This window comes from Paenarthrobacter sp. 22069 (assembly GCF_052046035.1).
Taxonomy (GTDB): Bacteria; Actinomycetota; Actinomycetes; order Actinomycetales; family Micrococcaceae; genus Arthrobacter.
The window spans coordinates 1-56,607 of sequence record NZ_JBQEQF010000010.1 but is presented as its reverse complement, the minus strand read 5'-3'; the positions used below and the strand labels follow the sequence as shown (position 1 = coordinate 56,607).

At 67.1% G+C, this 56,607-nt stretch carries 51 protein-coding genes (1 of these 51 only partly in view); 26 read left to right on the top strand and 25 right to left on the bottom strand.

The features are described from left to right. The 6 genes from ftsH to dacB all read right to left on the bottom strand — a co-directional run. Nucleotides 1-2,018, bottom strand: partial view of an ATP-dependent zinc metalloprotease FtsH gene (gene ftsH / locus ACTJK0_RS09945; protein ID WP_440745037.1) — the 5' portion only. Its footprint begins 46 nt before the window's first position; the window shows 2,018 of its 2,064 coding nt (coding positions 1-2,018); the start codon lies at nt 2,016-2,018; its stop codon lies off the left edge, out of view. A gap of 173 nt (nt 2,019-2,191) precedes the next feature. Beyond that, on the bottom strand, nt 2,192-3,253 hold the full coding sequence (locus ACTJK0_RS09940) for a LacI family DNA-binding transcriptional regulator (RefSeq protein ID WP_440745036.1): 1,062 nt from the start codon (nt 3,251-3,253) through the stop codon (nt 2,192-2,194). A gap of 16 nt (nt 3,254-3,269) precedes the next feature. Continuing rightward, the gene (hpt, locus tag ACTJK0_RS09935; RefSeq protein WP_110542337.1) at nt 3,270-3,821 is read right to left on the bottom strand and encodes a hypoxanthine phosphoribosyltransferase; all 552 of its coding nucleotides are present in this window, start codon (nt 3,819-3,821) and stop codon (nt 3,270-3,272) included. A 30-nt stretch (nt 3,822-3,851) separates the two neighbouring features. Next, nucleotides 3,852-4,925, bottom strand: coding sequence for a tRNA lysidine(34) synthetase TilS (gene tilS, locus ACTJK0_RS09930; protein ID WP_181422400.1), 1,074 nt, complete (start codon nt 4,923-4,925; stop codon nt 3,852-3,854). Between the two features lie 90 nt (nt 4,926-5,015). Further along, the gene (locus tag ACTJK0_RS09925; protein ID WP_043450320.1) at nt 5,016-6,161 is read right to left on the bottom strand and encodes a zinc-dependent metalloprotease; all 1,146 of its coding nucleotides are present in this window, start codon (nt 6,159-6,161) and stop codon (nt 5,016-5,018) included. A gap of 173 nt (nt 6,162-6,334) precedes the next feature. Continuing rightward, nucleotides 6,335-7,843 (bottom strand): D-alanyl-D-alanine carboxypeptidase/D-alanyl-D-alanine endopeptidase, encoded by a 1,509-nt coding sequence (gene dacB, locus ACTJK0_RS09920; protein WP_110542548.1) that lies wholly within the window; start codon nt 7,841-7,843, stop codon nt 6,335-6,337. Nucleotides 7,844-7,998: 155 nt separating this feature from the next. Between dacB and ACTJK0_RS09915 the strand changes: the two genes are divergently transcribed. The 3 genes from ACTJK0_RS09915 (at nt 7,999) to ACTJK0_RS09905 (ending at nt 10,725) form a co-directional block, all read left to right on the top strand. After that, on the top strand, nt 7,999-8,487 hold the full coding sequence (locus ACTJK0_RS09915) for an inorganic diphosphatase (RefSeq protein WP_110542336.1): 489 nt from the start codon (nt 7,999-8,001) through the stop codon (nt 8,485-8,487). Between the two features lie 105 nt (nt 8,488-8,592). Then, nucleotides 8,593-9,936 (top strand): carboxylesterase family protein, encoded by a 1,344-nt coding sequence (locus ACTJK0_RS09910; RefSeq protein WP_110542335.1) that lies wholly within the window; start codon nt 8,593-8,595, stop codon nt 9,934-9,936. Between the two features lie 36 nt (nt 9,937-9,972). Then, on the top strand, nt 9,973-10,725 hold the full coding sequence (locus tag ACTJK0_RS09905) for a DUF429 domain-containing protein (protein ID WP_440745035.1): 753 nt from the start codon (nt 9,973-9,975) through the stop codon (nt 10,723-10,725). Nucleotides 10,726-10,729: 4 nt separating this feature from the next. Here ACTJK0_RS09905 and ACTJK0_RS09900 read toward each other — a convergent pair whose 3' ends face one another. Next, nucleotides 10,730-13,156: a phosphoketolase family protein gene (locus ACTJK0_RS09900; protein ID WP_440745034.1), complete on the bottom strand. Its 2,427-nt coding sequence runs from the start codon at nt 13,154-13,156 to the stop codon at nt 10,730-10,732. Between the two features lie 187 nt (nt 13,157-13,343). Here ACTJK0_RS09900 and ACTJK0_RS09895 point away from each other — a divergent pair, with 187 nt between their 5' ends. Continuing rightward, nucleotides 13,344-15,575 (top strand): catalase, encoded by a 2,232-nt coding sequence (locus ACTJK0_RS09895; RefSeq protein WP_440745033.1) that lies wholly within the window; start codon nt 13,344-13,346, stop codon nt 15,573-15,575. Between the two features lie 148 nt (nt 15,576-15,723). Beyond that, the gene (locus ACTJK0_RS09890) at nt 15,724-16,323 is read left to right on the top strand and encodes a hypothetical protein (protein ID WP_110542331.1); all 600 of its coding nucleotides are present in this window, start codon (nt 15,724-15,726) and stop codon (nt 16,321-16,323) included. 5 nt (nt 16,324-16,328) lie between these two features. On the opposite strand, the gene ACTJK0_RS09885 is transcribed toward ACTJK0_RS09890, so the two are convergent. The 4 genes from ACTJK0_RS09885 to serS all read right to left on the bottom strand — a co-directional run bounded on the left by ACTJK0_RS09885 (nt 16,329) and on the right by serS (nt 20,470). Continuing rightward, nucleotides 16,329-16,913: a histidine phosphatase family protein gene (locus ACTJK0_RS09885; protein ID WP_440745032.1), complete on the bottom strand. Its 585-nt coding sequence runs from the start codon at nt 16,911-16,913 to the stop codon at nt 16,329-16,331. A 66-nt stretch (nt 16,914-16,979) separates the two neighbouring features. After that, the gene (locus ACTJK0_RS09880; protein ID WP_110542547.1) at nt 16,980-17,867 is read right to left on the bottom strand and encodes an HAD family hydrolase; all 888 of its coding nucleotides are present in this window, start codon (nt 17,865-17,867) and stop codon (nt 16,980-16,982) included. Between the two features lie 127 nt (nt 17,868-17,994). Continuing rightward, nucleotides 17,995-19,050, bottom strand: a complete 1,056-nt coding sequence (locus ACTJK0_RS09875) for a hypothetical protein (RefSeq protein WP_440745031.1) — start codon at nt 19,048-19,050, stop codon at nt 17,995-17,997. 139 nt (nt 19,051-19,189) lie between these two features. After that, a complete protein-coding gene (gene serS / locus ACTJK0_RS09870; RefSeq protein ID WP_440745030.1) occupies nt 19,190-20,470 on the bottom strand; it encodes a serine--tRNA ligase in 1,281 nt (426 codons plus the stop codon). A gap of 88 nt (nt 20,471-20,558) precedes the next feature. Here serS and ACTJK0_RS09865 point away from each other — a divergent pair, with 88 nt between their 5' ends. After that, nucleotides 20,559-21,638 carry a diacylglycerol/lipid kinase family protein gene (locus tag ACTJK0_RS09865; RefSeq protein WP_440745029.1) on the top strand — a complete coding sequence of 360 codons (1,080 nt, stop codon included), beginning with the start codon at nt 20,559-20,561 and terminating at the stop codon, nt 21,636-21,638. 64 nt (nt 21,639-21,702) lie between these two features. Here ACTJK0_RS09865 and ACTJK0_RS09860 read toward each other — a convergent pair whose 3' ends face one another. The 3 genes from ACTJK0_RS09860 to ACTJK0_RS09850 form a co-directional block, all read right to left on the bottom strand. Beyond that, on the bottom strand, nt 21,703-21,906 hold the full coding sequence (locus tag ACTJK0_RS09860; RefSeq protein WP_440745028.1) for a hypothetical protein: 204 nt from the start codon (nt 21,904-21,906) through the stop codon (nt 21,703-21,705). A gap of 94 nt (nt 21,907-22,000) precedes the next feature. Further along, complete coding sequence (pheA, locus tag ACTJK0_RS09855; protein WP_440745027.1) at nt 22,001-22,981, bottom strand: prephenate dehydratase; 981 nt, start codon at nt 22,979-22,981, stop codon at nt 22,001-22,003. Then, nucleotides 22,981-23,307: a rhodanese-like domain-containing protein gene (locus ACTJK0_RS09850; RefSeq protein WP_110542324.1), complete on the bottom strand. Its 327-nt coding sequence runs from the start codon at nt 23,305-23,307 to the stop codon at nt 22,981-22,983. The genes pheA and ACTJK0_RS09850 overlap by 1 nt, the downstream gene beginning before the upstream one ends. 197 nt (nt 23,308-23,504) lie before the next feature. Here ACTJK0_RS09850 and ACTJK0_RS09845 point away from each other — a divergent pair, with 197 nt between their 5' ends. The 5 genes from ACTJK0_RS09845 (at nt 23,505) to ACTJK0_RS09825 (ending at nt 26,878) form a co-directional block, all read left to right on the top strand. Beyond that, nucleotides 23,505-24,911 carry an amidase gene (locus tag ACTJK0_RS09845; RefSeq protein WP_110542323.1) on the top strand — a complete coding sequence of 469 codons (1,407 nt, stop codon included), beginning with the start codon at nt 23,505-23,507 and terminating at the stop codon, nt 24,909-24,911. Nucleotides 24,912-25,056: 145 nt separating this feature from the next. After that, complete coding sequence (locus ACTJK0_RS09840; protein WP_440745026.1) at nt 25,057-25,284, top strand: hypothetical protein; 228 nt, start codon at nt 25,057-25,059, stop codon at nt 25,282-25,284. Between the two features lie 148 nt (nt 25,285-25,432). After that, nucleotides 25,433-25,636, top strand: coding sequence for a hypothetical protein (locus ACTJK0_RS09835; protein ID WP_440745025.1), 204 nt, complete (start codon nt 25,433-25,435; stop codon nt 25,634-25,636). 177 nt (nt 25,637-25,813) lie between these two features. Next, nucleotides 25,814-26,257: a LapA family protein gene (locus ACTJK0_RS09830; protein ID WP_440745024.1), complete on the top strand. Its 444-nt coding sequence runs from the start codon at nt 25,814-25,816 to the stop codon at nt 26,255-26,257. A 39-nt stretch (nt 26,258-26,296) separates the two neighbouring features. Beyond that, nucleotides 26,297-26,878, top strand: a complete 582-nt coding sequence (locus ACTJK0_RS09825) for a dihydrofolate reductase family protein (RefSeq protein ID WP_440745023.1) — start codon at nt 26,297-26,299, stop codon at nt 26,876-26,878. A gap of 80 nt (nt 26,879-26,958) precedes the next feature. Here the strand turns inward: ACTJK0_RS09825 and ACTJK0_RS09820 are convergent, their stop codons facing one another. From ACTJK0_RS09820 to ACTJK0_RS09810, 3 genes are read right to left on the bottom strand one after another with little or no spacing between them, the layout of a single operon-like run. Further along, nucleotides 26,959-28,485: a carboxyl transferase domain-containing protein gene (locus tag ACTJK0_RS09820; protein ID WP_440745022.1), complete on the bottom strand. Its 1,527-nt coding sequence runs from the start codon at nt 28,483-28,485 to the stop codon at nt 26,959-26,961. 2 nt (nt 28,486-28,487) lie between these two features. After that, nucleotides 28,488-29,699 carry a CaiB/BaiF CoA transferase family protein gene (locus ACTJK0_RS09815; RefSeq protein WP_440745021.1) on the bottom strand — a complete coding sequence of 404 codons (1,212 nt, stop codon included), beginning with the start codon at nt 29,697-29,699 and terminating at the stop codon, nt 28,488-28,490. Nucleotides 29,700-29,749: 50 nt separating this feature from the next. Next, on the bottom strand, nt 29,750-31,120 hold the full coding sequence (locus tag ACTJK0_RS09810) for an SLC13 family permease (protein WP_440745020.1): 1,371 nt from the start codon (nt 31,118-31,120) through the stop codon (nt 29,750-29,752). A gap of 134 nt (nt 31,121-31,254) precedes the next feature. On the opposite strand from ACTJK0_RS09810, the gene ACTJK0_RS09805 reads away from it, so the two are divergent. Continuing rightward, nucleotides 31,255-31,953: a FadR/GntR family transcriptional regulator gene (locus ACTJK0_RS09805; RefSeq protein WP_110542315.1), complete on the top strand. Its 699-nt coding sequence runs from the start codon at nt 31,255-31,257 to the stop codon at nt 31,951-31,953. Between the two features lie 137 nt (nt 31,954-32,090). After that, entirely contained in the window at nt 32,091-33,536 is a 1,446-nt protein-coding gene (locus ACTJK0_RS09800; protein WP_440745019.1) for a purine-cytosine permease family protein, read from the top strand. An 82-nt stretch (nt 33,537-33,618) separates the two neighbouring features. Here the strand turns inward: ACTJK0_RS09800 and ACTJK0_RS09795 are convergent, their stop codons facing one another. Next, a complete protein-coding gene (locus tag ACTJK0_RS09795; RefSeq protein WP_440745018.1) occupies nt 33,619-34,119 on the bottom strand; it encodes a DUF4190 domain-containing protein in 501 nt (166 codons plus the stop codon). Between the two features lie 34 nt (nt 34,120-34,153). Then, nucleotides 34,154-34,750, bottom strand: coding sequence for a LysE/ArgO family amino acid transporter (locus ACTJK0_RS09790; RefSeq protein ID WP_440745017.1), 597 nt, complete (start codon nt 34,748-34,750; stop codon nt 34,154-34,156). Nucleotides 34,751-34,820: 70 nt separating this feature from the next. On the opposite strand from ACTJK0_RS09790, the gene ACTJK0_RS09785 reads away from it, so the two are divergent. Beyond that, on the top strand, nt 34,821-35,756 hold the full coding sequence (locus ACTJK0_RS09785) for a LysR family transcriptional regulator ArgP (RefSeq protein WP_440745016.1): 936 nt from the start codon (nt 34,821-34,823) through the stop codon (nt 35,754-35,756). On the opposite strand, the gene ACTJK0_RS09780 is transcribed toward ACTJK0_RS09785, so the two are convergent. Continuing rightward, on the bottom strand, nt 35,716-36,711 hold the full coding sequence (locus tag ACTJK0_RS09780) for an NERD domain-containing protein (protein ID WP_440745015.1): 996 nt from the start codon (nt 36,709-36,711) through the stop codon (nt 35,716-35,718). The two genes, ACTJK0_RS09785 and ACTJK0_RS09780, sit on opposite strands and share 41 nt — an antisense overlap. A 230-nt stretch (nt 36,712-36,941) precedes the next feature. Here ACTJK0_RS09780 and pgm point away from each other — a divergent pair, with 230 nt between their 5' ends. After that, entirely contained in the window at nt 36,942-38,606 is a 1,665-nt protein-coding gene (pgm, locus tag ACTJK0_RS09775; RefSeq protein ID WP_440745014.1) for a phosphoglucomutase (alpha-D-glucose-1,6-bisphosphate-dependent), read from the top strand. On the opposite strand, the gene ACTJK0_RS09770 is transcribed toward pgm, so the two are convergent. Continuing rightward, nucleotides 38,603-39,115 (bottom strand): 2'-5' RNA ligase family protein, encoded by a 513-nt coding sequence (locus tag ACTJK0_RS09770; RefSeq protein ID WP_440745101.1) that lies wholly within the window; start codon nt 39,113-39,115, stop codon nt 38,603-38,605. The two genes, pgm and ACTJK0_RS09770, sit on opposite strands and share 4 nt — an antisense overlap. A 160-nt stretch (nt 39,116-39,275) precedes the next feature. Then, nucleotides 39,276-39,881, bottom strand: a complete 606-nt coding sequence (locus tag ACTJK0_RS09765) for a malonic semialdehyde reductase (RefSeq protein WP_440745013.1) — start codon at nt 39,879-39,881, stop codon at nt 39,276-39,278. 199 nt (nt 39,882-40,080) lie between these two features. On the opposite strand from ACTJK0_RS09765, the gene ACTJK0_RS09760 reads away from it, so the two are divergent. After that, a complete protein-coding gene (locus ACTJK0_RS09760; RefSeq protein WP_440745012.1) occupies nt 40,081-41,445 on the top strand; it encodes a uracil-xanthine permease family protein in 1,365 nt (454 codons plus the stop codon). A gap of 5 nt (nt 41,446-41,450) precedes the next feature. Here ACTJK0_RS09760 and ACTJK0_RS09755 read toward each other — a convergent pair whose 3' ends face one another. Together ACTJK0_RS09755 and ACTJK0_RS09750 are read right to left on the bottom strand one after the other, a co-directional pair. Continuing rightward, nucleotides 41,451-42,383: an SGNH/GDSL hydrolase family protein gene (locus tag ACTJK0_RS09755; protein ID WP_440745011.1), complete on the bottom strand. Its 933-nt coding sequence runs from the start codon at nt 42,381-42,383 to the stop codon at nt 41,451-41,453. Continuing rightward, nucleotides 42,380-43,264 (bottom strand): GAF domain-containing protein, encoded by an 885-nt coding sequence (locus ACTJK0_RS09750; RefSeq protein WP_440745010.1) that lies wholly within the window; start codon nt 43,262-43,264, stop codon nt 42,380-42,382. The genes ACTJK0_RS09755 and ACTJK0_RS09750 overlap by 4 nt, the downstream gene beginning before the upstream one ends. A gap of 269 nt (nt 43,265-43,533) precedes the next feature. On the opposite strand from ACTJK0_RS09750, the gene treS reads away from it, so the two are divergent. Further along, on the top strand, nt 43,534-45,813 hold the full coding sequence (gene treS, locus ACTJK0_RS09745; RefSeq protein ID WP_440745009.1) for a maltose alpha-D-glucosyltransferase: 2,280 nt from the start codon (nt 43,534-43,536) through the stop codon (nt 45,811-45,813). 41 nt (nt 45,814-45,854) lie between these two features. Here the strand turns inward: treS and ACTJK0_RS09740 are convergent, their stop codons facing one another. After that, a complete protein-coding gene (locus ACTJK0_RS09740; RefSeq protein ID WP_440745008.1) occupies nt 45,855-47,075 on the bottom strand; it encodes an ROK family transcriptional regulator in 1,221 nt (406 codons plus the stop codon). A 192-nt stretch (nt 47,076-47,267) separates the two neighbouring features. Between ACTJK0_RS09740 and ACTJK0_RS09735 the strand changes: the two genes are divergently transcribed. The 9 genes from ACTJK0_RS09735 to ACTJK0_RS09695 all read left to right on the top strand — a co-directional run. After that, nucleotides 47,268-48,359: a Gfo/Idh/MocA family protein gene (locus tag ACTJK0_RS09735; protein ID WP_440745100.1), complete on the top strand. Its 1,092-nt coding sequence runs from the start codon at nt 47,268-47,270 to the stop codon at nt 48,357-48,359. After that, nucleotides 48,356-49,186 carry a hypothetical protein gene (locus tag ACTJK0_RS09730; RefSeq protein WP_440745007.1) on the top strand — a complete coding sequence of 277 codons (831 nt, stop codon included), beginning with the start codon at nt 48,356-48,358 and terminating at the stop codon, nt 49,184-49,186. Before ACTJK0_RS09735 ends, ACTJK0_RS09730 begins: the two co-directional genes overlap by 4 nt. 112 nt (nt 49,187-49,298) lie before the next feature. Next, nucleotides 49,299-50,627: an extracellular solute-binding protein gene (locus tag ACTJK0_RS09725; protein ID WP_110542301.1), complete on the top strand. Its 1,329-nt coding sequence runs from the start codon at nt 49,299-49,301 to the stop codon at nt 50,625-50,627. Nucleotides 50,628-50,639: 12 nt separating this feature from the next. After that, nucleotides 50,640-51,602, top strand: coding sequence for a carbohydrate ABC transporter permease (locus ACTJK0_RS09720; RefSeq protein WP_110542300.1), 963 nt, complete (start codon nt 50,640-50,642; stop codon nt 51,600-51,602). After that, nucleotides 51,602-52,492: a carbohydrate ABC transporter permease gene (locus ACTJK0_RS09715; protein WP_159634571.1), complete on the top strand. Its 891-nt coding sequence runs from the start codon at nt 51,602-51,604 to the stop codon at nt 52,490-52,492. The genes ACTJK0_RS09720 and ACTJK0_RS09715 overlap by 1 nt, the downstream gene beginning before the upstream one ends. 41 nt (nt 52,493-52,533) lie before the next feature. Further along, nucleotides 52,534-53,292, top strand: coding sequence for a sugar phosphate isomerase/epimerase family protein (locus ACTJK0_RS09710; protein ID WP_440745006.1), 759 nt, complete (start codon nt 52,534-52,536; stop codon nt 53,290-53,292). Beyond that, nucleotides 53,289-54,416: a Gfo/Idh/MocA family protein gene (locus ACTJK0_RS09705; RefSeq protein WP_440745005.1), complete on the top strand. Its 1,128-nt coding sequence runs from the start codon at nt 53,289-53,291 to the stop codon at nt 54,414-54,416. The genes ACTJK0_RS09710 and ACTJK0_RS09705 overlap by 4 nt, the downstream gene beginning before the upstream one ends. A gap of 81 nt (nt 54,417-54,497) precedes the next feature. Continuing rightward, nucleotides 54,498-55,664, top strand: a complete 1,167-nt coding sequence (locus tag ACTJK0_RS09700) for a Gfo/Idh/MocA family protein (RefSeq protein ID WP_110542296.1) — start codon at nt 54,498-54,500, stop codon at nt 55,662-55,664. 26 nt (nt 55,665-55,690) lie between these two features. Further along, a partial coding sequence (locus ACTJK0_RS09695; protein ID WP_440745004.1) for a sugar phosphate isomerase/epimerase family protein occupies nt 55,691-56,607 on the top strand: 917 nt, incomplete at its 3' end.

Genomic DNA, 56,607 nt, shown 5'->3' with positions numbered 1-56,607 from the left:
AATGGAGCGTCTTCTGGAACGCCCTGCGAATGCGGGGGCTGGGCGTCCAGCGGCTCGTCCAGCCGGGCTTTCTTGGCTTCCTCCTGCGCTTCGCGCTCTGCCCGCTCCCGGCGGCTCTCCACCGGGCCGTTGAGCTGCACGGCACGGGTCTCCTTCGACAGCCACACCTCGCGGAAGTCACGCTTGCGCACGTCGCGGAAAATGTCGGCAATTTCGGCCTGGTTGAGGGTTTCACGCTCCAGCAGCTCAAGGGCCAGGATGTCCAGGATGTCCCGGTTCTCGGTGAGGATCTCGTAAGCCTCATCGTGGGCCTGCTCGATCAGGCGGCGCACTTCCTCGTCCACAACATACGCGATCTGGTCCGAGTAGTTGCGCTCGTGCCCGGCGTCGCGGCCCAGGAACGGCTCGCCGCCGCCCTGGCCCAGCCGCACCGCGCCGACGCGTTCGCTCATGCCGTACTCGGTAACCATCTTGCGTGCGGTGCCGGTTGCCTTCTCAATGTCGTTGGACGCACCGGTGGACGGATCGTGGAACACAATCTCCTCGGCAACGCGGCCGCCCATGGCGTAGGCCATCTGGTCCAGGAGTTCGTTGCGGGTCACGGAGTACTTGTCGTTATCCGGCACCACCATGGTGTAGCCCAGGGCCCGGCCGCGGGGCAGAATGGTGATCTTGGTGACTGGGGCGGAATTCCGCAGGGCTGCTGCCACCAGTGCATGCCCGCCCTCATGGTATGCGGTGATCTTGCGCTCGTGTTCCTTCATGACGCGGCTGCGCTTCTGCGGGCCGGCCATCACGCGGTCAATGGCCTCATCCAGGGCGCGGTCGTCGATGAGGTTTGCATTGGAGCGCGCGGTGAGCAGGGCGGCCTCGTTCAGGACGTTGGCGAGATCGGCACCCGTGTAGCCGGGAGTTTTCTTGGCCACGGCCTTCAGGTCGACGCCGGGCGCCATCGGCTTGCCCTTGGCGTGGACCTGCAGGATCTGGTCGCGGCCAATCATGTCGGGCGCGTCCACCCCAATCTGGCGGTCGAAGCGTCCCGGGCGCAGAAGGGCCGGGTCCAGGACGTCGGGCCGGTTGGTGGCGGCGATCAGGATGACGTTGGTCTTGACGTCGAAGCCGTCCATCTCCACCAGCAGCTGGTTGAGGGTCTGTTCACGTTCGTCGTTGCCGCCGCCGATGCCGGCGCCGCGGTGGCGGCCGACTGCGTCGATCTCGTCCACAAAAATGATGGCGGGCGAGTTGGCCTTGGCCTGTTCAAAGAGGTCGCGGACGCGGGATGCGCCGACGCCGACGAACATCTCAACGAAGTCGGAGCCCGAGATGGAGAAGAAAGGCACCCCGGCCTCCCCGGCGACCGCGCGGGCCAGCAGGGTCTTACCGGTGCCGGGTGGGCCGTAGAGCAGCACGCCCTTGGGGATCTTGGCGCCAACGGCCTGGAACTTGGCCGGTTCCTGCAGGAATTCCTTGATCTCCTGCAGTTCCTCCACGGCCTCATCCGAACCGGCGACGTCGGCGAAGGTCACCTGCGGCATGTCCTTGCTGACCATCTTGGCCTTGGACTTGCCGAACTGCATGATCTTGGAGCCGCCGCCCTGCATGCGGGTCATCAGGAACCAGAAGAGGGCGCCCAGCAGGATGACGGGGATCAGGAGGGAGAGCAGGCCGGAGAACCAGTTGCTTTCGATCGGCTGGTCCGTGAAGCCCTGAGCCGGCTTGGCGTCGGTAACGGCCTTGACCACGTCCTGTGCGCGGGCATCAACGAAGAAGAACTGGACACTCTTGCCCTTGTCCTGCCCGTCCAGCTGCAGGTTGTCCTTCAGCGTGAGGTCAACGCGGTTTTCACCGTCGAAGATCTTGGCCTGCTCCACCTTGTTGCTGGAGAGCAGTTCCAGGCCCTTGTCCGTGTCGATCCGGGCCGCACCGCCGGGGGCGAGCGTCGCAAAAGCCACCAGGAGCAGACCGACCACAACGACGATCCAGATGCCCGGGCCTTTGAAGAAGTTCTTAGCTTTCATCTGTTCGGGGGCTGGCCCCGTCCCTTCCGGTAGTGCTTCACGGCGAGTAGTCTGCGCGCGTGATGGTGCTGCGTCAGCTTCTAGCTATACACCGTCCGGAGTACATCACGCATAGCGAAAAGCAAAAGTTCCCTGTGGGCGTAGCATGCCACGCGGTACGCCGGCTGGCATGCTCAGCGTTGGTCCCTGGGCGGCGCCACAGATCCCCGGGTCACCAGCGGGCACTCCAGCAGCACGGGCTCCGGGCGGTCATCCGGCCCGGGCCCGGCGTCTCCGGGCTCTCCGGCTTCCACCGTGTCGATCAGCCGGTTGGCGGCCCAGGCGCCCATTTCGTAGTGCGGGAGGGCCACGGTGGTGAGCCCGGGGTGGAGGCTGCCGGCGATCAGTTCCTGGTCGTCGAAGCCAACGATGGACAGGTCGTCCGGGATGGACAGGCCACGTTCCGCCGCGGCCCGGTAGGCTCCCATGGCCATCCTGTCGTTGTAGCAGAAGAGGCCCGACGGGGGGTTGGCACCTTCCAGCATCCGTCTGGCGGCCGCGTACCCGCCCAGGGCATCGGACGACGCAGTCCCTACAGGAGCGCCGCGGGCATCCAGTCCCGCGCGGGAAAGTGTGTCCCGGAAACCCTGCAGGCGCTGGTGGGTGGAGGGAACATCCTCGGTGTTGTTGATGAAGCCGATCCGCGTATGGCCGGCAGCGAGCAGCGCCTGCACTGCTGCGGAGGCGCCGCCGTGCTCGTCCGGAACCACGGCCGGAAACGTCCCGGCATCGGTGACGGCGTCCACCAGCACCGACGGCACCCTGGCCAGGTTGGCGGGCGGCTCCACGCTGCGGTGGTACATCGTTGCGTAAAGGATCCCGTCCACCTGGCGCTCCAGCAGCGATTCAACGTCCGCCTGGCGGGAGGCGGTGTCGGCGTCGCCTGCGGTGTTGATGAGCATCAGGGTGTAGCCGCGGGCGCGGGCGGCCTGGTCTGCGCCCAGGATGATGCGGCCGGCGTGCGGGGTGGTTGCCACGTCCTCGCTGACCAGGCCCAGCACGCCGGACCTCCGGCTGCGCAGGGCCTGGGCCAGGCGGTTGGGGCCGTAACCCAGCTGGTCCGCCGCCGCCCTCACCTTCTCGCGGGTGTCCTGGCTGACGCGGGCGTACGGGGCATCGTTGAGCACGTGCGAGACGGTGGTGGCGGAGACGCCGGCCGCCCTGGCAACGTCCCGGATGCCCACATTCCTTGGCAAGATGCTGCGCGGCAGCTTACTCGTAGACGTGCGGGGCCAGGGTGCCCACGAAGTCCAGGTTGCGGTACTTCTCGGCGTAGTCCAGTCCGTAGCCGACAACGAATTCGTTGGGGATGTCGTAGCCGACGTACTTGACGTCGATGTCCACCTTGGCGGCGGTGGGCTTGCGGAACGCGGTGCAGATTTCCACTGACGCGGTGCCGCGGGATTCCAGGTTGGTCTTGAGCCAGGACAGGGTGAGGCCGGAGTCGATGATGTCCTCGACGATCAGCACGTCCTTGCCCATCAGGTCCGTATCCAGGTCCTTGAGGATGCGCACTACCCCGGAGGACTGGGTTCCCGAGCCGTAGGAGGAAACGGCCATCCAGTCCATCGAGATGTGGCTGTGCAGTGCCCGGGCCAGGTCCGCCATGACCATCACGGCGCCCTTGAGGACGCCCACAATGAGGATCTCGCGCCCTTCATAGTCCTTATCGATCTGCGCTGCGAGTTCTGTGATCCGCTGCTGGATCTGTTCCTTGGTGTAGAGAACGTGCTTGAGATCTGCCTGGACGTCGTTTGAATCCACCAATGGCTCCTGTGTAGATGCGGGGTGCGACTATTTTGTGGGCGGCTTGGAAGGCCGGAATACTAGCTTCCCACAGCGTGCCCGTTCGCGGGGAACGGGACCGGGGCTGTCGGGGGCTGCGGGGACGGGTTGGCCCGGGGATCCTTCCAGCTGTGCCAGCGACAACCGGTAGGCGCTCACACCGCCGGGAAGCTGCACCGGGCCAGCCGAGCCGTGCCGCCGGAGCAGGGCTTCGGCGGCTAAGAGGCGCTGGTAGCTGGGCTGCTGCCCACCGGCCTCCGCCGCGGCCTTGGCAATGACCCGGTATCTGATGGCCGGCGGCAGTCCGCGCAGGGCCTCTTCCGGAAGGGCAAGGCCGGAGCCGTCCCGCTCCACCAGGGAGGCGTAGGTGCTTTCCGCCACATCCTCCAGGTAGTCGGCGTCCAGCTGCAGGATCGCGGCCGTCCGGGCCAGCGATTCCGCGACGCCGGGGCCAAGTTTCTCCTCCAGGTGCGGGAGGACCTCCACCCGGGTCCGGGACCTCGCGAAGGCGGGGTCCGCGTTGGTGGGATCGTGCCAGGGGTCAAGTTCCTCCACGGCGCAGATCTCCTCGGTGTCTGCCCGGCGCAAGCCAAGGAACGGGCGTAGCAGCACGGTGTCTGCTGCGCCTGTGCGGGCCGGGCGCATACCGGCAAGGGAACGGGTTCCGGAGCCGCGAGCCAGGCCCAGCAGTACCTGTTCGGCCTGGTCGTCCAGGGTGTGGCCCAGCAGGATTGCCCCGGCGCCCTGCCCACGGGCGGCGGCTTCCAGGGCGGCATGGCGGGCCTCGCGGGCAGCAGCTTCGGGGCCCATGCCGGTGCCGGCCACTGTGACGGTGCGGATCTCCACAGGTTTAAGGCCCAGCTCTGTTAGCACTGCTGCCGTGCCGGCTGCCACCTCGGCGGAGCCGTCCTGAAGCTGGTGGTCCACCACTACCGCGCCCACAGTCAGCTGATGGCCGTCCACGTGGCCGCGGCGCGCGAAGTAGGCCGCGACGGCGGCGAGCGCAAGGGAGTCCGGCCCACCGCTGCACGCCACCAGGACGTGACGCGGGTAGCCGGCGCCGGCCAGGGCCTTCTGCAGCATTTTGCGCGCAGTGCCGACGACGGGAGCCAGCCTGCCTGGCCGGCGCCGTCCGCTGGGGACAGCGGCCGGCGCGGGAACGTCTTCAGGCAACTACAGGCCCATCCGCTCAAGCCACAGCTTGGCGTCGTGGATCTCCGGCTCGGTGGGAAGGTGGTCCACCGAGTCCCAGACCTTGTTGAAGCCTTCCATGCCGGCCACGTCCACCACGGCGCGGACGAAGCGGGCGCCGTCGGAGTATTGCCGCATCTTGGCGTCCAGGCCCAGGAGGCTGCGGATGAACTTCTCGATTACGCCGCGGTCCTTGCCGCGGTCGTTGAACCGCTGCCGGATGGTCTTGACGGAGGGGACGATGCTGGCGTCCACGGCATCCATCACCACGTTGGCGTGCCCTTCGAGCAGGCTCATGACGGCGGTGAGGTGCGAGATGGCGGCCTTTTCCTCGGGGTCCTGCAGAAGGTCAAGGATGGCACCGCGGCCCGGCGTGTTTCCGCTGGCGGAGCGGTCCTTCAGGGAACGGGCAGCGGCCGAGGCACGCTCCATCAGCGAGTCGACGTTGCCCAGCAGGTGCCCGCTAAGGTTGTCGATCTGCTCCAGCATGTGGTGGCGCAGCCAGGGAGCGGCCGCGAACTGGACCCGGTGGGTTTGTTCGTGCAGGCACACCCAGAGCCGGAAATCCTCCGGCGTGACGTTGAGTTCACGTTCCACGGAGATGATGTTCGGCGCCACGAGCAGAAGCCTGCCGGCTGCGGGGGCGGAGGAGTTCTCAGCCAGCGCCGCGAAGGGATCGTACTGGCCCAGGACCTTGCTGGAAAGGAAAGCGAGGACAGCACCGAGTTGGGAGCCCGTAATGGCGCCGCTGACCTGCGCGGCAGCGGGGCTCAGGTTTCCGCTGCGGCTGTCCAGCATTTTCTGCATGGCCGGTTTGAGCATCACCGCGAAGCTTTGGGTGTTGGCTTTGGCCCACGACGCCCGGTCCACCACCAATACAGATGAGTCGCGCAGATCGCGCGCCGCTTCCAGTCCGGTGATCTCATGGACGTGCGGAACGGAGGCGTCCGCGAGCCGGCGCAGGCTGTCCACCGCCCCGCCAATGGCTGCTTCGTCCAGCACCGGGCCGGCCGGAGCCAGCCGCGCCGCAGCGGAAGCGGCAAGGTCCCAGTTGATCAGGGACTGGGCAGTCGGGGACCCGGCCTTCGTGGACACAGTCGGTGCGGACTCGCGCGCAGTGGACTCCATGGTTCCCATCAGAACACAGCAGCCCCGGGATCGTCCTTAAGTTCGCTCACCGGCGAACTTACACAGTCCAGGAGCGGCCCTGACCCGCACAACCGTTGCTGCCCCGCACCGCTTATGCGGGGCAGGGCCGCCCATGCGGTCCCGGCCAGTCATGCGGTCCCGGCCGGTCCGCGCTAGCGGCAGCCGCAGCCGGCCAGCGCGGTGGCGGCACGGTCCAGGGCTTCCTTGTTGCCGGCCGCGCCGGGCGTCAGTCCGTTGCCGATGAACGAGAACACCAGGAGCCGGCCGTCGGCGTCCACCACGTAGCCGCTCAGCCCAAGCACAGTGTTCAGCGTTCCGGTCTTGGCGCGCACCAGGCCTGCACCGCCGGACGTGGTGGCGTCCCCGTACCGGGCATCCAGGGTGCCGGACAGGCCGGCCACCGGGAAGCCGTCCAGCGCGGCCCGCAACCTGGTGTCGGTGCCGGAGGTGATGGCCCGGAGCACGTCCACGAACACACGCGCCGGGACCTGGTTGCCCATGGCCAGACCGCACACATCCGCCAGCTTGAGGGTGTCCGCGGGGATACCCGCAGCCCGGACCTCGGCCGCCACCACGGCCATGGCGCCGTCGTGGCTGCCCGGCCGGCCCGTGGCCACTGCGGCCAGCCGGCCCATGGTTTCCGCCAGGTAGTTGTCCGATACCTGCAGCATCAGGTCCACCTGCTCCGCCACGGTGGCGGATTCGACCGCGGCCAGGGCTGCGGGGTTGGCCTGGGAAGCGCCCGCGGAACGTTCGACGCCGGCCGCCACGGTCAGTCCCGCGCCGGCGCCAGCCGCCCGGAGCTGGGCTGCGAACGCTTCCGCCGCGGCTGCGGCTGAATCCTGCGGGCGGGGACCGGTGGTGACGGCGGGATCGAAACGGGCCGAGTTGAGGGCCAGCGGGTACAGGGGTGCTATCTCGCCGGCCTCCACGTCGCCGGACTGCCAGTTGGGATTCAGCGCCGGTCCCGTGAACAGGGAGTCGTCCACCAGCACCTTGATTTCGCCAGTGGTGCCGGCGGCCTGCAGCGCCTGCACAGTGCGGGCTGCGAGGGTGGCCAGGCCGGCATGCCCCATCACCTGGTCCGGCTGCGAGCCCCCCGAGGCCAGGAGGACGTCGCCGCCGCCCACCAGGACCACCTGTCCGGCAGCAGGGCCGGGAACCACTCTGGTGGTGAACCGGTGGTCGGGCCCCAGGGTGCGCAGCGCGGCCACCGCCGTGAGCAATTTGAGGTTCGACGCCGGCACCCGGCCCTCCGCGCCGCCCCGGTCGAAGAGGACCTGGCCCGTCAAGGCGTCCTGGACCATGCCCGTGAAAGTACCGCCGCCGTCGGTCTTCAGCACCGGCTCAACCTGGGCCGACACCGCTGACGGAGCCGGCACCGGGGCGGATTGCTGAAGCGGCGCCAGCACCTGCGGGGCGGCAATGGTTGCCGGGGCCTGCTGCCAGGCAGGGGGCGCCGGGGCGGGCGGAGGGGCTTCCGGGCCGGTGAAGCCGGGGGCCACCAGCAGGGCCGCCGGAATGGCAAGGACCAGCAGGAGCAGTGCTGCGAGCGCCAGGTGCCAGGGGGTGCGCGGTTCTTCCCCAGAGACCCGGCCGGGGGTGCCGGGGTGCCCGGCCCGGCGGGCGCGGAGGGGTTCCTGCCCGGTTGTTTTGGTCATGCTGGTGCTGGTCCTCAAGTCCTGAAATTTCCCCACAAGTTCCTGATTCCAGGGCCTCTCGCTATATCCTCAATACTAGTCGGCGGCACCGACACTCTTTTTTGTGGGCCCGTCAAGTGTGCCGCGCACCCCCTGCAATTGCCGAGGAGCATTCCATGAAGCACGATGTGACCATCGAGATCCCCAGGGGATCACGCGTCAAGTACGAAGTTGACCACGAGACCGGCCGCGTCCGCCTGGACCGCGTCCTCTTCACCTCCATGCAGTACCCCACGCACTACGGGTACTTCGAGAACACCCTCGGCGAGGACGGCGACCCGCTGGACGCGCTGGTGCTCCTGCAGGACTTCGACCTCCACCCCGGCGTCATCGTTGAGTCCCGCCCCATCGGCGTGTTCAACATGACTGACGACGGCGGCGGGGACGCCAAGATCCTGTGCGTTCCCGTGGACGCCCGCTTCGACAACATCCAGGAAGTCAGCGACGTCAACGAGTTCCTGATCAAGGAAATCGAGCACTTCTTCACCCGCTACAAGGACCTGGAGCCCGGCAAGTGGGTCAAGGCCGAGGGCTGGGGCGACCGCGCCGCCGCCGAAGCCGAGCTGGAAGCTTCCATCAAGCGCTACGTGCCCACCGGACACTAGTCACCACCGGCGGTTGACCGCCACCAGTCCGACGGCGGGTGCCCCGGCTTTTCGAAGCCGGGCACCCGCCGTCGTTGTTCCAGGAAGTTGTGGCATGGTGGGGCTGTGAGTTCCGAGCCCGCCCCGACGTCCCAGCTTTTGTTCCAGCCGCCCTGCGGCCCCGTCACCGGCTGGCGTGACGGCGACGTCCTCCGCGCGACCGGCATCCCGTACGCCACGGCCGGGCGCTTCCAGCCTCCAGTGCCGGCGCCGGACTGGACCTCGGAGTTTTCCGCCACCTCACTCTCCCCCGCCTGCCCGCAGGCACCGGTTCCCTTCCTCGACGATGTCCTGGGCACCAGGTACGGCGAGCTGCCCGGCAGCGAGGACTGCCAAAACCTTTCCATCACCATGCCCGGCGACCTCAGGCCGGAAGAACGGCTGCCGGTCATGGTCTGGATCCATGGCGGCTCCTACACCACGGGTTCGGGCGACCTTGCAATCTTTGATCCGGCCAGGCTGGTAGCCGAAAACCGCGTCATCGTGGTGTCTGTGACGTACCGGCTCGGCCTGTTCGGGTTCCTGGCTACTCCCACGGGGCGGCCCGGCAACCTGGGCCTGCTCGACCAGCTCGAGGCATTCCGCTGGGTGCGGCGGAACATTGGCGGTTTCGGCGGAGACCCCGCCCGCGTCACCGCCTTCGGCCAGTCCGCCGGCGGCGACGCCATCGCCCACCTGATGGCCGTACCGGAAGCACCCACCCTCTTCCAGCGCGCCATCATCCAGAGCGCACCGCTTGGCATCACCCGGGGCCGGGCGAAGATGAACCACGCCATGGGCATTGCCGCCGACGGCGTTACGGAGCAGACGCCCGCCATGGACGTGGTGGCGCTCGAAACACAGGTCACGCAGGTGGCCAGGAAGTTCGGCATGCTGGCTGCCATGCCGTTTGGCACCCAGTACGGCCATGATCCGCTCCCGGAGGAGTCCGGCATCGAAGCTGCCTGGAACCGTTCAGCGCCGGCCATCGAGGTGCTGATCGGCCATACGTCGGAGGAAGCCCGCCTGTTCCTTCCCCGCAGCCGCCGCCTGATGCGCCTGGCAAGCGTCCCCCTGGTGGGCCCTGCGGCCGTGCGCGCCATCGACTGGGTGGTCACCGAAACCGTCTACGGCAGGGCCGCCCGGAAGTTCGCCCGCCGGCACGCGACCGCGGACGGACGGGCCCACCGCTACGTCCTGGACTGGCACGCCCCCGGCAACATCTTCGGCGCCGCCCACACAGTAGACCTGCCGTTGCTGCTGGGAAACCGGAAGACCTGGGACGGGGTGGGGCTGATTGCCGGCGCCCGCTGGGAGGATGTCGACGCGGCAGGACGCCGGATGCGGGCCCTGTGGGCTGGCTTCGCCTCCGGCCGGGACCTCGGGGAATCGGGCAGCGTCCCCGGCGTCCTGCACTACCGGGCAGTCTGACGCAATGCCGTCTAGCCGCAGGGTTGGTGGGCAGCCATGAGAACCCTTGGCGTGGACCTCGCGGCCGCGACCAAAAAGACTGCCGTCGCGGTCATCGAGTGGAGCGATGACCGGGCCCGGCTCACCCACCTGGCCCTGGACGTAAACGACCAGGAGATCGTGGATCTCTTCGGCACCTGCGATATGACCGGCGTCGACTGCCCCGTGGGCTGGCCGGACGCCCTGCTCCCGTTCCTCACCGGCCACCTGAACAACGATCCTGCAGCCGTCCTTGACCACGACGGCATCGCCGGCCGGCGACTCCTCGCCTACCGGGACACGGACCGGTTCTGTACGGCGCAGACGGGCCTGATTCCGCTCAGTGTCTCCGCCGACCGGCTGGCGCACCCGGCCATGCGCTGCGCCGTCATCCAGGCGAAGATCGCCGCACTGCACGGCCGGCAGCCGCGGGACGGCTCGGGCCGCCTTGCCGAGGTGTACCCCGCGGCGTCCCTGAAGATCTGGGGGCTCAATGGCCGCGGCTATAAAGGCCGGGGCACTCCGGAAGCCGGGCGGCTTGGCGTGCTGCTCGACGCGCTCCGCGGGCAGGCCCCGTGGCTGGACCTGGCCGGGAACGAGGCGCGGCTCGCGGCCTCGGACGACCTGTTCGACGCCGTTATCGCCTCGCTGACCGCACGGGCCGCCGCCCGCCGTCGTACGCTCGCGCCCGATGAGGCGCACGCGGAAGCCGCCCGCAGCGAAGGCTGGATCCACCTGCCCTCCTGCACGCTGGACGAACTCCCGCTGTAGCGAGTCAGCCGCCAAGCCTCCAGTTCCGGATCTCCTCCGGGTCCTCGCCATGGGTGCGGGTGTGCTCGCGGGCACGGTTGCGGCGGTCCTGCAGTTCCTGGCGCAGCAGCGACTGCTTCTCCGCAAGGCCCGGCACGCGGTCGATCGCGTCGATGGCTAGGGTGAAGCGGTCGATGCCGTTGAGCATCGCCATGTCGAACGGCGTGGTGGTGGTGCCCTCTTCCTTGTACCCGTGCACGTGCAGGCCCTGCTGGTTGGTGCGCCGGTACGCCAGCCGGTGGATCAGGGCCGGGTAGCCGTGGTACGCGAAGATGACGGGCTTGTCCGCAGTGAAGATCCCGTCGAAGTCGTGGGCAGGAAGGCCGTGCGGGTGCTCGCTTTCGTCCTGCAGGCGCATCAGGTCCACCACGTTGACCACCCGCACCTTGAGGCCGGGCGCGCCCTCGCGAAGCAGTTCCGCCGCCGCCACGGTCTCCACGGTGGGGACGTCGCCGGCGCAGGCTAGGACGACGTCGGGCTCCTCACCCGGCACCTCCGAGCCGGCAAACGTCCAGATGCCCAGGCCGCGGTGGCAGTGGTTGGCGGCATCGGCCGGACCCAGCCAGGTGGGTGAGGGCTGCTTGCCGCTGACCACGATGTTCACGTAGTCCGTGGAAGCCAGGCAGTGCTCCATCACGGACAGAAGGGTATTGGCGTCCGGCGGCAGGTACACCCGGATGACCTCGGCCTTCTTGTTGATCGCGTGGTCGATGAAGCCCGGGTCCTGGTGCGAGAACCCGTTGTGGTCCTGCTGCCACACGTGGGACGACAGCAAGTAGTTCAGCGAGGGGACCGGCTGGCGCCAGTGCAGCTTGCGGGATACTTTCAGCCACTTCGCGTGCTGGTTGAACATCGAATCCACGATGTGGACGAAGGCCTCGTAGCAGTTGAAGACGCCATGGCGGCCGGTGAGGAGGTAGCCTTCCAGCCAGCCCTGGCACAGGTGCTCACTGAGCACCTCCATCACCCGGCCGGACCGCGCCAGGTGCTCGTCGACGTCGTCAATCCGGTACTGCCACACCTTGTCGGTGACCTCGTAGACGTTCTGCAGCCGGTTGGACGCCGTCTCATCCGGGCCGAACAGGCGGAAGTTCTCCATGTTCTGTGCGATCAGGTCCCGCATCCAGGAGCCGAGGGTGATCATTGGGCTGACCCTGTCGATTCCCGCGTTGGGCACCTCCACGGCGTGGTCCTGGTACGCGGGCAGCTTGAGGGCGCGCCGGAGCAGCCCGCCGTTGGCGTGCGGGGTGGCGCTCATGCGGAATTCGCCGGTGGGCGCCCCTTCGGCGACGTCGGGCCGGAGCCGGCCGTCGCCGTCGAACAATTCCTCCGGCCGGTAGGACTGCAGCCATTCCTCCAGCTGCTTCAGGTGTTCGCCGTTGGTGCGCACCTCGGACAGGGGCACCTGGTGGGCCCGCCATGTGCCTTCCACCTGCAGCCCGTCCACCATTCGCGGACCGGTCCAGCCCTTGGGCGAGCGCAGGACGATCATGGGCCAGCGGCGGTTCCCCTCCCCCGTCTCTTCCGAAGCTCCGTCCTGCCGGTGCAGGTCCTGGATGGCCCTGATGTCCGCGAGGCAGCGGTCCAGGACGGCGGCGAAATCGCGGTGCGCCTGCTCGGTGCTGTCCGGGTCCGTCACCGTCACGAAATACGGTTCGTGGCCATACCCTCGCAGCAGCTGCTCCAGCTGGTCTTGCGGCATTCTGGCCAGGATGGTGGGGTTGGCGATCTTGTAGCCGTTCAGGTGCAGGATGGGCAGCACGGCGCCGTCCGCGGCTGGGTCCAGGAAGTTGTGCGAGTGCCAGCTGGCCGCCAGCGGCCCGGTCTCGGCCTCGCCGTCGCCAATCACGACGGCGGTGACCAGCTGGGGATTGTCGAGCACCGATCCGTAGGCGTGCGCCAGCGCGTACCCGAGCTCCCCGCCTTCGCTGATGGAGCCCGGGGTTTCCGGGGCCGCGTGGCTGGGAATGCCGCCGGGGTAGGAGAACTGCCGGAACAGTTCGGCCAGGCCGGCCTCGTCATTGCCCACGTGGGCATAGATTTCGGAGTACGTTCCCTCCAGCCAGGCATTGGCGACGACGGCGGGACCGCCATGGCCCGGACCGGCGACAAAGAGCATCTCAAGGGAGTCGCGGCGGATCACCCGGTTCAGGTGCGCATAGACGAAGTTGAGCCCCGGCGTGGTGCCCCAGTGGCCGAGCAGGCGCGACTTGGTGTCTTCTGCCTGCAGCGGTTCACGCAGGAGAGGGTTGGACCGCAGGTAGATCTGCCCCACCGAGAGATAGTTGGCAGCCCGCCACCAGCGGTCAACGAGGTCGAGTTCTTCCTGCCGCAGCCCGTTCTGCTGCACGTCGTCCTGCTGCTTCGCGTCCTGCCCTGCGCTGCCGGCCATAACCATCCTTACGTCGGGTGTGCCGCTGCAGGCGGCAGTTCCCCCATGGCAACAGATGGAGGGGTACGGAGGCAACCCCCGCCGTCGTACCTTGCCTTCTGGACCTTGGGCACCTGTAGGGTCCTAAGCAAGCTTAGCTTTCGTCGCGGCGGACGCTGGGAACATCGAAATGTGGGGAGATCAAGACATGCCAGCCGAAGACGACGTTGTAGTTCCCGGGGTGCCGGCCAGCGAGCCGCCGGCACTTGAAGAACCCGCTGCCCCGCGGGAGCCGCTGCCGCCCAAGCCGGACCAGCGGGGTCCGGAAGCCGTGTCGCCCACCGGAAGCCCCACCGGCGCACCTGCCACTGCCCGGGCCCAGTCGGGCCAGTACCTGACCACCGCCCAGGGTCTTCGCCTGCAGGACACGGACCATTCACTGAAGGCCGGCGCACGCGGCCCCATCCTGCTGCAGGACCACCATCTGCGCGAAAAGATCACCCACTTTGACCACGAGCGGATTCCGGAGCGCGTGGTCCACGCCCGGGGCGCAGGCGCGCACGGCGTCTTCCGCTCCTACGGGACCGCCTCCAACGTCACCCGCGCCGGTTTCCTGGCCGCGGATGTTGAGACTCCCGTTTTCGTACGGTTCTCCACGGTGCTGGGCTCACGGGGATCGGCGGATGCCGTCAGGGATACCCGCGGGTTCTCCACGAAGTTCTACACCGATGAAGGCACCTACGACCTGGTGGGCAACAACATTCCGGTGTTCTTCATCCAGGACGGCATCAAGTTCCCTGACGTCGTCCACGCGGCCAAGCCCCACCCGGACCGGGAAATCCCCCAGGCCCAGAGCGCGCACGACACCTTCTGGGACTTCGTCTCGCTCCACACCGAGGCGCAGGCCCACACCATGTGGAATATGTCCGATCGCGGCATTCCCCGGTCATACCGGACCATGGAGGGCTTCGGTGTCCACACCTTCCGGCTGGTCAATGCCGACGGCGACACAACGTTGGTGAAGTTCCACTGGAAGCCCAAACAGGGTGTCCACTCGCTGGTCTGGGAAGAAGCGCAAATCATCAACGGCATGGATCCGGACTTCCACCGCCGTGATCTGGCCGATGCCATTGAAGCCCGCGCCTACCCGGAGTGGGAACTCGGCATCCAGACGTTCCCGGACACGGAGGACCAGATGTTCGAAGGCATCGACCTCCTGGACCCCACTAAGTTCGTTCCCGAAGAACTCGCTCCGGTGCAGCCCATCGGTTTGATGACCCTCAACGCGAACCCGACGAACTACTTCGCAGAGACCGAGCAGGTGGCCTTCCACCCGGGGCACCTGGTGCCGGGCATCGACGTCACCAATGATCCCCTGCTGCAGGTCCGCCTCTTTTCCTACCTGGACACCCAGATCTCGCGCCTGGGCGGGCCCAACTTGGCCCAGATCCCGATCAACCGGCCGCAGGCCCCGGTGAACGACATGCTCCGTGACGGCATGCACCAGACGGCGGACCATGCAGGAGTTGCCCCGTACCGGCCTAATTCCCTGGACGGAGGGTGTCCGTTCCTGGCCGGACAGGACATGGGAGCGTTCGTGGACGTGCCTGCCGCAGTTGCGGAGTCCGTCAAGGAACGCCGCAACCCGGCCTCGTTCGATGACCACTACAGCCAGGCCCGGCTGTTCTTCCGCAGCCTGAGTGCCGTGGAGCAGGACCATGTCATCCAGGCGTACACGTTCGAGCTCGGCAAGTGCTACGAAAGCGCCGTCCGCGAACGCCAGCTGCAGGCCCTGGCGAATATTGACGCCGCGCTGTGTGCCGCGGTCGCCGCAGGCCTGGGAATGCCTGCCCCGGAGGCCAGCGAGCAGGTGGCTGACCATCACCGCAGCCCTGCGCTGTCCCAGGTTGGCCAAACGTGGCCGGTGGCCGGGCGCGTGGTGGGCATCATCGCCGATCCGTCCAGCGACCTGTCCCAAGTAGACGTTGCCCGCAAGGCGCTCGACGACGAGGGCATCGTTCCGCTGGTCATCGCGCCCACGGGCGGCGCGCTTTCCTCCGACGGACTTTCGGTCACGGTGCAGCGGACCTTCCTCACGGCACGGTCCACGGAATTCGACGCGCTGCTTGTTGCCGGCGGACAGCATCCTGCCCCCGACGCCACGGCCGGGCGCGACGCCAAGGCCGGGGAGCCGGCCGGAGCCCCGGATCCGCGCATCGCCCTCATGCTGTCCGAGGCATACCGCCATGCCAAGGCCATTGGCTTCTGGGGTTCTGGTTCCGCCGTCCTGGACGCGGCAGGCATCCCCCAGGCGGCGGTGGGCGTAGCTGCAGGAGACGACGCAGCGTCGGTAACCTCCGCGGTTTCTGAACTCCTTGCCGCCCACCGCGCCTGGGAGCGTTTCCCGGCAACGGGCGCAGCTCCGGACCAGGCAAGCTGACCAGGCAGGTTGGTCCGCCGGTTTATGGGCTGAGGGTCCGCGTCACCGTGATGCGGACCCTCAGCCGTATTCCCTGTGAATCAGGGGCGCTGACCAGTCGTAACATGCCGGTTCCACTGTTCCTACTTCCGGGTAGTGTGGACCCAGAATGTTCACCCTGACCATCAACCAGACGGACAGCCGGCTCGACGGAGACCAGGTCCCGCAGCTGCTCAAGGCGTTGCGGCACATCCCCGCGCGCCTGGACTTCGACCGGTCGGTGGAGGACGAAGTGCAGGGAATCGTCGATTGCCCGCAGCAGGCCGTGGATGCTGCGCTGATCGCACTGCGCAGCGGGCACTGGTATGTGGGGATCGGCGCGGGGCCGGTGAACGAGCCGTTGCCCAACCAGGTCAAGGACGCCTCCGGCCACGGCCTGGTCTACGCCCGCCGGGCGGTGGACCGGCTCCGCAGCAGCAAGGAGCGGGTGCCGGTTGCCGTGGAGGGTCCGCTGGCCGATGTAGCCCACGACGCCGAGGCCATCCTCCGGCTGCTGGGGCACATTGTGCGGGACCGCTCAGAGGCGGAGTGGCGGGTCCTGGACCTGCTAACGCCCGGGGTCCGCGGGCAGCAAAAGGCCGTAGCCCAGGAACTGGGGATCACCACCCAGGCTGTCAGCAAGGCGGTGGCACGGGCCCAGTGGAATGAGGAGCATGCTGCCAGGCCGGCGGCCGCCAGGTTGCTCACGCTGATCCTGGCGGTGCAGTAACCGGTTCAGCTGCTGGTGGCGGCCATAACGGGTTCGCCGTTGAAGTACTCCAGGTTCCACCCGTCGACCTTGTGGTGGTGGGCCAGATTGAGGGCCGCGTTGTCCACGCTGGTGAGGGTCTGGCCGATGGCGCGGCTGAGGGTGACGCGCAGCAGGGTTCCGTGGGTGACCACCAGGAGCCGCTGGCCGCGGAACTCCTCGGCGAGGGCTTCCAGGGCTGCAATGCCGCGGTCGGCGGCCGCGTCTTCGCTTTCGGCACCCTTGAAGCCACCCGGAACACGCAGCGCCTCCAGCTCGGGGCCGGCCTGCATCCCTTCGGCGGGGCCGAAGCTGCGCTCGATGAGTTCGGGGACGCGGCGGGCGACGCTCAAGCCAAGGCCTTCGGCGATCAGGTCGGCCGTCTCAGCGGCCCGGCTCAGCGGCGAGGACACGATGGCATCCCATTCGTACGGGGCAAGGATTCCCACCGCGGCACGCGCCTGGCCGCGCCCCACGTCGTTCAGGGGGATGTCGGTGGATCCCTGCAGCCGGCGCTCGGCATTCCAGTCGGTCTGGCCATGGCGGACGAGGGCGAACGTCGTAAGGGTCATGCTTCTATTCTGCCTTGGCGCCGGCCGCGGCCCGGAATCGCGGCAGCGGACCCTGCCCTGCGCAGCTCAAAGGAGGCTGCGCAGCACGTGGGCCGCGCCGTCGTCGTGCACGGAGTGGGTGACCTCATCCGCTGCGGCCACCACTTCCGCGGGAGCCTGCCCCATGGCCACACCCCTGCCGGCCCAGGCGAGCATCTCGATGTCGTTCCGGCCATCACCCACCGCAACCGTCAGGTGCTCTTCGAAGCCAAGCCGGACCCGGAGGTTTTCCAGGGCGCTGGCCTTGGTGACACCGGCGGCGGCGATGTCCAGCCATGCGGTCCAGCCCACCGAGTAGGTCACGCCCGCAAGCCCCACGTGGTTGATGGCCTCGTTGAACTCCTCGGGCGTGTTCTCGGTACTGAACACCACCACGCGCACGGCCGTGGCCTCCAGCATGGTGTGGAAGTCAACGCCGATGGCCTCGACGCCGAAGCTGGCATCCTGGAACCGCTCGGTGGAAAGGAAGTTACCGTCGGCGTCCTCGAGCGCGTATTTGGCGGACGGCAGCCGCTCCCGAAGCGCACGGAGGGCAGGCGCTGGGTCGAACGTGGCCTTGTGGATCACCTCGTAGCCGTTGTCCAGTTCAGGGTGGAGCCGGAGCGTCACGCCGCCGTTGCAGCAAATGGCGTATCCGCGCTCGATGCCGATCTTTTCGATGATGGGAAGGGTGGCATTCAGGGAGCGGCCGGTGGCAATCATCACTTCATGCCCTGCCGCCACCACCGCCTGCGCGGCCTCCCGTACTCCCGGGGACATGTGGCCGTCGTGGTTTACCAGGGTGCCGTCCACGTCCAGGGCGACCATGAACTTACGGTCGACACCGGTGAAGCCGGCGTTGTCCTGGTGGTTGTCTCGATTGGTGTCTCGCCGGTCATCGTTGCCGGCGACTGAGGTTTCAGTCAGCGTTGTCATCCACATAGTGAACCAGACGTAACTGACAGGCGCTAGGACGCGGACCACAGGTTTATTGAACTGTTGGTAAACACGGTGGATTTCCACACGCGGCGGCAGTCCTGACCTTGTTCGCTCATCCGCGCCTTCACGGTTCTGATGTGCGAACAAGGTCCTGATTCATGGCCGACGGCGCGCCGCCGCCCGGCCTGAGTCCGGCGGCGAGGAGCTTGCGCCGCAGTTTGTCGGGGTCCGTGAGGTCAGCCCACCGCCATCGGAGGAAGCCGTGGCCGAGCGCCCGGATTCGGTCCTCGCGGAGCTTCTCCCTGTACACGGCCTCGTCAGCGGTAACCCCGTCACGCAAGGCGGCCTGCACGTACTTCCCCTTGCCGTCGAACTCCCCCACCACACCTTGGGAAGGCCACCAGAAGTCGCTCCTGCCGATGAAGCCCCTGCCGTCGCTAAAGACCTGTTGCAGGACGGGCTGTTCGAAACCAAGCAACTCTATGACGGCCCGACTGTAGGACTCACCAACAGACTCAGGCTGTGGGCTGGCAAGGGCAGCCGCCCTTTCCGCCCGGCGGCGGGCGGCCGCAGACGGCAGGCCTGCTATGCCGTCCGCCATACCTGGCACGGACAGCAGGCTGGCACCATGCTCCAGAACACCGTCCGCGAGGAATTTGCGGGCGGCCCCGTCCGCGAGTACCAGTGCCTGATTCAGTTCCGCAGAGCCCAGGACGTCAACAATGGTCTGGATGGGCCCCGTACACAGGAACTCACCGAAGGGCACGGCTTCGAACCCCGTGATGAGGCGGTACCGAAGCGGATACGAACGCGTGCGGCGCACTTCCTGGGCGGTTCCGTTCCCGCCCAGGACCAATAGCGGCGACTTCCGGACGCCACTGCGCCCGCGAAGCGTCGTGGCGAGCTCGACGCAGGGTGGCGTCCCCAACGTCGGCAGCCCACTTGCCGCCGCTGCCGTTTGCCCGCACAAAACCGCACCTTTGACCGACCTGGAGACTGCCGTCGTCGTCCATGCGAACCGCTCCGAAGGAAGCGCACGCAGCCAGTCCTCCGTAGGCACGTAAAAGCCGCGCCGGATCCGGACGAGCTCTCCTGTCTTGAAGGCGCGATGAAGGTTATCGGTGCTGGCCCCGGTGCGCAGGATGGCAGCGGAATCGATCAGGCCCGGCGGTATCTCCATGCCAACAGGATGCTGGACCGCGGAGGCCGGGTCGTGGGTCAACGACCCGTATGTGCACAAGCCCCAGCCAGGCCTAAGCATGTTCGCGGATCAGGACCATGAAGGTTCGGATCCGCGAACAAGCTTATGAAAGGAACCCCTAGAGAACCGGGAGGACCTCGAGGCCGCCCAGGTACTTCTGCAGTGCCTTGGGGACGTTAACCGATCCGTCCGGATTCTGGTGGTGTTCCAGCAGCGCCACGATCCAGCGGGTGGTGGCCAGCGTGCCGTTCAGCGTGGCCACGGCGCGGGTGCCCTTGACGACGCCCGCTTCATTGACCACACGCTCCCGGATGTTCAGGCGGCGGGCCTGGAAGGTGGTGCAGTTGGACGTGGACGTCAGCTCGCGGTACGCACCCTGGGTGGGAACCCAGGCTTCGCAGTCGTACTTGCGCGCGGCTGAGGTGCCCAGGTCGCCGGCGGCGGTGTCGATCACCCGGTACGGGAGCTCGCACTTGGCCAGCATCTCCTCTTCCCAGGCCAGGAGCCGCTGGTGTTCCGCGGCGGCTTCCTCAACGGTGGTGTAGATAAACATCTCCACCTTGTTGAACTGGTGGACGCGGATGATGCCGCGGGTGTCCTTGCCGTGCGATCCGGCCTCACGGCGGTAGCAGGAGCTCTGGCCCGCGTACCGGATGGGACCTGCCGAGAAGTCCAGGATCTCGTCCGCGTGGTATCCGGCGAGGGCCACCTCCGAGGTGCCCACCAGGTACAGGTCGTCCTCGGCCAGGCGGTAGATTTCGGCGTCGTGCTTGACGTCGAAGCCGGTGCCCTGCATGGTCTCGGGCCGAACCAGCGTGGGGGTGATCATCGGAACGAAACCGGCTTCGATGGCCTGGTCCATGGCCATCTGCAGCAGGGCCATCTCCAGGCGGGCGCCCACGCCGCGCAGGAAGTAGAACCGTGCGCCGGAGACCTTGGCCCCGCGTTCCATGTCGATGGCGCCGATCAGCTCACCGATCTCCAGGTGGTCCTTCGGCTCGAAGTCCCGGAATTCACGCGGCGTTCCGACAGTCTTGACCACCACGTAGTCGTCCTCGCCGCCTTCGGGAACGCCGTCCTCGATGAGGTTGGGAATGGTGCGCAGCAGCTCTTCCTGCTTGGTCTGCGCGGCATCAGCCTCGGCGGAAGCTGCCTTGACGGAGTTGGCCAGCTCCTTGACCTCGGCGAGCAGCGCCTGCTTTTCCTCGCCTTTGGCCTGCGCCACCTTCTTGCCGAACACGTTCTGTTCAGCCCGGAGGTTTTCAAAACGGAGCAGTGCGGTACGGCGGGCGGAATCCGCGGAGATGATCGCGTCCACCACTGATTCGTCGGCCCCGCGGGCACGCTGGCTGGCACGGTACTTGTCCGGGTTTTCGCTGAGGTCTTTTACGTCGATCACCAGACAAGGGTATCCAATTCAGTGCACGACGGCGGGCGCCCGGCTGCGTGCCGCCGCCCGCCGTGCGCCGGGCTACTGTTGAACCACCATGAGCGACTGGATTCTCTACCTGCTGATTGCGGTGGCGCTTGCCTTCGCCACCTCAAGCTGGTGGGGCGTGCGCCGCCTCAAGGCACTGCATATACGCAGCACGGTGGCCGGTGATTCCTACGACTCAGGGCTGGCGCAGCAACGGGTGGCCGTGGTCCTGAATCCCATTAAGGCCCGGGCCGACGAAGCCAGGGGAATGATCCACAGGGCTTGCCTGGCCGCGGGGTGGCAGGCGCCGGTTTTTTACGAGACCACCGCGGAGGACCCCGGCTTTTCCCAGATCAAGGCCGCGCTGACCGGCAAACCCGACGTCGTCCTGGTGGGTGGCGGTGACGGCACGGTCCGCGTGGTGGCTGAGGCGCTGGCGCACACTGAGATCGCGATGGGCCTGATCCCGCTGGGGACCGGAAACCTGCTGGCCCGCAATGTGGACTTGGACGTTGGTGACCTGCATGCAAGTGTCCAGACCGCCTTGTTCGGCCGCCAGCGCTACATCGATACCGCACGGATGGCCATCGAGAACTCACGGACCGGCCACTATTCAGAGCACGTGTTCCTGGTCATTGCCGGGATCGGCATGGACGCCGAGGTCCTGGCCGACACCAACGCAGGGCTGAAGAAGGCCGTAGGGTGGCTGGCCTACACGGAAGCCGGCGTCCGCCACCTGCCGGGCCGGCGCAAGAAGGTATCCATCTCCCTGGACGACAGTCCCGAGCAAATCCGCAACATCCGCAGTGTACTTTTTGCCAACTGTGGCCTGGTGCCGGGAGGCATTGACTTCATTCCGCAGGCCATGATCGATGACGGAATGCTCGACGTGGTGGTGATGAGTCCCCGCAGCGTGATGGGCTGGCTGCTGATGTACGTGAAGATCATGTTCAAGCACAGCGGAAAGCTCCCGATCATGACCGTGTACCGGTCCGGCCGGGTGATCATTAAGTGTCCCGAGCCCATGCCGACACAGCTCGACGGCGACACGTCCGGGGAGGCGACAAAGCTCACCGTTCAGGTGGAACCACGGTCGCTCCTGGTCCGCGTGAGGGGGCAGGCACACGGCAGCAGCGCCGTGATGCGGTAGATGGGAGAGGCGGCGGCAGCAAGGGCTTCGGCGCCACGTTCGATGGCGCCGGTCCCCACTGCGGTCAGGCGCTGGCTTTCTTTGCAGCCTCTGCGGCGGCTTTAGCGGCGGCGCGGGCCTCGGATTGCTCACGGATCATCGCCTGCTCCTCTTCGAAGCGCAGGCGGTCGGCGCGGTCGGCATCATCCCCGTCCCAGTCCTGGTTGTCCGCGGCGGGATTGGGGTTGACGATCATACCCTGGCCGTCATTGTCATCGCTGCTGGTCATGACCCTCTCCCTTCATTTGGGGCCATACCCCTTGTGGATCAAGCAAGCATACGCATTGTCCACACGCCGGGGAAGTGGTCCGGACCGTATTCACCTACGCTGTGGGCGAAGCTGCGGAACCGTTTTCACCTGCAGCTGATGCGGCACCAAGGATGGAGCGGACCCATGATCCAGCAGCCGAAAATGCCGCGTCAGAGGTGTGTTCCGGAACAGGTGTGGCTTGCCTGTCGGCCCTCGCATACGAACCCAGGAAGCGGATACCGGGACTGATGCGGTGCAGCCCGGCTAGCGCATCCGCCACCCGGGCCTCTTCGGCGTGGCCGTCCGCGTCGATGCTGAAGAAGTAGTGGCCCAGGTACTGGCCGGTGGGGCGTGACTCGATCCGGCTGAGATTGACCCCGCGGCTGGCAAACTGGTCCAGGATTTCCATCAGCGCGCCGGGACGGTCCTCGGGAAGCGGCACCACTACGGTCGTCTTGTCGGCGCCGGTCCGCTCCGGCAGCGGGCCGGGCCGGCTCACCAGGATGAAGCGGGTCACTGCGCCCGTGTTGTCCCCGATGTTCTCTGCGAGTACGGCCAGTCCGGGGTTCTCGCGGGCCACGAGCGGGGCGCAGATCGCTGCGTCATAGGGGCAGTCTTCCGCGAGCAACCCCACAGCGGAGGCGGCAGTGGAAGAGCCCGGGACATATTCTGCATGAGGAATGTTGCTGTCCATCCATCCCCGGCACTGGGCCCAGGCATGTCCGTGCGTGGAAACCTGGCGCACGTCTGCCAGCCGCGCTCCGGGCCTGGCCGCCAGGACGAAACTGATGGGCACCAGGACTTCCCGGACAATCCGCAGTTCGTGGCCAGTGGCAATCGCATCCAGGGTGGCAGTAACGCCGCCCTCCACCGAGTTTTCAATGGGAACCATCGCGGCGTCGGCCGACCCTCCGCGGACCATCTCCAGGGCCGCATTAACGTTCGACGCCGGGACGCGGGTGGCCTGCAACGCGCCGGGCACCTGCAGCAGCGCTGCCTCCGTGAACGTCCCCCCGGGTCCCAGGAAGGCGTACACGGGGGAGTTTGCGGGCACTAAAGCACCAAGGGCTTCAGCCCGTTGTCCGAGACCAGAGGCTTGCCGGATTCCAGCCACTGGTCCATGCCGCCGGAAACGTTAATGGCAGTGTAGCCCTGGCCCGTCAGCCATTGGGCAGCCCGGAAGGAACGCCCGCCGGTCCGGCAGATGACGTAGATGTCCTCGTCGGGGTCGAGCTCGTCCAGCCGGGCCGGGATCTGGTCCATGGGGATGTGAAGCGCGCCCTCTGCATGGCCGGCCACCCACTCATAGTCCTCCCTGACATCAAGGATGACGGCGTCGGCGGGGACGTCCTGGACGGGGACGGTATCGAAATCACTCATCGGGAGTCCTGTCTTGGCGGATTACAGTCAGGATTAAGCCTAGTAGGTCCGGCTCCCGCCGGCGGGTGTGCGGGCAAGGCTAGGCTTCAGGATGAAGTTGGAGGCTTCCTCTTGCCTGGAAGCCACAACCCCCGCAGCCCGGCTCCGCCCGCACCTGCAGTCCGGAAACCATTCACACAGAGGGACAGGAGCACCGCATGGCTGAACTTCACGAACTGCCGGCGGTGGCACTGCGGAACCTGCTGCACAGTGGAGAGGTGTCCGCCGTGGAGGCCGCCGCCCATTTCCTGGCCCGCATCGAACAGCGCAACCCCCTGCTGGGCGCCTTCATCACAGTCACCAACGAGCAGGCAATGGAGCAGGCCGGCGCAGCTGATGTCCTCCGCTCCCGCACCGACGGCGGCGATCTGCCCCTGCTGCACGGCATGCCGCTTGCCTTCAAGGACCTCACCGACGTCGCCGGCGTGGTGACCACCCACGGCAGCGCCGCCCTGGACCACAAACCCGCCCCGGCGGACGCCCCGCTGGTGTCCCTCTTCAGGGACGCCGGCGTGATTTCGCTGGGCAAGACCCAGGTGCCCGAATTCGGACTAACGGCCTACAGCGAAAACCGCATCGCGCCGCCGTCGCGCAATCCCCACGCACCCAGCAGGAGTTCGGGCGGTTCCTCCGGAGGCAGTGCGGCCGCCGTCGCGGCCGGGCTGCTCCCCTTTGCCCCGGGGACCGACGGCGGAGGGTCAGTCCGGATACCAGCTGCGGCATGCGCACTCGTCGGGTTGAAACCGGGCCGCGGGCTGGTGGCCGCCGGGGAAAGCGCGGGAGATCCTGCACGGTTGGTGGTGCCCGGCCCGCTCGCCCGGAGCGCGGAGGACGCAGCGCTGATGATGGACGCCATGGCGCCCGGCGGTCATTACCTTGGGGCGCTTCGGGAGGAGCCGCCGCGGCTGAGGATCGGCATCACGCTGGACAGCCCCTGGTCCAGCACGTTCCCCTTTACACCGGAGCAGGAGGCCCTGGACGCGCTGCACGTGGGCGAAACCCTCCTGGAGCACGCGGGCCATAGCCTTGGCGACGCTTCCGTCCGTTACGACAACCGGTATCCGGACGCCTTCACCACCGCCTGGACGGCCGGGGTGGGCGCTGCCCGGATCAGCCCCTCACGCGAAGCATCGCTGGCACCCCTCACCCGGACCTTCCGGCGGCGCGCCCAGCAGCGCAGCCCGGCCAAGCTTGCCGAGTCGCTGGCATTCCTGCGGCGGTTCCAGCACGACACCCTGGCCCAGTATGGCGAGTGGGACCTGATGCTGATGCCCGCACTGGCGCAGACCCCGCGTCCAGTGGGGTGGTTCACCGGCACCGCCCACGGCAGTGACCGCTGGCCGTCCGCGCAGTGGCCCGGGGATGCCGACGGCGACTACCGGAAGCAGTGCGAGTACGCGCCGTGGTCGTCGATGGTGAATGTCTGCGGGCTGCCCGCCATCACCATTCCGGTGCACTGGACCGGCGGTTCCACCGGCAGCGGACTTCCCATGGGGATCCAACTGGTGGGCCCGATGGGTTCCGAAGCCCTCCTCCTGCAGGTGGCCCACCAGTTGGGCTTCTAGGAGCACTTCTTCCAGGAGCACCGCGGCCCTTGCTGTTGACCTGAACCTAACGGCGGCTTAACCCGGCCGTAACCTGGCCTGCCCAGACTGGTAAGGCGCCACCACTGTTCCTCCACCATCAATGCTCCACGAGGAGTTGTCCTGCATGAACGCTGAAACCAACGCGACCGGCGCCGAAGCTGACGCAGCGGCCGCCGACGAGCGCCCGGACCTGAGCAACACCAACGTCCGGGAAGACCTGGCCATGACCGGCCGGTGCGCCCTGGTCCACCTGCCCACCGGCAGGACCTGCCTGCTTCCGCTGCGCCACCAGGGTCCGTGCGACTTCCATGGCCCGCAGGAGGCCCAGGACGTGGTGGCTGCCGGCGGCTAGAGCGGGGCGATTCGAGCGCGCAGGCAAGTTCCCGGCGCTCCCGATTTCCACGGAATGAAATGTCCAAGCACAGGCATTTCCGCTGACTGTCGACTCCTGGAGGGATCAGGAGGACGATTAATAGGCAGTCACCATAAGGAGGTCTGTGATGTGCTACGCATCAAGCAAGGACTTTGGGTGGGGCGCCAGGAAAGAAACCACGCGCCGGCCTGAAGCGGAACCGGAAACCCCTGCGGAGACGCAGGAGAAGCCGGTCAAGGCACCGGATTTCACGTTCTGGGCCTTCCCCAAATGGCGCAGGACGCCTGCGCCAGGCGCCCCCTCCGCTGAACGGAGCAAGGAGCGGGTTTGACGTCCGGCCGGGCAACCCGGACTGGAGTCTACGGAGGGGTCCCCGGCCGGGGCCCCTCCGCCATCCGCACCTTTTGCAGCCGCCGGCGCCCGCCGTCGTTCCGGTCGTTGTGCTGCGCAGACCAAGGCGTCTATGGTTGAACAATAAGCATGCTTAGCATTCGGGAAGAGGACGACTATGAGCGCAGGACAGAGTACGCCTACACCTGACAGGCAGCCGGAAACCGAACCTGGCACGGCACAGCCCATTCCCACTTCAACATCCCCGGTACGGCCGGCGGGCTACGGCAACGCGCCCTCCTACCCGGTGGATGGTCCGGAAACCACAGGCACCGGGCCGACGGCGGGGGCTACTCCCGAACGCAAAGTCACCCGTGCCGGGGTCATTTGGGCCGCGGTGGTGGCCGCCCTGGTGCTTTTGATCTTGCTGATCGTCTTTATCCTGCAGAACCAGGAGCAGGTCCTGGTGAAATTCCTGGGCTTTGAGGGCTCCGTCCCGCTGGGCATGGCACTGTTCATCGCCGCCGTGACGGGCGGAGTGCTCGTAGCCGTGGCCGGCGGCGCGCGGATTCTGCAACTTCGCTCCAACGCCCACCGGGACAGGGCCCGGCAGCGCAGGTAGCCGCAAGCTGTCCGACCGGCGCGGGAAAGGCTGGCAACAGTGGGCAAGGTTGTGGTGGCCAACCACGTGACGCTCGACGGCGTGATGCAGGGACCCGGCCGGCCGGACGAGGATACCCGCGGCGGCTTCAGCCATGGCGGCTGGGCGGTTCCCCATGCAGACCAGGCCACCGTCCACAAGATGGGCGAACGGATGGGCCCGGAGCACGCCTTCCTGTTCGGACACCGCACTTACGGACAGCTGCTGGAGTCCTGGAACCGGCAGGGCGGCCCCTTCAAGGAGGCCCTGCTCAATACGCCCAAGTACGTCGCGTCGAGGAATCCGGAAACCCACCTCGAGTGGCCCAATTCAACCCTCCTGCACGGTGACGTTGCCGCCGCCGTGCAGGAACTCAGGGCAGGCACCAGCTCAAACCTGGTGGTCATGGGCAGCGGGGAGCTGATCCGCTCGCTCATGGCCGCCGACCAGATCGACGAGTACCTGCTCATGATCCATCCCGTCGTCCTGGGCACGGGCCACCAACTCTTCGCCGGCGGCACCCGCACCGCGTTGCGGCTGTTGGAAGCAGAACCTACTGCCACCGGCATCATGGTGGCCCTCTACACTCCCGACCGCCGGTAGGCGACAGCGCGCGGCCCGAACCGCCGTCGACCCCCAAACACTCCGCACCGCGGTCCACCCCAGGGCCCCAGTGAGACCCGTCAGCTGGCTCCCAGGGTGGCGAACTTGTGGGCCCGTGCGGCAACGAGCTCAGGCACCGGGGTGGAGGCCACCGTTGCCAGTTCATACTCGATGGCACGGGCCATCCGGGTGCAGAACTCACGCGGCTCAAGTGAGGCATCCCCGCGCTCGTCCACGATGTGGTCCACCAGGCCGTTGGCGTACAGGGCGGCCACGTTGACCCCCTGCGCCTGTGCCATGGCGGGCGCAAAAGCCGTGGTCCGGTGCACGATGGCACTGGCGCCCTCCGGAGGCAAAGGTGAGAGCCAGCTGTGCTGGGCGGCGATGGTCCGGTCCGCGGGCAGCAGCGCCAGCGCTCCTCCGCCGGCGCCCTGGCCAAGCAGCACGGAAACCGAGGGCGATTCCAGGCCGATCAGCTCATGCAGGGAGCGGGCAATTTCCCCGGCAAGTCCGCCCTCCTCCGCCTCCTGCGACAAGGCGGCCCCGGCGGTGTCAATGACGGTGAGCAGCGGCAGCCGCAGTTCCTCCGCCAGCTTCATGCCCCGGCGCGCCTCACGCAGTGAACCCGGCCCCATTCCGGCGGCGTCCTTCCGCAGCGGGCGGGCGTGGCCCAGCACGATGCACGACTGGGTGCCAAAGCGCGCCAGCGCCAGGAGCAACCCGGGGTCCTTCTCCCCCTGCCCGGTCCCGTTCAGGGGAAGGGCGTCCGTGGCGCCGAACTTCAGCAACTGGCGCAGGTCGGGCCGCCGCGGCCGGCGGGAAAGCTCTATGGACGTCCAGGCATCCACATCGGCCGGCCGCACCGACAGCGTGGACGGCAAGGGCACCGATGCCGTAGGGCCGCCGGCAGCTGCTGCCGTAGGCGTCAGGATGTCCAGCGCCCGCGCCACCAGGTCGGCAAGATCGCCCGGTTCCACCACACCGTCGATCAATCCCTTGTGGAAGAGATTCTCTGCCACCTGGACGTTCTCCGGGAACGCCTCGCCGTACAGTGCCTCGTACACCCGGGGGCCCAGGAAACCCAGCAGGGCACCAGGCTCGGCCACGTTGATGTGCCCCAGGGATCCCCAGGACGCCATGACGCCACCGGTGGTGGGGTGCCGCAGGTAGACCAGGTAGGGAAGGCCGGCCTGGCGGTGGGCACGGACGGCGCCGGTGATTTTGACCATGGACAGGAACGCGAGCGTCCCTTCCTGCATGCGGGTTCCGCCGGAGGCGGGCCCGGCCAGCAGCGGAAGCCCCTCAGCCGTGGCCCGTTCGACGGCGGCAACAATCCTTTGCGCCGCCGCATGGCCGATCGAACCGGCCAGGAAGGAGAATTCGCTGACGATCAGCGCCACCCGGCGCCCGCGGATGAGGCCGGCACCGGTGAGCACGGATTCGTCGGCGCCGCTCCGCTCACGGGCCCTGGCCAGGTCCTGCGCGTACTCCGCGGACAGCGCCGGCTGCTCCGGTTCCGTGTCCCAGGAAACGAAGGAGCCGGGATCCACCACCGCGCCCAGCAGTTCGGCTGCGTTCATGTGCCGTACCTTTTCCGCCGTCGCCATGCCTACTTCGTCCCGGCTGCGGCAGAGGCCAGTCCCAGCCATTCGCGAATCGCCGGGCCGTCCTCGTTGAGCAACGGAGGCGCGTCGTGTTCGGTGCGGGTGGTTTCGGCCGTGTCCCCCGGCGCGAAGAACCGCAACGGCGGCCCGGGCAGGCTCACCTTGCCCAACAGCGGATGCTGCACGTCCACCACCAGGCCCTGGGACGCCACCTGTTCCCAGGCGTACACCTCGTCCAGCGAGCGGACCTTTCCTGCCGGGATCCCGGCGTCGTTCAGTTTTTCCAGGAGCTCCGCCGCCCCGTAGTGGGCGAAGGCGTGTTCGACGGTGGCAATCACCTCCACGCGGTTCCGCACCCTTTCGGCGTTGCTGGCAAACCCCGGGGCTGCCGGGTCCAGGCCGAAGGCGGAGGCGAAGGATTGCCAGAGCTTCTCACTGCCGACGCTGATCTGGACGCTCCCGTCCTTGCAGTTGAACAGGCCGTAGGGGGCGATGGACGGGTGGTGGTTGCCCTGGGCCCGCGGCACTTCGCCCGCGATGGTGGCCCGGGTGCCCTGGAAGGCGTGCACCCCGATCAGTGATGCCAGCAGCGAGGTACGCACCACCTGGCCCCGGCCCGTGCTGTTCCGCTCAACCAAGGCTGCCAGGACGCCAATAGCCCCGTTCATGCCGGAGAGCAGGTCGGCGATGGGGACGCCGACGCGCTGGGGATCGTCCGGCCCGGAGCCGGTCAGGGACATCAGGCCGGCCTCGCCCTGGAGGATCTGGTCGTACCCACTGCGCTGGGACTCGGGCCCGTCGTGGCCAAATCCGGTGATGGACAGGATCACCAGCCGTGGGTTGATACCGTGCATGGCGGCCGTGGAGAAGCCCAGCCTGTCCATCACGCCGGGCCGGAAGTTCTCGATCACCACGTCTGCGCGTTCCAGCAGCCCGCGGAGCACCGCCTGGCCGTCGCTGCTCTTCAGGTCCAGGCTGATGGACTCCTTGTTGCGGTTGCAGGACATGAAGTAGGTGGACTGCAGGTTGTCCTCCGGGCCGACAAACGGCGGGCCCCAACCGCGGGTGTCATCCCCGGTTCCGGGGCTCTCCACCTTGATAACGCGGGCGCCAAGGTCGGCCAGCATCATGCCGGCGTGAGGTCCGGCCAGTGCCCGGCTGAGGTCCACCACGAGGTGTCCGGCCAGGGGGCCTCGGGCGGTTTCGGTTGTGCTCATGTGCTGGGTTTTCCTTTCTAAAGAGCGGGCGCCGGCAGGTCCGTTGGCGGCTACAGCCAGCCGGGGACCACCAGGGCCAGCCAGGCCAGGACGGGCCCGGCCACGATGACGATTCCGCTGTAGCCGAGGATCCGCTTGTAGAACTTGTCCTTGTCCACGTCCTCCGGGGCGTTGGCCAGCACCAGGGCGCCATTGGTGGAGAAGGGAGAGACGTCCACGATGGTGGCGGATACCGCGAGGGCACAGATGACGCCGACGGCGCCGATCTCGCCGGTGGAGAGGAACGGCACGGCCAGCGGAATGAGGGCCGCCAGGATGGCGGTGGAGGAGGCAAAGGCGGACACCACGGCGCCGATGAAGCAGATGATGAGGGCTGCCAGGAGCGGCATTCCCATTCCGGCCACGCCGCTGGAGACGAATTTGATGGTTCCGGCTTCTTCAAGGACGCCGACGAAGGTCAGCATGCCGCAGATCAGCAGCACGGTGGACCAGCTGATCTTGTTGATGGCACCTTTCTGCGCGGCGGGTGAGACCAGGGCCAGCACGATGGCGATGGTGATGGACACGAAGCCGACGTCCATCTTGAAACCGAGGGCCACCACGGCCAGCACGATCAGGCCGGCAATGGTGACCAGCTGCGGAATCCGCTCGGAGCGCTCCTTGGTGGCCGCGACGCCGTCGCCCGCGGGGTCCCGGGGGCCGTACATGCCGGAGCCGAAGCCCTTGAGGGGCACGTCGCCGCCGGCCGCCTTGGCACCGACACTGACGGCCATGCGTGCCTCGGCTGCCTGCTCCACGAAGTGCCCCACCTTGGAGGACAGGAGGTTCCTGCCGCCCAGGACCACGAACAGCACCACGGCGATGACCAGGTTGAAGAAGAAGCTCGACAGGAAGAGCGCGGTGGGGCTGAAGGCAAGGTCGGTCTTGGCCAGGATGCCGTTGACGGTGACGCCGTACACCGCGATGGGCGAGAAGCCGCCGGCCTGCGCACCGTGGATCACCATCATGCCCATCAGCAGCGGGCTGATCTTGTACTTCCCGGCAAAGCTCAGGGCGATGGGGGCGATGATGGCGACGGCGGCGGGAGACAGTGCACCCACGGCCGTGATCACGGCGGTGATGGCGAACATGACCCAGGGAATGAGGGCAACCCGGCTGCCCACGAGCTTGACGGCTCCCCGGACCAGGAGGTCAATGGTGCCGTTGTTCTGTGCGATGGCGAACAGGTAAGTGACGCCGACGATGGTCAGGAAGAGGCCGCCGGGGAAGTTGGCCAGGATTTCGTTGGTGGACATGCCCAACACCACAGCGCCCAGCAGGAAGGCACCCACGAACGCGAGGGCACCCATGTTGAGGGGCAGGACGGTGGCAAGCAGGAACATTGCCGCCAGGATGATGATCGATAAGACAGGAGCGGACATCGTTGGTCCTCCGTTTTGGGGGAAAGAATGTGACGTGAGTTACTGGCTCACTGGACTAGCCTCTTAGACAGTGAGTCTATCTGTCAATAGAACGAGGGAGTATTCTGGACGGGGACAACCCAAGGGAGGGCTTTGTGGAGAAGACGGCACGGCTGGGCCTGGAACGCGTCACGCGGCCACGGCTCTACGAACAGCTCGTGGAGCAGATCCTCGCCTACATCGAGTCCGCACAGCTGCGTCCCGGCGACCTCCTGCCGGCGGAGCGCGACCTTGCCGAGCGACTGGGAGTGTCCCGTGCCACCCTGGCGCAGGCCCTGGTGGCCCTGGAAGTACTCGGGGTCATTGACGTGCAGCACGGAACCGGTGCGGTCCTGGCCCGGCGTCCCAGTGTGGCCTCGGTGATCAAGGGCCTGCGCGAACACCAGAGCCGGCTGCCGGAAATCGTGGAGGCCCGGAGCACGCTCGAAGTGAAGCTGGCGGCACTTGCGGCCGAGCGGCGCACTGACGAGGACCTTGCCGCCATCGACAACGCCCTGGCCGTCATGGCCCAGGAAATCAACGACGGCGATCGTGGCACGCATGGCGACGAGCTGTTCCACCAGGCCATCACCGCCGCAGCGCACTCCTCCGTCCTGGCGCAGCTGATGGCCTTCATCGCGGAGATGATCCTGGAGACCCGCATGGAATCCCTGGGCCAGCCCGGGCGGCCAGAGCAGTCACTGGCCTCCCACCGGAAGATCACCGATGCCATCAGGGCTCAGGATCCGCGGGCCGCCGCCGACGCCATGCTGGCCCATATCGAGCTGGTCTCGGACGTCGAGCTGCTCCGCTAGCAAGCGCGCACCGGAAACATTGTGGCGACACGCCGGGCTGTCTGGCCTCCCGGACAGCTGCACCTGAATGGCGGTGTTTCGGCAGCCCGAAACCCGATGTGATGGACCTTACGTTTTCATCACTGAGGAGTTTGGCCATGGCCGGAGGCAGTACCGCCGTAGAGGCACGATCGATCGACATGATTCCGCCGGGTGAGCGCCACGGCCACCCGCGGGGCCAGTTCACCCTGTGGTTCGGCGCCAACGCGCAGATCACCGCCATCGTGGATGGCGCCCTTGCGGTGGTATTTGGGGCGGATGCCTTCTGGGCCATCGTGGGCCTGCTGGTGGGCAACGTGCTGGGCGGCGCCGTCATGGCCCTCCACTCTGCCCAGGGCCCCAAACTTGGGCTGCCCCAAATGATCTCCAGCCGCGCCCAGTTCGGCGTCTACGGAGCCGTGATCCCACTGGCACTGGTCATCCTGATGTACGTGGGGTTCGCCTCCACAGGCACCGTCCTCTCGGGGCAGGCCATCAACCTCATGCTGGGAGTGGACGCTCCCGCCGTCGGAATCCTCATTTTCGGTGCCGCCACCGCCCTGCTGGCCATCCTGGGCTACAAGTACATCCATGCGCTGGGCCGCATCGCAACAGTGCTGGGCCTGACCGGGTTCCTGTACCTGACAGTCGCCGTCGTCACCAAGTTCGATGTCACCCAGGTGATGATGGTCAAGGGCTTCGAATGGCCCACCTTCCTGACCGCCATCGCCCTTGGTGCAGGCTGGCAGCTGACGTTCGGACCGTACGTTGCCGACTACTCCCGCTACCTTCCGGCCCACACCTCGGAACGCAGGACGTTCTGGTACACCTTCGCCGGCTCGGTGGGCGGCGCGCAGTGGGCCATGACCCTGGGGGCCCTGGCCGGCGGGCTGTCCGCCGCCAAGCTCGGCGGGGACTTCCTGAAGAACCAGGTGGGCTACATGGGAGACCTTGCCGGGGGCGGGCTGATCGCCATCTTCATCTACCTGATGATCGTCACGGGCAAGCTCACGGTGAACTGCCTCAACGCCTACGGCGCCTTCATGTGCGGCGTGACCATCAGCACCGCCGTCAACCGCCGGGACACCGTCTCGAAAGCCGTGCGGATCGCGTTCATCGTGGCCGTTATCGGCGCCAGCGTCCTCATCGCACTGTTCGCCAGCAAGGACTTCCTGAACCTGTTCAAGAACTTCGTGCTCCTGCTGCTCATGGTGTTCACCCCCTGGTCCGTGATCAACCTCGTGGACTACTACAAGATCTCGCGCGACCGGCTGGACATCCCGGCCCTCTACAACCCGGACGGACGTTACGGCCGCTGGAACGCCGCCGCCCTGGTCTCCTACGGAGTCGGCGTCGTCATCCAGGTGCCGTTCCTGGCGCAGTCGCTGTACACCGGCCCCGTCACCAAGCTCCTCGGTGGCGCGGACATCTCCTGGCTCGTGGGGATCGTTGCCACCCTGGCCATCTACTACCCGTGGGCCAAAGCAACCAACCGCGCGCCGGCGGAGTCCATCTACCCGGAGAGCCCCGCAGGGGTGCCGGCTGCCGCGGCAGTGAAGGGATAAGGGGCGGCCTGACGGAAAGTCCGACGGCGGTCCGGGCGCACGTGCCTGGGCCGCCGTCGCTGCATGTCCCGGGTCAGCAGGGCTAGAAAGTCCCGGTATTCGAACCGGCAGTGCCCGCAACCGCGAGGCCGATGATGAGCAGCAACCACAGGGCCCCGTATCCCAGCAGGCAGAGGTAGCCCAGCACCAGGCCGGTAATGGACATCCCCTTGCCGGAGGGCTCGCGCCGGAGGGCCAGGTGGCCGGTGATGATGGCGGCGAACTGGGGAAGCAACAGCCAGCCCATGATGACCGAGGCGATGCCGCAGACCATGCTGGCGATGCTCAGGGTCTTCGGCTCCACAGTTCCGCCGTAGTAGGACGGCTGGCCGAAATATTGGGGCTGGCCGTACTCGGCATTTCCGTATGGCGTCTGGCCATACTGGGCCTGGTTGTACGGAGGCTGGTTGTACGGTGGCTGGTCGTACGGTGCCTGGCTGTATGGCGCCTGCCCGTACTGGGGCTGCCCCGACGGCGGCTGGTAGCTGGGCCAGGGTGAATCACCGTTCTGGCGGTCGGGCCCCTGGGATGGCTGGTTGCTCATGGTTTCTCCCCTGCGGATCTGGCTACAGCCTACTTCAGTGCAGGACCAGCCGGATGGCCAGGAAGACCATCAGGATGCCGATGCCGGCGTCTATCCAGCGCCATGTCCGGGGGCTGCGCAGAACACCGGCCAGACCCCTTGCCCCGTACCCCAGGGCGGAGAACCACAGGACGCTTCCCGTCACGGCGCCGCCGGCAAAGACCCACCGGAGGCCGGCGCCCTGCTGATTGGCGAGGCTGCCTAGCAGCACTACCGTATCCAGGTAGACATGCGGGTTGAGGAAGGTCAGCGCGGCCGTTGTAGCGATCACCGAATTCTTGGACCTGGGTTCCTGTTCCGCCAGCGAAGAAGGCCTGAGGGCTGCTGTGAAGGAGCGGACCGCGAACCAGAGCAGGTAGGCAGCACCAGCCCAGCGAAGGACCTCCAAAGCCTCGGGAAAGCGGGTCACCAGCGCCCCGATGCCCGCCGTTCCGCCAAGGATCAGCAGGGCATCCCCGGCCATGCACACGGCCACCACGGCCCCGACGTGTTCCTTCCGGACCCCTTGGCGCAGCACAAAAGCGTTCTGCGCCCCGATCGCCACGATCAGTGCCAGCCCGGTCAGCATTCCGGTAATTCCCGCGGTCCACATGGTATCGACGGTAGGCTGCGCCTGATATGCAGGCAAATAACTGATTCTTTCGGATCATTAGAATAACTTCATGAACCTGGAACACTTGAAGGCCCTGGCCGCCGTGATTGATGAAGGAACGTTTGAGGCAGCGGCTGATCTGCTCCGCATCACCCCATCGGCAGTGAGCCAGCGGATCAAGGCGCTGGAAACCTCCGTAGGCCAGGTCCTGGTCCGCCGGCGGGTGCCGTGCGCCACCACCGACGCCGGCGCGCTGCTGCTGCGGATGGCCCGCCAGGTGCAGGTGCTGGAAGCGGAAACGTCGGCAGCGCTCGGCCCGGGACCGGCAGCCAGGGCGCACCTGCCCGTGGCCGTCAATGCGGATTCGCTGGCCACCTGGTTCCTGCCCGTGCTGGACGATGCCGCCGGCTGGGCGGACGCGGCCCTCGATCTGCACCTGGAGGACCAGGGGTTCAGCAGCCAGCTGCTGCGTGAGGGCGAGGTGATGGGCGCCGTGACTTCGGACCCCGTGCCGGTGAGCGGGTGCCGGGTGGAACCGCTGGGCTCGATGCGGTACATTCCGGTGGCCGCGCCCGGGCTGCGCCACCGCTTTTTGGGCTCCGGACGTCTCGATTGGGCGGCCATGCCGGTCCTGAAATTCAACAGCAAAGACAATCTCCAGCAGGAGCTGCTCGCCAAGAAAGACGTCAGCCGGCAACCACCCACCCACACCGTCCCCTCGTCACAGGGGTTCCTTGCTGCCGCCAAGGCCGGACTTGGCTGGGGAATGATCCCGGAGCTCCAGCTCGCGGATGAGCTGGAGCCCGGTTCCCTGGTGCGGCTGGAGGAATTGGAGGAAGGCGCCTACGAGGATGTGGTGCTTTACTGGCAGGCGTGGACCCTGGATTCGGAACGCCTCAAGCGCATCACCGCCGCTGTCCGCAACGCAGCCCGTGAACGGCTGCGGCCGGTGGACGGCGGCGGCCCTATCGGCCCAAGTAGGGCAGGATATACACGGCGAAAATGACGACGGCCGCCAGGAGGGCCAGCTTTGGGCCGCTGGTACCCGAATGCTCCGCCTTGCTGTTCCGGCCGTGCCGGCCCCGGCCCGCCTGGTTCGCCGAATGCTGTCCCGCCTGGCTCCCTGCGCGGTGCCCCGCCTGCTTCGCTGCCCGTTGTCCCGCTTGGCTCCCCTTTGCAGGAAGCCCGCGGCCTGCAGGGTGCCTGGCCCTGCTGCGGCTTCCGTCCGCTGCCTGGGAAGGGCGGGGTCCACCATGCGGTGGCTGCACGTGCGGGGGTTCCAGATCCGGCGCCACAGCAGGACCGGACGGCGGCAGCGCTCCCGCCGGCCGCACCACGGTTCCGGGCCTGACATTCCGCAGGGCCGTAATCCCCGGTTCCTGCTCATGCGTCAGCAGCTGGCCCAGCTGCTCGTAGAGTCCCACCACTGCCTGCTGGTCCAGCACCGCCGGCAATGCGGCAATCGTCTCCACCACACGCTGCGAACCGGCCACGGCAACGTCCGATGCCGTCACCCCGAAAAGGTCCGGCTGCGCGGACATGCAGATCAGTGGACGCACCAGCCTGCGGTGTGGGGGCGCCAGCACCGAGGCCACGGCGGCGCATTGGGCAAGTGCCCCTTCCACTGCCTGGGTCCGCGCATAGCGGCCCTGCCACAGGACACCTGCGGCCACCCGCACTTCACCGGTCCAGTTCTTCGAATCGACCACCACTACCCCGCCGGGGCCCACCACGACGTGGTCAAGGTTCGCCTTGGGCCGGCCCGGCCAGTGCACATCGTGGAGCACGTACCAGCCCCGCGGTACCAGCTCGCTGAGCTTGTCTGCCACCACCCGCTCCCCCACGGAGCCTGCGTCCCAGGCCTTCGTACAGCGCTCGGCCTCGTCCAGCCGGCGCTTGAGCCGGGCCACCCGCTCGGCCGCGAGCCTGGACTGCTCCGCTGCCCCGTCTCCTGCCCCCATTGGACGTCCCCGTTTCCTTGCCCGGACAGGACGACGGCGGCGGCCCGCCGTCGTCCGTTCCTTTCGGTCATTTCGTGGAATTTTCTTGAAGTTAGCAGGGCGCCAAAGGCCCGGTATATAGGTACTTTCCGGGCCGGGTACTCAGGTGGACTACTTGGTTGGCGCCGTCACAGGGGCCGCATTTTGGGCGGGTCGTTTTGACTCCTGCCAGGTTCTGGCATGCTGGAGCCATGGCTAGCCGCGCGGGCACAGTTGCCCAACCCCAGGACCTTGTTGACATCACTGCGCTTCTTGACGCGTACTACGACATCGCACCGGACCTCAGTGATCCGGGCCAGCGCGTGGTGTTCGGGACATCGGGGCACCGGGGTTCCAGCCTCAAGGCCTCATTCAACGAGCAGCACATCGTGGCCATCACCCAGGCCATCGTGGAGTACCGGGCCGCGCAGGGCGTCACCGGTCCGCTGTTCCTGGCGAAGGACACGCACGCGCTGAGCGAGCCCGCGCAGAACTCCGCCCTGGAGGTGCTCGCTGCCAACGGCGTCCAGGTGCTGGTCGATGCCCGCCACGGCTACACCCCCACCCCTGCACTGAGCCATGCCATCCTCACCTATAACCGGAAGGCGGCGCCGGGAGCCCCGCAGGCAGACGGCATCGTGGTGACGCCCAGCCACAATCCGCCCGCGGACGGCGGCTTCAAGTACAACCCCCCGCACGGCGGCCCCGCAGACTCGGACGCCACCGGCTGGATCGCCAACCGCGCGAATGAACTGCTCGAGAACGGCCTGCGCGGCGTGAAGCGGATTCCGCTGGCAGACGCCCAGGCGGCGGACGCCACCGGCAAGTTCGACTTCCTCAGCAGCTACGTTGATGACCTTCCGTCCGTCCTGAACCTGGACGCCATCCGCGATGCCGGCGTGCGGATCGGTGCAGACCCCATGGGTGGGGCGTCCGTGGACTACTGGGGCGAGATTGCCGAGCGCCACCACCTGGACCTCACCGTGGTGAACCCAACGGTGGACCCCCAATGGGCCTTCATGACCCTGGACTGGGACGAGAAGATCCGCATGGACTGCTCCTCGCCGTCGGCCATGGCATCGCTGATCCAGCGGATGTCGGACGCCGCCGCCTCCGGCCAGGCCGCCTTTGATATCGCCACCGGAAATGACGCCGACGCCGACCGGCACGGGATCGTCACCCCCGACGCCGGCCTGATGAACCCCAACCACTACCTGGCCGTGGCCATCGACTACCTCTACCGCAACCGCAGCGGCTGGAACCCGGCCTCCGTGGTGGGCAAGACCCTGGTGTCCTCCTCCATCATCGACCGCGTGGCCGAAAGCCTGGGCCGCAAGCTTGTGGAAGTTCCGGTCGGCTTCAAGTGGTTCGTGCCCGGCCTGCTCTCCGGCGAGGGAGCGTTCGGCGGCGAGGAATCCGCCGGCGCCTCCTTCAACAAGATGGACGGCAGCGTCTGGACCACCGACAAGGACGGCATCCTGCTGGCACTGCTGGCCTCCGAGATCACCGCGGTCACCGGCAAGTCCCCGTCCCAGCTGTACAAGGGGTTGACGGACCAGTTCGGCGCGCCCGTCTACGCCCGGATTGATGCGGCGGCCACCCGGGACCAGAAGGCCAAGCTGGGCAAACTTTCCGCAGCGGACGTCACCGCTACGTCACTGGCAGGCGAAGAAATCACCGCCAAGCTCACCGAAGCTCCCGGCAACGGCGCGGCCATCGGCGGCCTCAAGGTGGTCACCGAGAACGCCTGGTTCGCAGCCCGCCCGTCCGGCACCGAGGACGTCTACAAGATCTACGCCGAGTCCTTCAAGGGCGAGGAGCACCTGAAGCAGGTGCAGGCCGAAGCCAAGGCCCTGGTGGACAGCGTCATCGCCTAGCCACCACCACCACCAAGGCTCCACAGCCGGAGGACCCGCCTGATGGTGTGGTCCCCGCCGGGGGCCATGTCCACCAGGGCGACCCGGTCAATCACGACGGCGTCACCCTGGTGGAGGCGTTTGCTGCCGTGGTGTGAAATGTGCGGCCGGTAGCCGGCGAGCGTGTGGCCAGGGGTGAGTACCCTGCCTCCTGCGTCCGCCACGAGGTACACCAGCTGCTCGTGCAGCTGCTGCAGGGCGGGGTGCGGGGCCACGAGACTGACTGGGACCGATCCGTCGCGCCCGAACCCGGCGTCCGCCCCCACCGTCAGCGGAGTACCCAGGGCTGCGGCAGCCGGGGCGTCGGCGAGCCCGGCGATGCGTTCGGCGACGTCCGCACCCTCTGTGGTGCCGGCGTCGAACCTCACGTCAAACCTCAGCAGCGTGATGTGCAGCGGCCAGTCCGTCGGCGGAAAAACCTGCCCCTCGGCCACAGGCTCCATGAAGGCCACGAAGATGAGATTCCGCATCGGCATGGCCCCAGTCTCCCACGCCCCTCAGACGCCCGCTCACCTTTCGCAGCCAAATTCAAGACGCGCGCTCCCCTCTGGCGGCCCGACAGCAAACGCCCGCTCACCAGAGTGAGCGGGCGTTTGCCGAAAGGACGTCAAAAGTGAGCGGGCGTCAGAGTCAGACGGTGCGGACGGCCTCGTCGTAGGAGAACTTGGGCTTGGCACCGCCCCAGGCGTCGACTCCTGGCTGGCCGATGTTGACCACCAGGAAGCTCTTCTGGTCGCCGGCCGGGAAGAAGGCGGCGTCGATGGCAGCGAAGTCAGCGCCGGTCATCGGGCCGGCAGCGAAGCCGAGCGAGCGGACAGCCAGGATGAAGTAGCCGGCCTGCAGGTGGGCATTGTTGTTACCCGTGGCCGCGGAGAGTTCCGGGTCGGCGTCGTACATGGCCTTGGGGGCGTTGTAGCCGGGGAGGAACTCGTCCCACTTCCCGGCCCAGTCGGTGTCGTAGCTGAGGATGGCCACCAGCGGAGCCGAGGCCGTCTTGGCCTGGTTGCCGCGGGACAGCGCGTCCACCAGGGTGGCGCGCGCTTCGGGCGAGCGCACGTAGGTCACGCGCAGGGGCTGGGAGTTGAAGGCTGTGGGGCCGAACTTGGTGAGTTCATAGATGGCCTGGGCCTGCTCCTCGGTCACCTCGCCGGTGAACGAGTTGGCGGTGCGGGCCTGGGCGAAGATGGCGTCCACGGCTGCCGAATCGATAACCGCTTCTTCATGGGCAATGGTCATTGGCTTACCTTTCGCTGCGCCTCCCCGCAGCGGGGGTGGCCTCTGTGCTTTCCATGGTTGCAACTTCAACTGCTTCGGTCCTCTTCCCGTGACGGCAGGTGACGTTGGCCACAGCGGGCAGCCTGGAGTTACTTGGCGGTACTCTTGACCGAGTTACTCTTTGCCCCCTCGCGGCACCCCCTGAAAGGCATTCCTTCCCATGAGCATGCTCGGAATCAAATGGAAGCTGCACGGCACCGGCAAGACCATCAACCCCGGCCAGGTGGTAGCACCGGACGAGCGCCTGGCCTGGCCCCTGACCATCGGCGTGGGGATGCAGCACGTGGTGGCCATGTTCGGCGCCACGTTCCTGGTTCCCATCATCACCGGGATGCCGCCGGCCACCACGCTGTTCTTCTCGGGTATCGGCACGCTGCTCTTCCTGGTGATCACCAAGGGCCGGGTGCCCAGCTACCTTGGCTCAAGCTTCGCCTTCATTGCGCCCATCACGGCGTCCCAGGCCCAGTTCGGCATCCCCGGCGCCCTGGGCGGCGTGGTGCTCGCCGGCGCAGCCTTGGCGCTGGTGGGTGCCGTGGTGCAGAAGTTCGGCGCCGGCTGGATCAACCGGCTGATGCCGCCCATCGTCACCGGCGCCATTGTGGCGCTGATTGGCCTGAACCTCGCCCCGGCCGCCAAGCAGAACTTCGATGCCGCGCCCATCACCGCCCTGGTCACGCTGGTGACCATCATCCTGGTCAGCGTCCTGTTCCGCGGGATCCTGGGCCGGCTCAGCATCCTGGTGGGCGTGGTGGTGGGCTACCTGGTAGCCATGCTCCGCGGCGAGGTGAAATACGACAAAATGGACGCCGCAGCCTGGGTGGGCCTTCCGCACTTCCAGACGCCTGAGTTCCACATCGGCGTCCTCGGCCTGTTCGTGCCGGTGGTCCTGGTGCTGGTGGCGGAGAACATCGGCCACGTGAAGTCCGTTGCGGCCATGACCGGGCAGAACCTCGACGGCGTCTCCGGGCGTGCGCTGATGGCCGACGGTGCCGCCACCGTGCTGGCAGGCCTCGGCGGCGGGTCCGGCACCACCACGTACGCCGAAAACATCGGCGTCATGGCTGCCACCAAGGTGTATTCGACGGCGGCATACTGGGTGGCCGGCATGTTCGCCATCCTCCTCAGCTTCTCGCCCAAGTTCGGCGAACTGATTGCCACCGTCCCGGCCGGTGTGCTGGGCGGCGCGGCCACCATGCTGTACGGCATGATCGGCATCCTGGGCGTGAAGATCTGGGTGCAGAACAAGGTGAACTTCGCCAACCCGGTCAACCTGACCACCGCCGCAGTGGCCCTGATCATCGGCATCGCGGACTACGCCTGGACCATCGGCGACCTGAAGTTCACCGGCATCGCCCTGGGGTCCGCGGCGGCCCTGCTGATTTACCACGGCATGAAGGCCATTGCGAAGGCACGCGGGACCGTGGCAGAACCCGAAACCGAGCCGGGCATGCTGCCCCCTGCGGCGCAGGCCGCAGCAAGAGCCGCGGCCAAGGCCGCCGGCAAGCGTTCCCCCAGGAAACGCTAGGAATCTCAGGCAACCCTGTCCGTGGGTGCCCCCGTTTCCGGTCCCTGCCGGAGGCTGGCTACCGTGCCGGGCGGGGAGGCCTGGGAGGCGGGGTGTCCGGGAGGAAACGGGCCGGGACGGCCCAGGCCGAACACCGGGACCGGCTGCGGGCGCTTGGCCGTCAGGAGGTCGTCAGCCTGGTGGGGCTGCAGCCGCTTGATCACCCAGGGCACAAAGTACTGCCGCGCCCACACCAGGTCCTCGGCCCGGGCCTGGGTCCACCCATGGGCCGGAAGCGGACGCGGGTGGAGCGGCTTGAGCCCGTGGGCCACGCCCAGGGCGTCGAGGGTTGCCACAGCCACCGAGTGATGGCCCAGTGGTGACAGGTGCAGGCGGTCCGGATCCCACATCAGCGCATGCTGGAGTTCCGGCAGGCACCACAGGTCCACCATGATGGCGTGGTGCCGGACCCCAATCCTGTGGAGGTGCTCGTTGTAGATGGCCACACGGCCGCGGATCTTGCCGAAGACCGGTGTGTTGCCCCAGTCCGGTCCCGCGAACAGGAGCACGGTGGCACCCGTGGCTGAGAGTGTGCCTATGGCCTGGTCGAGCTCTTCTGCCAGCTTGTCGGGGTCGCCCCGTTTGAAAATGATGTCGTTGCCACCGGCGGCCACGGCCACCAGGTCCGGCTTCAGGGACAGCGCAGGAGCCAGCTGCCTGTCCAGGATCTGCTTCAGCAGCATCCCGCGGATGGCAAGGTTGGCGTAGGCGAAGTCCGGATCGCTGGACGCCAGTTCCTCCGCAACCCGGTCAGCCCAGCCCCGGAATCCGCCCAGGCTGTGCGGCTCGGGATCGCCAATCCCTTCGGTGTAGGAATCTCCGAGGGCAACGAACCGGTGCCAGGGGTGCCTGCCCGGTCCTTCCGCAACGGAACGCAGTTCCTGCTTCTCGACGGTCATGCCGTCCTCCCTTCTGCGGCGGACGGAGGTTCCTTCCCCGCCCGGGCATTCCTGCGGGGGGACGTCCCGGTTGGAAAGTCCCGCCCCGCCGCCGACGGCCGCGGCAGCTCCGCCACGCCGTCGTACGTTTCCTGCCGCAGCCCCGGAGGCTGCCCGGCCCCGCGGTCCAGGCCGCCGGAGGCCACAACGTTCAGGGCCGCGTCCCGGAGGTCCAGTTCATGGTGCAGCGCCTGCGTCTGCAGGAACCGCAGCGCGCCCTCCCGCGTCAGTCCGTATTCGTTCATGAGGCTGCGTACGGCCAGGTCCACCAGGACCAGGGAGCTTTGGACGACGGCGAGGCCTGCCGTCGCTTCCGCCCGTCCGGCCACCCGGAGCACAACACGCAGCGCCCGGGCCACCTCGCGTGCGTAATTCCGGCTGTTGACCAGGTCGGCACTGGTAAAGGTGTGCGGCTGTGACGCGTACAGGCTGATCGCGGCGCTGGTGCCGCCCTCGGAGAGGATGGGGACGGCCAGGAGGGACTGGACTCCGTGGGCGGCGGCGGCACTGGAGTAACCCGGCCAGCGGCGGTCCATGGCCAGGTCGGACACCAGGACGAACTCCCCGGTGCGGACTGCCTCCATGACCGGGCCGTCGGAAAACGAACATTGCTCCCGGTCCGCCTCGCGTGCCTGGTCCGTGCTGGCGGCCAGTGCGCGGCCTTTGCCCAGCCGGAAGAGGGTGGCTGCCCAGCCGATGCCGCGCCGGTCGCCGTCGATTCCCACCATCAGGTCATGGGTGACTTCCCAGAGATAGTTTTCGACATCCTTGCTGTCGAAAACCGGCTCCGGGGTAACTGGAAGCGGTCCCCAGCCAACCTGCCCCGTGGGATCAGCGGCCATGTTCCAGCCTTGCTATTAGAGCTCCGGGCCCACTGCAAAACCTGTGCTCTAAGAATACGACCGGATGGGCCGTTGGAGGTGAACAGTGGCGAAACAAGGGGGTTTGGCCGCGTTAGGGGCAGGCGGCGCGNCGCCACCGGCTCCGCTGCACAGTAGCATCGGGAGAGGGAACGCCGAGTAGTCCCTTGTTCGCTTGGGTACCTGTCCTTGAGCAAGGGGTCTTGGAGCATCCATGCCAGCACGGAAACGAGCAAGGGAAAGAGGAGCTTATGCGGGAACCAGATACCAGCGAGCGCACTTCAGAAGCGGATGCACCCGCCGGTAATGGGGAAGTGGAAGCCGGCACCGAGCCGTCAGCGGAGTTGGATGTCAATTTCGACGAACAGTTCTTCGCGGCACGGCCCAAGGCCCTGCGGCCGATCGCGCGCCGGCGCCAGTTCGTAGGCACCAGGCCTTCGTTTGAATTCGACGGGAGGAACGCAGCGTACGTGGAGTGGCTGCGGAACCAGGCAATGCTCGGGGATGCCAACACGCTGGCACGCCAGCTGTCCGGCCAGGCCAGCATGTGGCAGAACTCCTATGCGCATCCAAACCCGCGGGCCGCCGTCGAGCGCGCCTCCGTCTGGTTCACCGCCTACCCGCTGTCCTTCATCACCCGGACGGGGCAGTCGTTCCTTTCGGCCCTGGGTGATCCGGAAATGTGGAAGGCGTTCCGCGAAATCGGGATCCGCGGCATCCACACGGGACCCGTGAAACTCGCCGGCGGCATCAGCGGCTGGTCCCACACACCCAGCGTGGACGGGCACTTCGACCGCATCAGCATGGCCATCGACCCGGTCTTCGGGACGGAAGAGGAATTCCGGCGCATGTGCGAGGTAGCCGCCGAGCACGAAGGCACCGTCATCGACGACATCGTCCCGGGCCACACCGGCAAGGGCGCGGACTTCCGGCTGGCTGAAATGAACTTCCGGGATTACCCCGGGATCTACCACATGGTGGACATCCCGGAGGAGGACTGGCACCTTCTCCCGGATGTCCCCGAGGGCGCCGACTCGGTCAACCTCAGCCCCGACTCCGAGCAGGCGCTGCAGAAGGCCGGCTACATCATTGGCCGGCTGCAGCGCGTTATCTTCTACGAGCCCGGCGTGAAGGAGACCAACTGGAGCGCCACGCGCCCTATCGTTGACACCACCGGCAAGACCCGCCGCTGGGTCTACCTGCACTACTTCAAGGCGGGCCAGCCGTCCATCAACTGGCTGGACCCCACCTTCGCCGGGATGCGCCTGGTGGTGGGCGATGCCCTGCACTCGCTGGTGGACCTGGGCACCGGGGCGCTGCGACTGGACGCGAACGGCTTCCTGGGCGTGGAAAAGAGCGCCGAAGAGCAGCCCGGCTGGTCCGAGGGGCACCCGTTGTCCGAGGCCGCCAACCAGCTCATCGGCTCCATGATCCGCAAGGTGGGCGGGTTCTCCTTCCAGGAACTGAACCTGACCATTGATGACATCAAGGCAACCTCGGAGTCCGGCCCGGACCTCTCCTACGACTTCATCACCCGGCCGGCATACCACTACGCCCTGGTCACCTCGGATACCGAGTTCCTGCGGCTGACCCTCCGCCTGTCCATGGAAATCGGGGTGGACCAGGCCTCGCTGGTGCACGCACTGCAGAACCATGACGAGCTCACCTACGAACTCCTGCACTTCGCCGCGGGCCACCGGGACGAGACGTTTGAGCTCAACGGCGAGGAACTCACTGGCGCCCAGTTGGCCGAACAGGTCCAGCAGACCCTGCGGGACCGCCTGACCGGTGAGAACGGGCCTTACAACGCCGTGTTCACCACGAACGGGATCGCCTGCACCTCGGTGAGCTTCATCATGGCCGCGCTGGGGATCAAGGACCCGGCCACGGTCACCCCGGAGCAGGAAGCCCAGATCCGGGACGTCCACCTGCTGCTGGCCATGTACAACGCCCTGCAGCCCGGCGTCTTTGCCCTTTCCGGCTGGGACCTCACCGGCATTATGGCCCTGGACCGCAGCAGCGTCCGCGAACTCACCTCGCAGGGCGATACGCGCTGGATCAACCGCGGCGCGCACGACCTCATGGGAACCAGCCCGGACGCGACCACCTCCTCAGCGGGGATGCCGCGGGCCCGCAGCCTCTACGGCCCGCTGCCGGAGCAGTTGAAGGACCCCGACTCATTTGCCCGGCGGCTCCAGCGGATCCTTGCCGTGCGTGAGGACAACGGAATCGCCACCGGCACCCTGCTGGACGTTCCGGAGGTCTCCAACCGTGGCGCGCTGGTGCTGGTGAACCGGCTGAAGGACGGCACCCTGCAGGTTACGGCGCTCAATTTCTCCGGGCAGGACATCACCGGCAGCATCCAGTCCAACGAACTGCCGTCCGGCGCCAATGTGCGGGACCTGTTCAGCGGCGAAACCGTCGGCCAGGTGGACGACCTGCACAGCTTCTTCCTGGAACTTCCCGCGTACGGCGGGACGGCGCTGGTCCTGACCGAGGCACCGGAAGCGGAAGCGGCAGAGGAAGCCTAAGGCAATCTGCCGGGTAACGCCGGGGACCACGAGTCCGGGCGTTACCCGGCGATGGCACCCGCCAGCGTGGCCTCGATGACGGCCGGCGAGAGGACATACTGGGTGACCAGCTGGCTTGCGCCCAGGACGCCCGCGTGGCCACCGGCCCGGGAAACGTTGATGCGCAGGTGCGAGGTCGCCAGCGGCGGAGAGCGCCGGTACACCACCTCACGGATGCCTGCCACCAGGTGCTCCCCGGTCTCGCCCACGCTGCCGCCCACCACAATTACGGACGGGTTGAGCAGGTTGACCACCGTAGCCAGCACCTCGCCGATGTCCCGGCCTGCCTGGCGCAACGCCTGGACGGCCTGCAGGTTGCCGTCAGCGGCAAGCCGGAGAACGTCCGCGGCCTTTGCCACCTCCAGTCCCTGGTTCTGTAGGGAACGCACGACGGCGGGCCCGGACGCCAGCGCCTCCAGGCACCCATAGTTGCCACAGGCGCACAGGACCTCCGCACCGCGCGCCACCTGGACGTGGCCAAGGTCCCCTGCGGTACCGTTGGCGCCGCGCTGCAGTTCGCCGTTGCTGATGATCCCGGAGCCAATACCGGTTGCCACTTTCACGAAGAAGAAGTTGGCGTGCTCAGGCCAGTGGGCGGACTGCTCCCCCAGGGCCATGATGTTCACGTCATTATCCACCAGCACATGTACCGGCAGGGAGCGCTGGACGTAGCTCACCACGTCGAATCCGTCCCAGCCCGGCATGATGGGCGGCTTCACCGGCTTCCCGGTGTCGTGTTCAACGGGCCCGGGCAGCCCGATCCCGATCCCGGCAAGCTCCGCGACGCTGCGTCCGGCGGCGGCCAACAGTTCCTTGCCCTGCGCCACCACCTGGTCCAGCACCGCTTCCGGCCCGGCGGCCACCTGTTGCTCCAGCCGGTGTTCGCCTAATATCTTCCCGCCCAGGTCAGTCACTGCCACGATCACGTGCGTGGCACCCACGTCCACGGCCAGCACCAGGCGGGCGGCTGGGTTGAAGGCAAAGCGCGACGGCGGCCTGCCGCCGCTGGAGAGTGCCTCACCTGCCGGCCCCACCAGTCCGGACAGCATCAGTGCGTCGATGCGGGAGGCGACGGTTGAACGGGCGAGACCCGTGCTCAGCGCGAGTTCGGCACGGGTCCGGGCTTTTCCGTCCCGCAGGAGCTGGAACAGGTCCCCGGCACGGGACAGGCTGCCGCCGTCGGCATCTTTTCCGGGCTGTCTCCCCGTGCCTGTAGAAGTCATGCCTAAGTCATAACACTCTTACTTATGGCTGTCACGATTGCAGAAGAATGACGCGCAACAAACAACTTTTGCTTGACGCGCGTCAAAAGTGGTTTTAGGTTGTGACTCAAGGCACATTCGTTCGTCCGATGCCTTCCATCAACGGCAGTTATCCCTGGTCCCTTGAGTCCGCTTACAAAGAGGTAATTGAACTTGTCCCACCACGCAGCGCCAACAGACCGGCCCCTGGGCGTCGGCATCCTCGGCGCCGGACCTGTCACCCAGGCCATCCACCTCCCGGCGCTGGCCCGGCTCCGGAACCTGCTGGAAGTACGGCACATCATGGACGTGGATCCCGCCGTCGCCTCCTCCGTGGCGGCGAGGGTAGGCGCGGCCTCGTCCACCAGCGTTGATCAGCTGCTGGGCGACCCCGGCGTGGACATCGTGGCGATCTGCAGCCCGCATCAGTTCCACGCAGAGCAGGTCATCGCCGCATGCCGGGCCGGTAAGAAAGCGGTGCTCTGCGAAAAGCCCTTCGCCATGGACGCCGGTGAAGCCGGACGCATCTCGGCGGTCAGTGCCGAAACCGGCGTACCGATAGTCGTCGGGGCCATGCACTCCTTCGATCCCGGCTGGCTCGCCGCGGAACAGCACTGGGGCGATCTTCCGGCTCGGGTGCACACGATCCGCTCCTCGATCGTCCTGCCGCCCAACGCCCGCTTCGAGGACTTTGCCACGGAAATCATCACCCGTCCTGTCGCCGGCAACGTGGATTACTCGGACATTGAGGCCATCAAAGGCGCCCTCCAGGGCGGGATCATGGGGCTGGCCATCCATGACCTGCCGCTGGTCCGCCGGTTCACCCCGGACTTCGGCGACGTCGAAGTACTTCACGTGTCCCACGTCCGGCCCTTCGGGTACGCCGTATCGCTGCGCACCCCCACACGGTCCATCGAACTGCGCGCGGTCATGAACAGCACCTGGAAGCCGGAGTGGACCTTCGAGGCGATCGCCGACGATGAGGCGCTCCGCATCGACTTCACCCCGTCCTATGTGCAGGCCGGCTCCGCCGTCGCCACCTTCTCCCGCGGCAGCGAAACCAAGACCTTTGGCCCGTACGGACACAACGGCTATGAAGGCGAATGGCGGGAACTGGCTGAACTGGCCCGCGGAACCCGCCAGGCACCCTCCGCCCAGGCCCTCATCGACGACCTGACCTTCGCCCTCGACATCGCCCGGGCCACGGTGGCGGCCGCCGCGGCAGGGCATGCACCCGCCGCCCATAGGGCAGGAGTTTCCGCATGAGCGGCCAATACACGGTGTCGGCAACCCAGGCCGCACTGAAGGCCGGGGCCGTCACGCAGACCGTGGCTTCACTGCCCGCAACGTTCAAGACAGTCGCGGAAGCCCATGCCGGCACGGCCGACGTGCTGGTGATGGCCGGCGGAGCAGGCTGGACCGCTGACGCCCTCGCCGCCGTCGCGGCCGGCACCCGGGGCATCGTGGTGGTCAACCCGGTTCCTGAGGACACCACGGAACTGGCAGCAGCGGCGAAGACCGCAGGAACCGCCGTGGTCCTTGACCTCCGTTGGGCCTCGAACCCTGCGCTGGTGGCCGGTAACGGCCAGCCGGACGCCCGCGGTGCGGTGCGCAGTGCCATGGGCTCCGCCGCACTGCTCGACAGTGTTGCGGCCTCGACGCCAGGCACCGAACTCCCGGAGCTTCTGGCTGCACACCTTGCCGCCCTGCTGGCCGTCAGCGGGCAGCTGGGGGACGTGCGCGTCATCCGCAGCGACTCCACCGGGTACACCGTCGGCGGCAGGCTGCCCAACGGCGCCCCGTTCACCGCCCAGGGCGTACTCACCGCAGCCCGCCCGGCCGGCGTCGGCATCCACCTCTACACGGCCGATGGCGGCGTGGACGTCCGGGTCCCGGATCCGGACGCCGCGTGGCCCGCCGAAGTCAGGGTCACCGGGGCCCACGGCCAACTTTTGCTTCCCACGCTTTACGAATCCGCCCACCGCTCAGCGTGGCGGCGCCTGAAGGATCACCTTGGCGCCGGAACCCTTCCCGACGATCTGGCCGGGTTCGCCCGGCTGGCCGACCTCTACTCAACCCTCGCTGCCACGTAACCAACCCACCGATACGCAACCGAACAAGCAGTCCAGTCCCACCTCCACTCTCAACGATGAGCAGGACCGCACCAACGGCGCACAGCGCAAGACGGTCCCGAAAGGACACATCATGAACGCAACTTCCGAACAGCGCCGCTCCTTTTCCCGGCGCGGTTTCCTGGGCCTGACGGCTGCCGCAGCGTCCGTACCCCTACTCGCCGCCTGCGGCGGCGGCTCGGCATCGCAGGGAGGCGGCGGGGGCGGGGCCGGCGGCACCGTGAAGTTCTGGGACATGCCCTGGGCGACACCGGCCTACAACGATGCCGCCAAGGGCATCGCGGAAGGTTTCTCCGGTGCCAACGGCGCCAAGGCGAGCTACCAGATCATCCAGTGGAACAACTTCTACCAGACCTTCTCCTCCGCGATCGCCTCCAAGACGGGCCCGGCTGTGTCCACGGGCGGCGGCTTCCAGGCGTTCCAGTTCGAGCAGCAGGGCCAGATCGCCTATGCGGACAAGGTGATCGAAAAGCTGAAGGCCAACGGCCAGTTCGATGACTTCCTGCCCGGCGTGCTGGACCCGTTCAAGTCGGACAAGGGCTACGTGGCCGTTCCCTGGCAGCTGGACATGCGCGTCTTCTGGTACCGCAAGTCGCTGTTCGAAAAGGCCAACGTTGCCCTGCCCACGGACTGGCCGTCGCTGCTGGAAGCCGGCAAGGCACTGAAGAAGGTGGGTGCGTTCGGCTTCACCACCGGGGCGGGCGCGGGCAACAACTACGCCAACCACTCCATGATCATGATGATGGTCAACAACGGCGGCGGTGTCTGGAACAAGGACGGCGAGCTGGACCTGATGAATGACCGCAACGTCGAGGCCATGGAGTTCGTCCTGGAGCTGGTGTCCAACGGCATCGTGGACCCGGCCGCCGTCAGCTACACGACGGACAATATGTCCGCCCAGTGGAAGGACGGGAAAGCGGGCTACGGGCTGTTCCAGGTGAACGTACCGCAGCGCGTGGGCGACACCTCCGGCGACCTCCTGGTGGCGGATCCGATCAAGGGACCGCACGGGGACAAGGCAACAATTGTGTTCCCCAACAACATCATGATGTACACCAACACCCCGTCGCAGGAGGCCTCGGAGGAGTTCCTGGTGTACTATCTGGGCCAGCTGAAGCAGCTGTGGCAGAAGAAGCTGATGTCCGCCCTGCCGGTTTTCAAGTCGATCACCGAGATTCCCGAGTTCGCCAACGACCCCAACAACGTCAAGATCGTCAAGGACTGGCAGCCCATTGCCAAGACCTTCGCGGCCCAGGGCAGCAGGCTCAATGCCAACCTCGCGGCCCTTGACGGCGGGCAGGCACTGAACCAGTTCAGCCAAACCATCATCACCGGCAAGGCCGACGCCAAGACTGCCCTGCAGACCTTCCAGTCCGGCCTCGAATCGGTCCTGAAGAAGTAGGACCGAGCGCCCATGTCCAGCACCACCACCCAGTCCGGCCTAAGCCGGGCCCGCCGGGGGGTTGCCCCCGGCGGGTCCGGGGCCGTCCCCGGAAAACGCAAGAGCAAGCTCTCCGCGCAGGCCACCAGGACGTTCTTCTGGCTCCTGCTCCCCTCCGTGGTCCTCCTTGTCCTGATCCACGGCTACCCGCTGATCTACGCCGCCGTCCAGGCGACGCATGACGGAGACCTGCTCCAGACCGGCAACTTCGTGGGCGGCCAGAACTTCGCCACCGTCCTGACCTCCCCGGCGTTCTGGAAGGCGGCCCAGTTCACGCTGTGGTTCACCATCGTGGGCGTCTTCGGCTCCTGGCTGGTTGGCCTGGGCCTGGCCCTGCTGCTGCGCACCAGGATCCCTGGCCGCAACACGTTCAAGGTCCTGCTCCTCCTGCCCTGGGTGGTGCCCATCGTAGTGTCCTCCACGGCGTGGAACTGGCTGGTGGCCACCCCGGACAGCCTGATCCCGTCGCTGTTCCGGAACCTGGGCATGGGCACCCCGCTCTTCCTGGCGGATCCCACCCTGGCCTCCGTCACCGTCATGGTGTTCAAGGTCTGGGTCAGCTTCCCCTTCATGATGATGATGATCTCGGCCGCCCTGGCCTCGGTGGACACCACCGTTTATGAGGCCGCCAGCATGGACGGGGCAAGCCGCTGGCAGCAGTTCACCCAGATCACGCTGCCACTGATTGCACGCTCCACGTACATCAGCTGGATCCTGATGACCATCTTCTGCGTCAACGACTTCCCCACCATCTACCTGCTCACCGGCGGCGGCCCGGTCAATGCCACCACCTCCCTGGTGGTCCTGGCCTACCGGACCGTGTTCCAGGACTTCGCCACCGGACCCGGCGTCGCCATCGCCTTCCTCATGACCATGACCCTGGTGGTCATCTCGGTCATCCTGTACCGCCAGATCCGAAAGTCGAGCGTCGAATAATGAGCGCAGTCCTTCACGCCCATCCCGAATCCGGTCCCGCCCTTGGCATCGACGCCGGCAAACGGCGGAGGGTCCTGTCCGAAGCGGGCCAGCGCGGCCGCTGGTGGCGCTTCGCCGCGATCCTGATCATCACCGGGATCGTGCTGGTGCCCATCATGGTCACCGTGCTGCTGGCATTCACCCCCGGACCCAACAGCACCGCCACCGGGCTGACTTTCGAGAACCTGGGCAACGTCTTCTCCAAGACCCTGGCCGCCACCTGGCTGAAAAACAGCCTGGTCACCACCCTGTCAACGGTGGTTGTGTCCGTTGCTGTTGCCGCACCGGCCGGTTACGTCCTCTCCCGCGGCCGCAGCAAGGCGGTGTCAGGGTACTCCCTGCTCCTGTTCGTGATGCAGTCCCTCCCCATCATCACCTCGGTGGTCCCACTGTTCATCCTGTTCGCCGGCATGGGCCTGGTGGACAACCTCCTGGGCCTGACCATCATCTACGTGGGCTCCACCATGACCGTCGCCACCTGGATGATGGCCGCCTACTTCGACTCCATCCCCATCAGCCTGGAGGAAGCATCCTGGATCGACGGGTGCTCCGTTTTCGGATCATTCACCAAGGTGGTGCTCCGGAACTCCCTCCCCGGGGTGCTCTCGACGGCGATCTTCGCCTTCCTCCTGGCCTGGAACGACTACCTCGTCGCCATCGTGTTCCTCCGCTCGAACGAAATCTTCACGCTCCCCATGGGCGTGCAGTCCTTCTTCCAGCAGAATGCAACTGACTGGACATCCGTCATGGCCCTCGCGGTGGTGATGATGCTCCCGCCCGTCATTGTCTTCGCCACCCTGAACAAGTACTTCAGCGTCGGCGGCATCGGCGGCTCGCTCGCCGGCCGCTGACCACAGCCCTCAACGATCACCAGAACCGCTAAAGGAAACCAATGTCCTACTCACTGCAGCTTTACACCCTCCGCAACGCCATCTCGGAGGATCTTCCGGGGACCATCAGGAAGGTGGCGGAGATCGGCTTCACCCAGGTTGAGCCTTACAACTTCGTGGCCACCGCCAAGGAACTGGGCGCAGCCCTTAAGGAGAACGGCCTCACCGCACCATCGGGCCATGCACCCTTGATGAGCCAGGACCAGGACGAGATCTTCGCCGCCGCCCGGGACCTCGGCATCAGCACGGTCATTGATCCGTTCCTTCCCGCCGAGCACTGGCAGAAGGCCGAAGACATCCAGGCCACCGCTGCCAAGCTGAACGCCGCCGCGAAGAAGGGCGCCGAATACGGCATCCGCGTGGGCTATCACAACCACGAATGGGAACTGCAGTCCATGATTGAGGGCCGCACCGCCCTGGAGTACTTTGAAAGCCTGCTGGACCCGGAACTGGTCCTGGAGGTGGACACTTACTGGGTGGCCGTGGGTGGCCAGGACCCGGTGGACATCCTCACCAAGTTCGGTGACCGGGTGAAGTTCATCCACATCAAGGACGGCCCCCTGAACAAGGACAACAAGGCGCAGCAGCCGGCAGGCCAGGGCAAGGTTCCGGTCCTGGACGTCATTGCGGCCGCAAAATCCCTGGAGGTGGGCGTGGTGGAGTTTGACGACTACGCCGGGGATATCTTCGAGGGCGTCGCCCAAAGCCTGGCCTTCCTGAACAACAACGCCACCACCGCAGCCGAAGGAGCCAAGGCATGAGCACCCCCGCAGGCAAGCCCGTCCGCAGCGGGCCGGTAGGCGTCGGCGTCATCGGCGCCGGCGTGATCAGCAAGCAGTACCTGGACAACCTCACCGCCTTCCCGGACCTTAAGGTCCACGTCATCGCCGACCTGTTCGAGGACGCGGCCGAGGCACGCGCCAAGGAGTACGGCATCGGCGAGTGGGGCGGTGTGGACAAGGCACTGAACCACCCCGACGTCGAAATCATCGTCAACCTCACCATCCCGGCCGCACACGTGGAAGTGGCCACTGCTGCGGTGAACGCCGGCAAGCACGTCTGGACGGAAAAGCCGTTCAGCCTGGACCGGGAATCCGGGCTCGGCCTGCTCAAGACAGCAGACGCCGCCGGCATCCGGCTGGGCTGCGCACCGGACACCTTCCTGGGCGCCGGCATCCAGACCGCCCTGCGGCTGATCCAGCGCGGCGACATCGGCACGCCGCTGACCGCAATGACCACGTTCCAGACACCCGGCCCGGAGTCCTGGCATCCCAACCCCGCCTTTCTCTTCCAGCACGGCGCAGGCCCGCTCTTCGACATGGGCCCGTACTACCTCACCACCCTGGTCCAGGCGTTCGGCTCAATCCGCAAGGTGGCCGCCGTCGGGTCCAAGGCCAAGGACGTGCGGGTGATCGGTTCCGGGCCAAAGGCCGGCGAAGAATTCACCGTCGAGGTCCCCACCCACGTCTCCGCCATGGCGCAGTTCGAATCCGGCGCGTCCTCGCACAGCGTGTTCTCCTTCGAGTCCCCCCGCACCCGGATGGGATTCGTGGAGATTACCGGGACCGAGGCCACCCTCTCGCTGCCCGACCCGAACTACTTCACTGGTGACATCAAGCTCTGGCGCGCCGGCGACGAAGACTGGACCACCGTCCCGGCCACCGGCCCCGCCAACGGGCGCGGTATGGGTGTGCTGGACATGGCCCGCTCCCTTCGGGCTGGAACAGCGCACCGGGCCACCGGCGAACTGGCGTACCACGTCCTGGACACCATGGTGTCCATCTCCGAGTCCATCGACGCCGGTACGTTCGTGAACGTCGAAAGCTCGGCCCCGGCCTCCACCGCACTCCCCGAGGACTGGGGCCCGGAGTCCGCCACCCTCTGACCGGGACGCCAGCCCGGCACCCACGCAGTAGCCAGCATCCCCAGCACAATCCAGCAAGCAGGAAGCACGCAGGAACGCCTCATGACCACACCCGCACACCCGTCAGAACACCCGGCCTCCCGCCCGTTGGGTGTGGCCGCCATTGGTTACGCCTTCATGGGCAAGGCGCACTCGAATGCGTGGCGGAACGTGGCCAGCTTCTTCGACGTCCCGGCCTTCGAACAAAAGGTCCTCGTTGGCCGGGACGCCGGCGCGGTGGCTGGGGCGGCAGCCAAGTACGGCTGGGCCGAATCGGCCACGGACTGGCGTACTGTGATCACCCGGGATGACATCGACATTGTGGATATCTGTGCGCCCGGCTGGATGCACGCCGAGATCGCCATCGCGGCGCTGGAGGCAGGCAAGCACGTCCTGGTCGAAAAACCCCTGGCCAACACCCTCGCCGAAGCGGAACTGATGACGGCCGCGGCAGCCAAGGCCCGCACCAAGGGCGTCCAGTCGATGATCGGCTTCAACTACCGCCGCGTTCCCGCCCTGTCCCTGGCCCGGGAACTCATCGCAGAGGGACGGCTGGGCACCGTCCGGCACGTCCGCGCCGCCTACCTGCAGGACTGGCTCGCGGACGCCGGGGCCCCCATGACCTGGCGGCTGCGGAAGGAAACCGCCGGGTCAGGCGCGCTCGGGGACATCGCCTCCCACGCCATCGACCAGGTCCTGTTCCTCCTGGGCGACCAGGTCACCGAGGTATCCGGCCGGCTCAACACCTTTGTGGGGCAGCGGCCGGGGTCAGAGGGAACCGAGGACGTCACGGTCGACGACGCCGCCTGGGCCACGCTGTCCCTCGCTTCCGGGGCCATCGCCTCCGTTGAGGTTTCCCGGGTGGCCACCGGAAGGAAGAACAGCCTGCAGATCGAGGTCTACGGGGACAAGGGCAGCCTGCTGTTCGACCTGGAAAACCTCAACGAACTCGGTTTCCTCGACGCCACAGCACCACCCCGCGAACAGGGCTTCCGCCGTATCCTGGTCAACGAACCCGACCACCCCTACCTCGAGGCCTGGTGGCCGCAGGGCCACATCATCGGCTGGGAACACACCTTCACCCACCAGGTCCGCGACTTCCTGCTGGCCATCAAGGACGGAAGCCAGCCCTCGCCGTCGTTCGAAGAGGGACTGAACGTCCAGTACGTCCTGAACGCGGTGGAGGAATCCGCCGCCAACAAGAGCACCCTCACCGTCGTCCGCCACTAACGCCGCATTAGTCAAGGAGCCCCACCATGCCCCGCCCCTTCACCCTCTTCACCGGCCAGTGGGCCGACCTGCCCTTCGAAGAAGTCGCGCGCCTCGCCGCCGGCTGGGGCTACGACGGCCTCGAAATCGCCGTCTCCGGCGACCACCTGGACGCCTGGCGCTGGGACGAACCCGGCTACGTCGACTCCAAACTGGCAGTCCTGGACAAGTACAACCTGAAGGTCTGGGCCATCTCCAACCACCTCAAAGGCCAGGCCGTCTGCGATGACCCCATCGACTTCCGCCACCAGGCCATCGTCGGAGCCAAGGTCTGGGGCGACGGCGACCCCGAAGGCGTCCGCGCCCGCGCCGCCGAGGAACTCAAACACACCGCCCGGCTCGCCAAAGCCCTCGGCGTGGACACCGTCGTCGGGTTCACCGGCTCCTCCATCTGGCAATACGTCGCCATGTTCCCGCCCGTCCCCGAGAAAGTCATCGACGCCGGCTACCAGGACTTCGCCGACCGCTGGAACCCCATCCTGGACGTCTTCGACGAAAACGGCGTCCGCTTCGCCCACGAAGTCCACCCCTCCGAAATCGCCTACGACTACTGGACCACCGTCCGCACCCTCGAAGCCATCGGCCACCGCGAAGCGTTCGGCCTGAACTGGGACCCCTCCCACATGCTGTGGCAGGGCATCGACCCCGTCTCCTTCATCTGGGACTTCAAGGACCGGATCTACCACGTGGACTGCAAGGACACCAAGATCCGCCAAACCGGACGCAACACCGTCCTCGGCTCCCACCTGCCCTGGGGCGACCCCCGCCGCGGCTGGGACTTCGTCTCCGCAGGCCGCGGCGACGTCCCCTGGGAAGCCTCCTTCCGGGCCCTGGCCGCCATCGGCTACGACGGACCCATCAGCATCGAATGGGAAGACGCCGGCATGGACCGCCTCCACGGCGC

Coding starts and splice junctions, on each gene's coding strand:
- ACTJK0_RS09830 (WP_440745024.1), top strand. CDS start 25,814: ATGAGCGCAGGACAGAGTACGCCTACACCTGACAGGCAGCCGGAAACC.
- ACTJK0_RS09725 (WP_110542301.1), top strand. CDS start 49,299: ATGAACGCAACTTCCGAACAGCGCCGCTCCTTTTCCCGGCGCGGTTTC.
- ACTJK0_RS09840 (WP_440745026.1), top strand. CDS start 25,057: ATGAACGCTGAAACCAACGCGACCGGCGCCGAAGCTGACGCAGCGGCC.
- ACTJK0_RS09750 (WP_440745010.1), bottom strand. CDS start 43,264: ATGGCCGCTGATCCCACGGGGCAGGTTGGCTGGGGACCGCTTCCAGTT.
- ACTJK0_RS09800 (WP_440745019.1), top strand. CDS start 32,091: ATGGCCGGAGGCAGTACCGCCGTAGAGGCACGATCGATCGACATGATT.
- pgm (WP_440745014.1), top strand. CDS start 36,942: ATGGCTAGCCGCGCGGGCACAGTTGCCCAACCCCAGGACCTTGTTGAC.
- ACTJK0_RS09700 (WP_110542296.1), top strand. CDS start 54,498: ATGACCACACCCGCACACCCGTCAGAACACCCGGCCTCCCGCCCGTTG.
- ACTJK0_RS09895 (WP_440745033.1), top strand. CDS start 13,344: ATGCCAGCCGAAGACGACGTTGTAGTTCCCGGGGTGCCGGCCAGCGAG.
- ACTJK0_RS09815 (WP_440745021.1), bottom strand. CDS start 29,699: ATGAGCACAACCGAAACCGCCCGAGGCCCCCTGGCCGGACACCTCGTG.
- ACTJK0_RS09850 (WP_110542324.1), bottom strand. CDS start 23,307: ATGAGTGATTTCGATACCGTCCCCGTCCAGGACGTCCCCGCCGACGCC.
- ACTJK0_RS09880 (WP_110542547.1), bottom strand. CDS start 17,867: ATGACAACGCTGACTGAAACCTCAGTCGCCGGCAACGATGACCGGCGA.
- ACTJK0_RS09835 (WP_440745025.1), top strand. CDS start 25,433: ATGTGCTACGCATCAAGCAAGGACTTTGGGTGGGGCGCCAGGAAAGAA.
- ACTJK0_RS09740 (WP_440745008.1), bottom strand. CDS start 47,075: ATGACTTCTACAGGCACGGGGAGACAGCCCGGAAAAGATGCCGACGGC.
- ACTJK0_RS09820 (WP_440745022.1), bottom strand. CDS start 28,485: ATGGCGACGGCGGAAAAGGTACGGCACATGAACGCAGCCGAACTGCTG.
- ACTJK0_RS09715 (WP_159634571.1), top strand. CDS start 51,602: ATGAGCGCAGTCCTTCACGCCCATCCCGAATCCGGTCCCGCCCTTGGC.
- ACTJK0_RS09915 (WP_110542336.1), top strand. CDS start 7,999: ATGAAGCACGATGTGACCATCGAGATCCCCAGGGGATCACGCGTCAAG.
- ACTJK0_RS09810 (WP_440745020.1), bottom strand. CDS start 31,120: ATGTCCGCTCCTGTCTTATCGATCATCATCCTGGCGGCAATGTTCCTG.
- ACTJK0_RS09790 (WP_440745017.1), bottom strand. CDS start 34,750: ATGTGGACCGCGGGAATTACCGGAATGCTGACCGGGCTGGCACTGATC.
- ACTJK0_RS09865 (WP_440745029.1), top strand. CDS start 20,559: ATGAGCGACTGGATTCTCTACCTGCTGATTGCGGTGGCGCTTGCCTTC.
- ACTJK0_RS09925 (WP_043450320.1), bottom strand. CDS start 6,161: ATGGAGTCCACTGCGCGCGAGTCCGCACCGACTGTGTCCACGAAGGCC.
- ACTJK0_RS09765 (WP_440745013.1), bottom strand. CDS start 39,881: ATGACCATTGCCCATGAAGAAGCGGTTATCGATTCGGCAGCCGTGGAC.
- ACTJK0_RS09710 (WP_440745006.1), top strand. CDS start 52,534: ATGTCCTACTCACTGCAGCTTTACACCCTCCGCAACGCCATCTCGGAG.
- dacB (WP_110542548.1), bottom strand. CDS start 7,843: ATGACCAAAACAACCGGGCAGGAACCCCTCCGCGCCCGCCGGGCCGGG.
- tilS (WP_181422400.1), bottom strand. CDS start 4,925: ATGCTGCAGAAGGCCCTGGCCGGCGCCGGCTACCCGCGTCACGTCCTG.
- ACTJK0_RS09770 (WP_440745101.1), bottom strand. CDS start 39,115: ATGCGGAATCTCATCTTCGTGGCCTTCATGGAGCCTGTGGCCGAGGGG.
- ACTJK0_RS09905 (WP_440745035.1), top strand. CDS start 9,973: ATGAGAACCCTTGGCGTGGACCTCGCGGCCGCGACCAAAAAGACTGCC.
- treS (WP_440745009.1), top strand. CDS start 43,534: ATGCGGGAACCAGATACCAGCGAGCGCACTTCAGAAGCGGATGCACCC.
- ACTJK0_RS09795 (WP_440745018.1), bottom strand. CDS start 34,119: ATGAGCAACCAGCCATCCCAGGGGCCCGACCGCCAGAACGGTGATTCA.
- ACTJK0_RS09780 (WP_440745015.1), bottom strand. CDS start 36,711: ATGGGGGCAGGAGACGGGGCAGCGGAGCAGTCCAGGCTCGCGGCCGAG.
- ACTJK0_RS09730 (WP_440745007.1), top strand. CDS start 48,356: ATGAGCGGCCAATACACGGTGTCGGCAACCCAGGCCGCACTGAAGGCC.
- ACTJK0_RS09875 (WP_440745031.1), bottom strand. CDS start 19,050: ATGGAGATACCGCCGGGCCTGATCGATTCCGCTGCCATCCTGCGCACC.
- ACTJK0_RS09860 (WP_440745028.1), bottom strand. CDS start 21,906: ATGACCAGCAGCGATGACAATGACGGCCAGGGTATGATCGTCAACCCC.
- ACTJK0_RS09760 (WP_440745012.1), top strand. CDS start 40,081: ATGAGCATGCTCGGAATCAAATGGAAGCTGCACGGCACCGGCAAGACC.
- ACTJK0_RS09755 (WP_440745011.1), bottom strand. CDS start 42,383: ATGACCGTCGAGAAGCAGGAACTGCGTTCCGTTGCGGAAGGACCGGGC.
- ACTJK0_RS09785 (WP_440745016.1), top strand. CDS start 34,821: ATGAACCTGGAACACTTGAAGGCCCTGGCCGCCGTGATTGATGAAGGA.
- ACTJK0_RS09890 (WP_110542331.1), top strand. CDS start 15,724: ATGTTCACCCTGACCATCAACCAGACGGACAGCCGGCTCGACGGAGAC.
- ACTJK0_RS09845 (WP_110542323.1), top strand. CDS start 23,505: ATGGCTGAACTTCACGAACTGCCGGCGGTGGCACTGCGGAACCTGCTG.
- ACTJK0_RS09720 (WP_110542300.1), top strand. CDS start 50,640: ATGTCCAGCACCACCACCCAGTCCGGCCTAAGCCGGGCCCGCCGGGGG.
- ACTJK0_RS09705 (WP_440745005.1), top strand. CDS start 53,289: ATGAGCACCCCCGCAGGCAAGCCCGTCCGCAGCGGGCCGGTAGGCGTC.
- ACTJK0_RS09885 (WP_440745032.1), bottom strand. CDS start 16,913: ATGACCCTTACGACGTTCGCCCTCGTCCGCCATGGCCAGACCGACTGG.
- ACTJK0_RS09900 (WP_440745034.1), bottom strand. CDS start 13,156: ATGGCCGGCAGCGCAGGGCAGGACGCGAAGCAGCAGGACGACGTGCAG.